The organism is Rhodococcus sp. IEGM 1305 (genome assembly GCF_030058635.1).
GTDB classification, from domain to species: domain Bacteria; phylum Actinomycetota; class Actinomycetes; order Mycobacteriales; family Mycobacteriaceae; genus Rhodococcus_F; species Rhodococcus_F opacus_D.
Window position 1 is genome coordinate 1 of the sequence record NZ_JASHKX010000004.1, and the last position, 57,671, is coordinate 57,671.

General features: G+C 66.3%; 54 protein-coding genes and 2 pseudogenes (1 of these 56 running past the window's edge). 26 read left to right on the forward strand and 30 right to left on the reverse strand.

The genetic code is table 11. From position 1 onward, the window contains the following. Window positions 1–487: 487 nt before the first annotated feature. A pseudogene (locus tag QM693_RS37620) lies at window positions 488–687 on the reverse strand (winged helix-turn-helix domain-containing protein); the annotation flags it as partial. A 92-nt stretch (window positions 688–779) separates the two neighbouring features. On the opposite strand from QM693_RS37620, the gene QM693_RS09760 reads away from it, so the two are divergent. Both QM693_RS09760 and QM693_RS09765 read left to right on the forward strand, forming a co-directional pair. Beyond that, entirely contained in the window at window positions 780–1,145 is a 366-nt protein-coding gene (locus QM693_RS09760) for an HNH endonuclease (protein ID WP_283333252.1), read from the forward strand. 60 nt (window positions 1,146–1,205) lie between these two features. Further along, the gene (locus tag QM693_RS09765; protein WP_283352187.1) at window positions 1,206–1,697 is read left to right on the forward strand and encodes a hypothetical protein; all 492 of its coding nucleotides are present in this window, start codon (window positions 1,206–1,208) and stop codon (window positions 1,695–1,697) included. 48 nt (window positions 1,698–1,745) lie between these two features. Here QM693_RS09765 and QM693_RS09770 read toward each other — a convergent pair whose 3' ends face one another. Then, window positions 1,746–2,417, reverse strand: coding sequence for a PAS and ANTAR domain-containing protein (locus QM693_RS09770; RefSeq protein ID WP_283352188.1), 672 nt, complete (start codon window positions 2,415–2,417; stop codon window positions 1,746–1,748). A gap of 118 nt (window positions 2,418–2,535) precedes the next feature. Beyond that, complete coding sequence (locus QM693_RS09775; protein WP_280779389.1) at window positions 2,536–2,886, reverse strand: YtxH domain-containing protein; 351 nt, start codon at window positions 2,884–2,886, stop codon at window positions 2,536–2,538. 176 nt (window positions 2,887–3,062) lie between these two features. Between QM693_RS09775 and QM693_RS09780 the strand changes: the two genes are divergently transcribed. Beyond that, window positions 3,063–4,271 (forward strand): fatty acid desaturase family protein, encoded by a 1,209-nt coding sequence (locus QM693_RS09780; protein ID WP_280779388.1) that lies wholly within the window; start codon window positions 3,063–3,065, stop codon window positions 4,269–4,271. Window positions 4,272–4,316: 45 nt separating this feature from the next. Here the strand turns inward: QM693_RS09780 and QM693_RS09785 are convergent, their stop codons facing one another. After that, window positions 4,317–4,997 carry a GAF and ANTAR domain-containing protein gene (locus QM693_RS09785; protein WP_283352189.1) on the reverse strand — a complete coding sequence of 227 codons (681 nt, stop codon included), beginning with the start codon at window positions 4,995–4,997 and terminating at the stop codon, window positions 4,317–4,319. A gap of 440 nt (window positions 4,998–5,437) precedes the next feature. Beyond that, window positions 5,438–5,674 (reverse strand): annotated as a pseudogene (locus QM693_RS09790) (DUF4383 domain-containing protein); the annotation flags it as partial. 199 nt (window positions 5,675–5,873) lie between these two features. Between QM693_RS09790 and QM693_RS09795 the strand changes: the two are divergent. Beyond that, complete coding sequence (locus QM693_RS09795) at window positions 5,874–6,374, forward strand: hemerythrin domain-containing protein (protein ID WP_105423937.1); 501 nt, start codon at window positions 5,874–5,876, stop codon at window positions 6,372–6,374. 437 nt (window positions 6,375–6,811) lie between these two features. Here the strand turns inward: QM693_RS09795 and QM693_RS09800 are convergent, their stop codons facing one another. Continuing rightward, window positions 6,812–7,129 carry a hypothetical protein gene (locus QM693_RS09800; protein WP_283352191.1) on the reverse strand — a complete coding sequence of 106 codons (318 nt, stop codon included), beginning with the start codon at window positions 7,127–7,129 and terminating at the stop codon, window positions 6,812–6,814. Between QM693_RS09800 and QM693_RS09805 the strand changes: the two genes are divergently transcribed. Continuing rightward, window positions 7,117–7,440: a MerR family transcriptional regulator gene (locus QM693_RS09805; protein WP_283352192.1), complete on the forward strand. Its 324-nt coding sequence runs from the start codon at window positions 7,117–7,119 to the stop codon at window positions 7,438–7,440. The genes QM693_RS09800 and QM693_RS09805 overlap by 13 nt on opposite strands. 21 nt (window positions 7,441–7,461) lie before the next feature. Here QM693_RS09805 and QM693_RS09810 read toward each other — a convergent pair whose 3' ends face one another. From QM693_RS09810 to QM693_RS09835, 6 genes are all read right to left on the reverse strand, one after another. After that, window positions 7,462–8,145, reverse strand: coding sequence for an IF2 family translation initiation factor (locus QM693_RS09810; protein WP_283352193.1), 684 nt, complete (start codon window positions 8,143–8,145; stop codon window positions 7,462–7,464). A gap of 29 nt (window positions 8,146–8,174) precedes the next feature. Then, window positions 8,175–8,732 (reverse strand): CsbD family protein, encoded by a 558-nt coding sequence (locus QM693_RS09815; protein WP_283352194.1) that lies wholly within the window; start codon window positions 8,730–8,732, stop codon window positions 8,175–8,177. 64 nt (window positions 8,733–8,796) lie between these two features. Continuing rightward, on the reverse strand, window positions 8,797–9,756 hold the full coding sequence (locus QM693_RS09820) for a ferritin-like domain-containing protein (protein ID WP_283352195.1): 960 nt from the start codon (window positions 9,754–9,756) through the stop codon (window positions 8,797–8,799). Between the two features lie 262 nt (window positions 9,757–10,018). Beyond that, complete coding sequence (locus tag QM693_RS09825) at window positions 10,019–10,270, reverse strand: hypothetical protein (protein WP_283333264.1); 252 nt, start codon at window positions 10,268–10,270, stop codon at window positions 10,019–10,021. A gap of 88 nt (window positions 10,271–10,358) precedes the next feature. Then, a complete protein-coding gene (locus QM693_RS09830) occupies window positions 10,359–10,562 on the reverse strand; it encodes a hypothetical protein (RefSeq protein WP_283333265.1) in 204 nt (67 codons plus the stop codon). A 305-nt stretch (window positions 10,563–10,867) separates the two neighbouring features. Beyond that, window positions 10,868–13,006, reverse strand: a complete 2,139-nt coding sequence (locus QM693_RS09835) for a catalase (RefSeq protein WP_283352196.1) — start codon at window positions 13,004–13,006, stop codon at window positions 10,868–10,870. A gap of 234 nt (window positions 13,007–13,240) precedes the next feature. Between QM693_RS09835 and QM693_RS09840 the strand changes: the two genes are divergently transcribed. Next, the gene (locus tag QM693_RS09840) at window positions 13,241–13,690 is read left to right on the forward strand and encodes a hypothetical protein (protein ID WP_280779375.1); all 450 of its coding nucleotides are present in this window, start codon (window positions 13,241–13,243) and stop codon (window positions 13,688–13,690) included. A 493-nt stretch (window positions 13,691–14,183) separates the two neighbouring features. Here QM693_RS09840 and QM693_RS09845 read toward each other — a convergent pair whose 3' ends face one another. Further along, a complete protein-coding gene (locus QM693_RS09845; RefSeq protein ID WP_283333267.1) occupies window positions 14,184–15,500 on the reverse strand; it encodes an HNH endonuclease signature motif containing protein in 1,317 nt (438 codons plus the stop codon). Between the two features lie 383 nt (window positions 15,501–15,883). On the opposite strand from QM693_RS09845, the gene QM693_RS09850 reads away from it, so the two are divergent. Next, window positions 15,884–16,423 carry an LOG family protein gene (locus tag QM693_RS09850; RefSeq protein WP_283352358.1) on the forward strand — a complete coding sequence of 180 codons (540 nt, stop codon included), beginning with the start codon at window positions 15,884–15,886 and terminating at the stop codon, window positions 16,421–16,423. Window positions 16,424–16,504: 81 nt separating this feature from the next. Here QM693_RS09850 and pdxR read toward each other — a convergent pair whose 3' ends face one another. Continuing rightward, complete coding sequence (gene pdxR / locus QM693_RS09855; RefSeq protein ID WP_283352197.1) at window positions 16,505–17,914, reverse strand: MocR-like pyridoxine biosynthesis transcription factor PdxR; 1,410 nt, start codon at window positions 17,912–17,914, stop codon at window positions 16,505–16,507. A gap of 77 nt (window positions 17,915–17,991) precedes the next feature. On the opposite strand from pdxR, the gene QM693_RS09860 reads away from it, so the two are divergent. The 3 genes from QM693_RS09860 (at window position 17,992) to QM693_RS09870 (ending at window position 20,596) form a co-directional block, all read left to right on the forward strand. Then, window positions 17,992–18,492, forward strand: coding sequence for a carboxymuconolactone decarboxylase family protein (locus QM693_RS09860; protein WP_283352198.1), 501 nt, complete (start codon window positions 17,992–17,994; stop codon window positions 18,490–18,492). Window positions 18,493–18,657: 165 nt separating this feature from the next. Beyond that, window positions 18,658–19,470 carry an MIP/aquaporin family protein gene (locus QM693_RS09865; protein ID WP_283352199.1) on the forward strand — a complete coding sequence of 271 codons (813 nt, stop codon included), beginning with the start codon at window positions 18,658–18,660 and terminating at the stop codon, window positions 19,468–19,470. A gap of 544 nt (window positions 19,471–20,014) precedes the next feature. Then, entirely contained in the window at window positions 20,015–20,596 is a 582-nt protein-coding gene (locus tag QM693_RS09870) for an NAD-dependent epimerase/dehydratase family protein (protein ID WP_283352200.1), read from the forward strand. 199 nt (window positions 20,597–20,795) lie between these two features. Here QM693_RS09870 and QM693_RS09875 read toward each other — a convergent pair whose 3' ends face one another. From QM693_RS09875 to QM693_RS09890, 4 genes are all read right to left on the reverse strand, one after another. Next, window positions 20,796–23,258, reverse strand: a complete 2,463-nt coding sequence (locus QM693_RS09875) for an acyl-CoA dehydrogenase family protein (RefSeq protein WP_283352201.1) — start codon at window positions 23,256–23,258, stop codon at window positions 20,796–20,798. Next, window positions 23,255–23,917, reverse strand: a complete 663-nt coding sequence (locus tag QM693_RS09880) for an enoyl-CoA hydratase/isomerase family protein (protein WP_283352202.1) — start codon at window positions 23,915–23,917, stop codon at window positions 23,255–23,257. Before QM693_RS09880 ends, QM693_RS09875 begins: the two co-directional genes overlap by 4 nt. 199 nt (window positions 23,918–24,116) lie before the next feature. Continuing rightward, window positions 24,117–25,451 carry an MFS transporter gene (locus QM693_RS09885; RefSeq protein WP_280779366.1) on the reverse strand — a complete coding sequence of 445 codons (1,335 nt, stop codon included), beginning with the start codon at window positions 25,449–25,451 and terminating at the stop codon, window positions 24,117–24,119. 54 nt (window positions 25,452–25,505) lie between these two features. Further along, window positions 25,506–26,684: a CaiB/BaiF CoA transferase family protein gene (locus QM693_RS09890; RefSeq protein ID WP_280779365.1), complete on the reverse strand. Its 1,179-nt coding sequence runs from the start codon at window positions 26,682–26,684 to the stop codon at window positions 25,506–25,508. 150 nt (window positions 26,685–26,834) lie between these two features. Here QM693_RS09890 and QM693_RS09895 point away from each other — a divergent pair, with 150 nt between their 5' ends. From QM693_RS09895 to QM693_RS09915, 5 genes are all read left to right on the forward strand, one after another. Further along, window positions 26,835–28,064 (forward strand): PucR family transcriptional regulator, encoded by a 1,230-nt coding sequence (locus QM693_RS09895; protein ID WP_283352203.1) that lies wholly within the window; start codon window positions 26,835–26,837, stop codon window positions 28,062–28,064. Window positions 28,065–28,198: 134 nt separating this feature from the next. Further along, window positions 28,199–29,518: an alkyl sulfatase dimerization domain-containing protein gene (locus QM693_RS09900; RefSeq protein ID WP_283352204.1), complete on the forward strand. Its 1,320-nt coding sequence runs from the start codon at window positions 28,199–28,201 to the stop codon at window positions 29,516–29,518. Window positions 29,519–29,556: 38 nt separating this feature from the next. Beyond that, window positions 29,557–29,883 (forward strand): YidH family protein, encoded by a 327-nt coding sequence (locus QM693_RS09905; protein ID WP_411194662.1) that lies wholly within the window; start codon window positions 29,557–29,559, stop codon window positions 29,881–29,883. Next, on the forward strand, window positions 29,874–30,197 hold the full coding sequence (locus QM693_RS09910; RefSeq protein ID WP_283352206.1) for a DUF202 domain-containing protein: 324 nt from the start codon (window positions 29,874–29,876) through the stop codon (window positions 30,195–30,197). The genes QM693_RS09905 and QM693_RS09910 overlap by 10 nt, the downstream gene beginning before the upstream one ends. A gap of 48 nt (window positions 30,198–30,245) precedes the next feature. Further along, window positions 30,246–31,451, forward strand: a complete 1,206-nt coding sequence (locus tag QM693_RS09915) for an alkyl sulfatase dimerization domain-containing protein (protein WP_283352207.1) — start codon at window positions 30,246–30,248, stop codon at window positions 31,449–31,451. 282 nt (window positions 31,452–31,733) lie between these two features. Here QM693_RS09915 and QM693_RS09920 read toward each other — a convergent pair whose 3' ends face one another. The 6 genes from QM693_RS09920 to rpsF form a co-directional block, all read right to left on the reverse strand. Next, window positions 31,734–33,194, reverse strand: coding sequence for a glyceraldehyde-3-phosphate dehydrogenase (locus QM693_RS09920; RefSeq protein WP_283352208.1), 1,461 nt, complete (start codon window positions 33,192–33,194; stop codon window positions 31,734–31,736). A 312-nt stretch (window positions 33,195–33,506) separates the two neighbouring features. Continuing rightward, window positions 33,507–36,149: a replicative DNA helicase gene (gene dnaB / locus QM693_RS09925; RefSeq protein ID WP_283352209.1), complete on the reverse strand. Its 2,643-nt coding sequence runs from the start codon at window positions 36,147–36,149 to the stop codon at window positions 33,507–33,509. 573 nt (window positions 36,150–36,722) lie between these two features. Beyond that, entirely contained in the window at window positions 36,723–37,178 is a 456-nt protein-coding gene (gene rplI / locus QM693_RS09930) for a 50S ribosomal protein L9 (RefSeq protein ID WP_009476433.1), read from the reverse strand. Window positions 37,179–37,195: 17 nt separating this feature from the next. Continuing rightward, on the reverse strand, window positions 37,196–37,438 hold the full coding sequence (gene rpsR / locus QM693_RS09935; protein ID WP_005249686.1) for a 30S ribosomal protein S18: 243 nt from the start codon (window positions 37,436–37,438) through the stop codon (window positions 37,196–37,198). Between the two features lie 38 nt (window positions 37,439–37,476). Beyond that, complete coding sequence (locus QM693_RS09940; protein WP_005249678.1) at window positions 37,477–37,998, reverse strand: single-stranded DNA-binding protein; 522 nt, start codon at window positions 37,996–37,998, stop codon at window positions 37,477–37,479. Between the two features lie 65 nt (window positions 37,999–38,063). Further along, window positions 38,064–38,351, reverse strand: coding sequence for a 30S ribosomal protein S6 (gene rpsF / locus QM693_RS09945; protein WP_005249677.1), 288 nt, complete (start codon window positions 38,349–38,351; stop codon window positions 38,064–38,066). Window positions 38,352–38,512: 161 nt separating this feature from the next. Here rpsF and QM693_RS09950 point away from each other — a divergent pair, with 161 nt between their 5' ends. From QM693_RS09950 to QM693_RS09960, 3 genes are all read left to right on the forward strand, one after another. Continuing rightward, entirely contained in the window at window positions 38,513–38,734 is a 222-nt protein-coding gene (locus tag QM693_RS09950) for a hypervirulence associated TUDOR domain-containing protein (RefSeq protein WP_283333357.1), read from the forward strand. A 61-nt stretch (window positions 38,735–38,795) separates the two neighbouring features. Beyond that, on the forward strand, window positions 38,796–40,157 hold the full coding sequence (locus QM693_RS09955) for a glycosyltransferase family protein (RefSeq protein ID WP_009476436.1): 1,362 nt from the start codon (window positions 38,796–38,798) through the stop codon (window positions 40,155–40,157). Continuing rightward, entirely contained in the window at window positions 40,154–40,738 is a 585-nt protein-coding gene (locus QM693_RS09960) for a GNAT family N-acetyltransferase (protein ID WP_283333283.1), read from the forward strand. The genes QM693_RS09955 and QM693_RS09960 overlap by 4 nt, the downstream gene beginning before the upstream one ends. A 25-nt stretch (window positions 40,739–40,763) precedes the next feature. On the opposite strand, the gene QM693_RS09965 is transcribed toward QM693_RS09960, so the two are convergent. Both QM693_RS09965 and QM693_RS09970 read right to left on the reverse strand, forming a co-directional pair. After that, window positions 40,764–41,708 (reverse strand): alpha/beta hydrolase, encoded by a 945-nt coding sequence (locus QM693_RS09965; protein WP_283352210.1) that lies wholly within the window; start codon window positions 41,706–41,708, stop codon window positions 40,764–40,766. Between the two features lie 27 nt (window positions 41,709–41,735). Then, complete coding sequence (locus QM693_RS09970; protein WP_283352211.1) at window positions 41,736–43,382, reverse strand: flavin-containing monooxygenase; 1,647 nt, start codon at window positions 43,380–43,382, stop codon at window positions 41,736–41,738. Window positions 43,383–43,605: 223 nt separating this feature from the next. Here QM693_RS09970 and QM693_RS09975 point away from each other — a divergent pair, with 223 nt between their 5' ends. Together QM693_RS09975 and QM693_RS09980 are read left to right on the forward strand one after the other, a co-directional pair. Next, window positions 43,606–45,897: an ATP-binding protein gene (locus QM693_RS09975; protein WP_283352212.1), complete on the forward strand. Its 2,292-nt coding sequence runs from the start codon at window positions 43,606–43,608 to the stop codon at window positions 45,895–45,897. Window positions 45,898–46,008: 111 nt separating this feature from the next. After that, window positions 46,009–46,296: a CD225/dispanin family protein gene (locus QM693_RS09980; RefSeq protein ID WP_009476441.1), complete on the forward strand. Its 288-nt coding sequence runs from the start codon at window positions 46,009–46,011 to the stop codon at window positions 46,294–46,296. Here the strand turns inward: QM693_RS09980 and QM693_RS09985 are convergent. The 3 genes from QM693_RS09985 to QM693_RS09995 all read right to left on the reverse strand — a co-directional run bounded on the left by QM693_RS09985 (window position 46,293) and on the right by QM693_RS09995 (window position 51,027). Then, window positions 46,293–47,897, reverse strand: coding sequence for a glycosyltransferase family 87 protein (locus tag QM693_RS09985; RefSeq protein WP_283352213.1), 1,605 nt, complete (start codon window positions 47,895–47,897; stop codon window positions 46,293–46,295). The genes QM693_RS09980 and QM693_RS09985 overlap by 4 nt on opposite strands. 22 nt (window positions 47,898–47,919) lie before the next feature. Continuing rightward, window positions 47,920–50,196: a transglycosylase domain-containing protein gene (locus tag QM693_RS09990; RefSeq protein WP_349307496.1), complete on the reverse strand. Its 2,277-nt coding sequence runs from the start codon at window positions 50,194–50,196 to the stop codon at window positions 47,920–47,922. Window positions 50,197–50,595: 399 nt separating this feature from the next. Next, complete coding sequence (locus tag QM693_RS09995) at window positions 50,596–51,027, reverse strand: DUF5318 domain-containing protein (protein ID WP_029539769.1); 432 nt, start codon at window positions 51,025–51,027, stop codon at window positions 50,596–50,598. A gap of 88 nt (window positions 51,028–51,115) precedes the next feature. On the opposite strand from QM693_RS09995, the gene QM693_RS10000 reads away from it, so the two are divergent. The 6 genes from QM693_RS10000 to QM693_RS10025 all read left to right on the forward strand — a co-directional run bounded on the left by QM693_RS10000 (window position 51,116) and on the right by QM693_RS10025 (window position 56,866). Then, window positions 51,116–51,970 (forward strand): DUF1707 SHOCT-like domain-containing protein, encoded by an 855-nt coding sequence (locus QM693_RS10000; protein WP_283352214.1) that lies wholly within the window; start codon window positions 51,116–51,118, stop codon window positions 51,968–51,970. A 15-nt stretch (window positions 51,971–51,985) separates the two neighbouring features. Beyond that, window positions 51,986–52,810, forward strand: coding sequence for a DUF1707 SHOCT-like domain-containing protein (locus tag QM693_RS10005; protein ID WP_283352215.1), 825 nt, complete (start codon window positions 51,986–51,988; stop codon window positions 52,808–52,810). Window positions 52,811–52,817: 7 nt separating this feature from the next. Next, window positions 52,818–53,609, forward strand: coding sequence for a DUF1707 SHOCT-like domain-containing protein (locus tag QM693_RS10010; RefSeq protein ID WP_283333291.1), 792 nt, complete (start codon window positions 52,818–52,820; stop codon window positions 53,607–53,609). 237 nt (window positions 53,610–53,846) lie between these two features. Beyond that, window positions 53,847–54,404 (forward strand): PadR family transcriptional regulator, encoded by a 558-nt coding sequence (locus tag QM693_RS10015; protein WP_005264441.1) that lies wholly within the window; start codon window positions 53,847–53,849, stop codon window positions 54,402–54,404. After that, window positions 54,397–55,479 (forward strand): inositol-3-phosphate synthase, encoded by a 1,083-nt coding sequence (locus QM693_RS10020; protein ID WP_141470615.1) that lies wholly within the window; start codon window positions 54,397–54,399, stop codon window positions 55,477–55,479. Before QM693_RS10015 ends, QM693_RS10020 begins: the two co-directional genes overlap by 8 nt. 136 nt (window positions 55,480–55,615) lie before the next feature. Then, window positions 55,616–56,866 carry a T3SS (YopN, CesT) and YbjN peptide-binding chaperone 1 gene (locus tag QM693_RS10025; protein ID WP_283352216.1) on the forward strand — a complete coding sequence of 417 codons (1,251 nt, stop codon included), beginning with the start codon at window positions 55,616–55,618 and terminating at the stop codon, window positions 56,864–56,866. Here QM693_RS10025 and QM693_RS10030 read toward each other — a convergent pair. After that, window positions 56,863–57,671 carry the end of a transglycosylase domain-containing protein gene (locus QM693_RS10030; protein ID WP_502942623.1) on the reverse strand. It continues 1,411 nt past the right edge of the window, so only the last 809 of its 2,220 coding nucleotides appear in the window; its start codon lies beyond the right edge, outside the window — the gene reads right to left on this strand; the stop codon is at window positions 56,863–56,865. The two genes, QM693_RS10025 and QM693_RS10030, sit on opposite strands and share 4 nt — an antisense overlap.

Below are 57,671 nucleotides of genomic sequence, written 5' to 3' on the forward strand. Positions count from 1 at the left end.
CACACCGAAGATTCTGCAGCACAACACCACAAATCATTGGGAGACACACCCTAGGTGCGATACCTCTCGGGCGCGAGGGGTGCACTCCGCGAGACTAGTGCGGGCGCGTCTGGCCAAGGAACGACTCCGGGATGGACGGCCATTCGGGCTGCCGCGGCCGCGGCGTTGATCGTCGGCGATTTCGGTGAGGAGACCGGTGACGGGTTCGCCGCCGTCGGCCACCAGGCGGGGCAGTCCGTATTCGGCGCAGTCGGCGGTAACGGGAATGAGGACCCGTTTCGCGTCCGTGGCCCTTCCCGCGGCGGCCAGGCACCGGGCGTGCAGAATCCTGGCCTCGAGGAGGGCCCGCGGTCGCCGCGCTGTTTCGAGTGCCCGTACCACCGCTTCCACACGGGCACAGGCATGGTCGTAGGCGTGAGCGGTCACGAGCAGCCGGATCTGGGAATCTTCGTCGATTTCGGTTGTTCGTGTGCTGATCGCGGCTGGCGCGCTCGAGTCGGCGGCGGAGAAACTCGGCGAACAGATGGTGATAACGGAACCAGTCGCGGTCGACGTCGAGGCTGCGCAGGAAAAGATCCCGCTCTTCGACCTCCTCGAGCAGCTGCCCGCGGGTCGTGTCGGCAAGGACCCCGCGAGGTCGCCGCTGATTCGTTCCGGAACCGCAGTGACCATCAGGAAGTCGAGAAGTTCGGTGGAGGAGGAGAGGTAGCGAAACTGGTCTCGGCCCGTGGGCCGGCGGAGCACTGGCCATCGGCGGGCGGATCGGTCACGATCGACGGGTGGACCGCACCGCCCGACTCGCCCTCGCCGTCGACCGGCAGGGCGGACGATGCCTGTGGTGCGGTCGTCGTTTCGGACCGTTGATTCCGCCGACCACTGAACACCTCGTGCCACGACTCAAGGGCGGACCCAGCATCGCAGCCAACGAGGCCGCCGCCTGCCCGCGATGCAATGCGGACCGCGGCCACACCGGTCCGGTCGACTGGCTCGCGCAGTGCCGGAGCCGACACGGTTGGGCCCCGCAGGCAAGCCTGCTCGCGACCCTCCTGAACGCGTTGGACGTCGAACTCGACCACGTGGGTGGGCATCGCCGCGCCAAGCGGTACCTGTCCGGCCAACTGCGGCGCTGCCGGGGCGGCCAGTGATGTGCGCGAGCGCGTGATGGCGGCCTGTGTGGCTGCGCCCGGGTCCGGGCACTCTCCAGTATGGGATCGAACGCAGGCCGCCCCGCCGGCTCGACGGCCGCTGCACTCGGTGGTCGCCTGATGAAACTGGTCGGAGACCGCGACGCCGCCCGGTTCTCGTGCGAGATATCCCGAGTGTCCGCCGAACCGCACCCCGTCGGAGAGCGGTCGCTCTACGGCGATCTGCTCGCCTGGGTTGTCGATTCCATCGTCGGAGTGGTGATCGCGCGCCTGGGCGCCGCAGGCCCGGGAGAGAGGTTCATCCTCGACCTGCGCTTCACGGACGGCGGGTACGTCGACGTCGATGCCCTTCCGGCATCGGCGCGGTGGGTGCTGCGGACGGTGTCGGCCGTCCTCGCCGAGGATCACGAAGAGGTGCAGCGGTCGCTCACCGCCGCCGAACAGCAATTCGACCTCACCATGCGCGCGGAAACCCTGGCCGACGCACTCATCTGGCTCGACTTCGTTCTCGAGGTCGACCTTCCCGACCCACCGGACGTCACCACCACATAGGTAGGGACACCTGGTCGGGAGCGGTTCCTGCGGGATGTCGGCCGCCAGTCAGCCCGGTGCCCCCGGCTGGGTGTCGGAGTGCTCGTGTGCGGTCAGGAGTAGGTGGTCGAACCGGGCGCGAAACGATTCGGGGAGGGTCGCCTCGGCGGCGAGGGCGTCGACGAAGCGCTGGGCGAGGGTGTGAAGTTTGGTGTTGCTCTCCTGTGAGCGCCAGGTGAGGATGCCGAAGGCACGCTCGGAGGAGATGCCGTAGACGAGCATGAGTGCACCCTTGGCCTGCTCGATCACCGCCCGCGATTGTTCGAGTTCGGCGACGGCCTCGGTGAGCGCCGCGTTGAACTCACGGAGGTCGGTCTCCAACGTTTCGGTGACGTCGATGTAGTAACCCGAGGTGCCGATGACCTGGCCCTTCTCGTCGAGCATCTGATCGCCGACCACGATGACGTGGTGGATGCGGCGGTCGGTGTCGATGATGCGGTGCTTGCTGCTGAACGGCTCACCCGCGTGGATCATCCTGTCGAAGAGTGCGGCGACCTGCGCATGATCGTCCGGATGCTTGTGGGAGAGCATCAGTTCGGTGGTGGGGGTGATCTCGCCCGGGTGGTAGCCGTGCATCCGAGCGACGGGATCGGACCATTCCCAGCGCTCGCCGTCGAGGTAGAACCGGAAACTTCCGCCCTGTGGGGGAGCGTTCGAGCCGAGGAGCTCATGACTGTCCACGACGACACCCGCACCCGGCCGTGCTCGACCACCCTCGCCTCGACACCACTGTCACAGTATGCCGAGAACTGACATCCGAATGCGCAGAAATCAGCTGCCCGCACTACTGCCTACTCGCTCAGTTCGGGCCCTGGGTGTGTTTGCCCTCCGTCGGCGACGTGACGGTTGCCGGTTCCGTGGTCATCGGAGTGCGGCCCGCAGCTTCCCCTAGTGACACTCCATTCGCGGGGGTGTTCGTGTCGGTGCCACGGTGGGTGGCCTTCTTCGCCAGTTCGCCGACCTTGTGCTGCACCTGCGGCGCCTTGTCCTTCACGGCCTCCGTGGCCTCGCTCACCTTCTCCTGCACGGTGGGGTTGTGCCAGAGTTCGACGGACTGATGCCTCATCTTCTCGTAGGTCTGCCGGCCGGACCGAGTGCCCAGGACGAACCCCGCGGCCGCGCCAGCTGCGAAGATCAACGCTTTCTGCATGACATCTCCTGATTGTTGTGGGGCACGAGCGGTCGGCCGAATCATCGTCCGAACGCCCTCCTGCACAGCTTGCCCTCAACTGCCTAACCCAAACCGCGCCGGCGACGACCTCCGAACTCACCCACATCTCATCTGCACGTAACCTACGGTTGCGTAACTTGCCGTAGCGTTAGGTCATGGCGATTTCGGATGTCAAGATGTACACCCACCTGAGCGAGGCCGATGTAGAAGCGCTCGGGATCGAGTTCGACGCGATCCGGCGAGACATCGAAGCCTCGCGCGGGGAGAGTGATGCCCGGTACATCAGAAACGCGATCCGACTGCAGCGGTCACTCGAAATCGGTGGGCGCGCAATGCTGTTCGCGAGCCTGTTTCCGCCGGCATGGCTCGCGGGCACCGCGATGCTCGGCACCGCCAAGATCATCGAGAACATGGAACTCGGTCACAACGTGTTGCATGGTCAGTGGGATTGGATGAACGATCCGGAGATCCACTCGTCGTTCTGGGAGTGGGACATCGCCGGCCTGTCGGAGCATTGGAAGCAGACCCACAACTACGTTCACCACAAGTACACCAATGTGCTGGGAATGGATGACGACGTGGGCTACGGCATGCTGCGGGTCACTCGCGATCAGCAGTGGACGCCGTTGAGCGTCGGCAACCCGGTCTACAATCTGTTGCTGCAGTTGTTCTTCGAGTACGGCGTTGCCCTCCAGCACCTCGAGCTCGGCAAGGTGGCCACGGGCGATTTCGACCGCGACGAGCTCGAACGCCGGTTCCGCGAGGTGCTCGAGAAGGTCGGCCGCCAGGTGCGCAAGGACTACGTCGTCTACCCGGCGCTCACCGGTCCGGCGTTCCTGACGACCTTCACCGCGAACCTGACGGCGAACATGATCCGCAACGTGTGGACGAACGCCGTGATCTTCTGCGGTCATTTCCCCGACGGCGCCGAGAAGTTCACTACGAAGGACCTCGAGAGCGAGACGCGCGGTCAGTGGTACCTGCGGCAGATGCTGGGTAGCGCGAACTTCGAGGCGGGCCCGGTCATGGAGTTCATGAGTGGCAACCTCTGCTACCAGATCGAGCACCACCTGTTTCCGGACCTGCCGAGCAACCGCCTGCGTGAGATTTCCGTGCGGGTTCAGGCGCTGGCCCAGAAGTACGACCTGCCCTACACCACGGGTTCGATGTCGACGCAGTACTTCGAGTCGTGGCGGACCATCGCCAAGCTGGCGCTGCCGAACAAGTTCCTCACAGCGACCGCCGACGACGCGCCTGAAACGGCATCGGAACACAAATTCACCGACCCGCGCCCACAGATCGATCCGGTCACGGGCAAGCGTCGTGGGCTGCTGTCAGCGCTTCGCGCCCGGGCGGGAGTCTGAGGATCGCTGGAGGATGGGGCAAGTGCCGGTTCGTGGCCGGTACTCTCATCTGCGTTCGGTAATCCGCTGCGCGATAACACTCAACCGGGTGTTGGTTTCCTGGGAGAGTCTGCTGAGCAGCTCGAACGCACGGATCGCGTCGACGTCGAATCGCTCCATCAGCATGCCCTTCGCCTGCCCGATGACGTCACGTGAGGCGACCGCCGACCGCAGCTGCTCTTCGGTGCGTACAGCGGTGAGCGCCAGCGCGGCGTGGGCGGCCAGAACCTCGCCCGCTACCTCCTCGTTGGGACCGAACGCGTTCGGAGTGAATGCAAAGAGGTTGAGTGCCCCCATCTTTCCTTCGGAGGTATACAACTGAAAAGACATCGAACTGAGAATTCCCACATCGACGGCGGCGGCAGCGAACTGCGGCCATCGCGGTTCCGAGCGAAAGTCGTCGCTTCGCACCACGAGGTTGTTGAGCGCCGCAGCCACACACGGTCCCTGCCCGAGTTGCTGCTGAGCGTGGTCGAGCTTTCGGAGCAGCTCGGATGTCGGCGCAACGGTCTCGAATTTCTTGCCGCCGGATATGAGCAGAATGCCCGCGCATGTCTCGTGCGGCATCAGCTCGACCACTGCGGCGGTGACTGCGCGCAGGCGTTCGTCGAGGGTGCGTGGACCGGAGAGACTGCGAGCCAGCTCAGCCATGGTGCGACTGAGGTCCCCGGCGCCGGAATCGCTCATTACCGCTCCTCGGTTCGATCGAAAAGGATGGCTACAGGAAGCCACCCATACCACCATAAGCACCCCGGCTCCTGTGCCGAACCCGAAATGCAGGTTCTTTCCATTGGCAGGGAGTGCGGCGCTGTTTCGGTGAAGGAAGCAGCACGCCCTTTTCGCGGTGGTCGGGATGAAGCAGCAGCGGTGCGAGTGACGCCGTGGCACCCGTTCTGCTCGCCCCTCCCTCGTCGAGCGAGCCGGATGCGGGGAATACTCCAGCACTCTCAGTCCGAGCTCGCTGCGCTTGGAAGCCGAATACCCTTCACCGAGAACGATAATCACCGAATCGATGCCCCGTCGGCGCACCCCGGGCCGAGTGTCTGGTCATCCGGAGGACGGTCCGGCGCTCACAGCCTCCCGGCCCGGGGCGCGGTCGCCGCGGTGTTACGGGACAGCAGGAACCCGAGCGCAACCATGGCGACACCGAACAACAGGTGCACGATGTTGTGCAGGATCGAGACCTCGAACACGCCCAGCAGCTTGGCTTCGGAGTGGTGGCCGGCGAAGGTGAGCATGTCGTAGTTGGTGGTGATACCCGGGATGAAGCCGAGGACTCCGACCAGGAGAAAGACCACACCGACGATCAGGGCGGCGAGTTGGAGTGGTGAGCGCGTCGTTGGTGACGCAGCCGGTCGAGTCATGGGAGTGCCTTTCTCGGAGGGTAGGAACTCGAATGTCTGTTCCCGAGTGGTACCCCTGCATCCCACCGTGAAACAGTCACGGGAACAGCGGGCCGTGTTAGCGAACGGCGCGGTTGGGTACAGCGTAAGGACGACGTCACCGTGCCCGCGGTCAGTTGCGATGGACGACGTGCACGTCCCGACCAACTGTGAGGTATACATGTCCACTGATGCGATCGTGCTCCTGAAGAACGACCACAAGGAGATCCGGAAACTGTTCCGCGACTTCCGCGGTGCCGGGCCGAACGCCCGCGTCGAAAAAGGACGCATCGTCGACGACATCATCGAAGCCCTCACGGTGCACACCTACATCGAGAACGAGGGCATGTACCCGGAGGTGCGTGATCTCGCCCCCGATCTCGAGGACGACATCCTCGAATCCTACGAAGAGCACCACGTCGCGGACGTGCTGGTCGTCGAGCTGGCAGCCATGAAACCCGACGACGAGAGGTTCGACGCGAAGACCACCGTGCTGATCGAGAGCGTCGAGCACCACATCGAAGAAGAAGAACAGGAGTGGTTCCCGAAGGTGCGAGAAGAGCTGGGGCGTAAACAACTCCGGGAAATGGGGGCGCGGATGCTGGAGCTGAGGGACAAGGCACCCAGGTCTCCCGCCCAGCCGTCGGCCCTGAAGAAGACGGTCGACGCGGTGATCAAGTAGCGGCGGTCGCGTGGAGGGCCGGCACGGTGAACCGGACCGGACACGCTGTCGGTGCGGCGAGGACCGTGTTCGTCCGCGCACCATTTCAGGCGGCCGCCGCGTCGCGGGGAGGCAGTCCCTCACCGACGCGGAGGAAGCCGCCACGGACGCGGCGAACCGTCCCCGTAGACCCCGCCGGTCAGCGTTGCCTCCAATCGTGCGCTGCGCCAGGGCTTGTTGCCGCCCTCTCGCTTTGGGCGGCCCCGCCGGCTATGGGCTTAACCGGGGAGCCTGGCCGTCGTCGCGTCCGGACACGACGAGGACGTGAGTATCGAAGTACCCCGCGGCGAGCGAGAGTAATCCGTGTCATCGCAATTGCTTTCACCTCGAACGCCGGGGCACACGGATGGACATCGCAGACAGAGAGGTGGGTGCTGCACCTCGGAGGCATTCATGCGCTATACATCACCTACCTTCCACACCGGTGGCCGTCGATTGTCCCCCTGCGGTGGCGAGCCTTGGGTGGCAGATACTTCCGGGTTCGGAACCCAGCGTCGCGTGGTGGGCGGCACCGCGCGCGGTCGGGTCCTGGTGTTCTCGCCGTCGGCGTCGGTGGTCACAGCCGGTGCCGAGTCCGTGTGGACGGGGGCGAGCGCGTCGGCGAAGATCAGGTCCACCTCGGCGGCCAGCATCAGACACTCGAGGTCATCCCATTCGTACTCGGCCTGTGGCAGTTCCGGTTCCACGGTCGAGGGGCTGATTTGTGCGTACACCATCGTGTTTTCCCTCCGCGGTATGTCGGATCGGCCAGGCGCTACGTTTCTACGAGCAGCACGGCCTGATCAACCCGGCGCGCACCAGCGGCGGAACCCGCCGCTACAGCGACGACGACCTCCTACGCTCGCGGCGCATCGCCGAGCTGATTGCGGACGGGGTCAACCTGACGGGCATCGCTCGCGTCCTCGACCTCGAGCACCTCAATATGGAACTCGCGAGCGACAACGCTCGGCTCGTCGAGGCCAATAGCCGGCTCGAGAGCGACAACGCTCGACTCAGAACGGACGAGACTCGCGGCGGGTCGGCCTGAGCACCCAATCAGGCTGTTCGGTCAGCGTTGCCCGTTGGCTACCGTCTCGTTGCGGCGCTTGGACTTTTCCGCTTCGGCCAGTTTCTCGACGCGGTCGGCGCGAGCGCGTTTGTCCGCTGCCTCGTCCTGTTTGTTCGCGGCGTCCTTCAGCTGGGCCTTGGCCGGCGCTGCCGCCGCTTTCTCCGCCTCCCGGAGTGTGGCCTGCTCGGCGCGGTGCTCGGCCTCTGCAGCCTGGGTGCGTTGGGCGGCAAGTTGATCGGCGTTCTTCTTCGCGACCTGCTTGCGCTGCTCGGCGTCTCGTTCGGCGGCTTGTTTGCGCTCGTCCTCACGTCGGCGTGCCTGCTCGATGTCGCGCTGCTTCGCCTCGCGCGCCGCCGCCTGGTCGTCGTGAACCTGCTTACGCTTGATTTCCAGTGCGGTGTCGGCCTCGGCCTCGGTGCGTGCCGCTTCCTGGTCGAGTTCCGCTGCCCGCGCCAGTGCGTCGCTGCGCTCGGTGAGTGCGTCGCCGCGCCGCTCGGTGTCACGGTCGCCGAGCGCACTGCCGACGGCGCCGTCGAGCACGCCGAGGGTGCGTTCGTACATCAGCCGGGCCGGTGATTCGGTTGCCAGCCGGGACATCAGCTGGTCTTCGACGAGTTGCAGAGGAATCCGCAGGATCGTGTACTGCAACCGCAAGATCGTGATGGGGACGGTGAGGATGTTCATGGAATCTCCGATGATTCGTGGGGTGTGGATCAGGACAGGCCGGCGTCGCCAGTGAGGCCCTCGGCGGCGCGCCGAACTCGTTCTGCCTCGTCGCGGGCGGCGTTCGCTTCACGGACGGCGCGCCGGTGTTCGTCGGTGGCGTCGACGGCTTCTTCGGCGGCGGCGGCCATCTTCGCTCGTTCGACAGTTTCCGCGCGGGCCGCTTCGTCGCGGGCGTCGGCCGCCGCGCGGGACTGCTCCTGCGCAACCAGGCGGTGCTGTTGCTGCTCCGCGGCCCTGTGCTCTGCGTGCTGCCGGTTCCGGGCAGCTTCCTCGGCGGCTGCCGTCTCGGCGCCGATCGCAGCGCGTTCCTCGGCACTCTCGCGACGCACCTGTCCGAGTTTCTCTGCGGCCTGCGAGGTTTCCGCGCGGGCCACGGCCTCGGCGCCGTTCGCTTCTTTACGTTGCTGCGCCTGCGCCTGTTGCAGCTGTCCCTCGGTGGCCAGCGAGTCGTTGCCGGTCACTGCCCCGGCCACTTCCTTCACCTTGCCCTTGACCGAGTCGAGGAGACCCTTGCGCGCTTGTCCGGACGTGTTCTGCTCGTTCATGAGAATGTTCTCCTGGTATTCGGGCGGGCGACGGAACCGTCACCCGCGTGGGGGTGGCGCCAGATCAGTTGATGCCGACGACTTCCTGCGCGATGGCGGCGAGGCGGGTCTGCGCTGCCGATACCACCCCGTGGCGGTTCTTGTTCGCCTCTTCGTGGGCGACGATGATGCGGATATCGGCGGGTGCAGTGAGTTCCTTCACCGCGGCCACGGCGCCGGAAACATTGAGTTCCGTGTAGTCGGATATCGGGAGCTCTTCGTCGACGAGTGAACCGTTGACGGTTCGGGCATTGCAGATGGCGTTCGCGACGCCGGACGCGCCTTCTCGGCGGGTCACCTCTTCGGCCGACTCGAGTGCCGCATCGCGACTGGCGACGAGCGTCTTCGTGGCCACGTCACCGGCGTGGGCGCCCCGGCTGAGAAGCGCACCGATCCGGTTCGGGGTTGCCCGGACGGTGTCGATGGCGCGATCGAGTCCGCGCGCCGACCATGTTGCCGGGACGTTGATCAACCGGATCGCGGTCCCGGTCGCGGCCTGCATCGGGGTGCGTCGCAATGCCGCCGGGCCACCGAGGGCGTCCTCCGCCAGCACCGTCGTCAACCATTCGACCGTGGCGGTGTGGGCGGTGATCAATCGTCCGGCCAGCGCAACGATGCCGGGGTGCTGCGACGCGGTCGCCAACGCCCGGAGGTAACGCGCACGGTCGAGGAGCTGGTGCTCGAGGATCAGATCACCGAGCAGGGCCTCGTCGAACGGCTGGGCCTGCTCGGCCATCGCCTTCACCATCGCAGTCGCGCGACCGAGGAACGGGCCCACGACATCGGGAAGTCCACCCAGGGAACGGATCGCTTCCTCCACCGCGCTGGCGCGCTCACGCGCATTGCCGGCATTCTGCGACAGCTCCCGGCGGACGGCTTCTGTTCGGGCTTGCCCGATCCTGGTCTCCGCGACCTGAATTTCCGTGTGCGTCAAGTCCAGTACGACTCGCAGCTGGTTGATCACTGTGGCGGTGTTGTCGGTCATGCATTACTCCTGAGGTCGAGTGAGTCGGGTGTGCGGTCTACGCCGGCCGGACGCTTGCGGGCGTCATCGGCGCCGGCCCGGCGGCGGGCGAACCGCGAGATTCCGAGCAGCCCGCGTGATGTGGTGGTCGGTTTACCAGCGCGGCGTTCGAGGTGGTTACCGAGTCGGGACAGTACGGTGGCCACGAGGGGAAGAGCGAGAACGATCATCTTCCATCGGCGTAGCAGACGGCTGACGAGAATCCACATAGGGAGAACCTTTCTTATCGTGCAGTCAAGCTGCGGCGCAGCGCAACCCGGGCGCCGATCACGGTGAGCAGACCGAGGGTCGCAATTGAGAAGGATGTCGTGGCGGCCGCGGCCACCGACAACATGGTGAGCGCCGCGAGGTCGAGGACACGCCGGACGGTGGGTAGTTCGACCAGGGACGGGTGCACGGCGTGGACGGGGGGAGCGGTGTGGATTTGCGACGGCGCTGCACCGTCAACGAACAAGGGTGAGAACAATTCTGGCACGATTTCGATCCAACTGTCTGGGGCGCGAACACATCTCGTTCGAGAGAGGTGTCACGGATTCGATCGATAACGACGTGGCGAGGAAGGGTTAGACGCCGGTATTCCGATCGGTGTCCGTGTAGTGCTCGCGGCTACCGGTCTTCACGTTGCCCCGGCTGGCGATGTAGCCGAAGAATTCGGTGGTCTTGAACGCGGCCTTCGTCTCGGTGCTGCGGCGTGGATCGCGATCGGCGCGTGGGCCGTGGGCTGCGGTTCCGGTTGCGGTGCGGGCGACGGGGTTGGTGGAGGTCATGGACGACCTTTCAATGGGGTGCCCGGCATTGCAGATTCGGGTCACCACGTACGTCTCCTCGAATGAGGTGGACGTTGGTGAGCGCGACCCTCTGCTGGAGCGAACCCATACACCGCAAGTATACCCATTAGTAACTTCAGTGCAATTCTACAGCGTAGGCACCGACGGCGAATTTCACCGGTTACGCTGCCTCGCTTTCGTATTCGCCGACTATGCCGGTACGCAACACAGCTCGACGAGGGTCCCGACACCACCACCGGCGGCGTCGAGACCCTCGTCCAGACCATTCACTTCATCCGGTCACGTCACACCTGACGCTCCCAGACCCGGTGGGACTTCATCAGCGCCGTGAGGCCGTCGAACAGCGCGGACGCGTCGTCGGCGATCACGATGCCCGGGGCCTCTGCCGGGATTCCGGCCGCTTCGAGGAGGCCGCGGCCGGCGGCCCATCCCCCGATCGCCTTGCAGTGGCGAAACGCTTCCGTCAGCAACACCTGTACCCGCGGGTCCGATGCCGGCGCCGCGACGAGAATGGCGTCGAACTCCACCGACCGCATGGTGAGGAACGTCCGGGACACCGGGACGGCGCCCTTACCGGACCCCAATTTGCCACCGTGCGGTCCGATGACGAGCGGCACCATGCCGTTCTTGCCGATCATTTCGACCGCGTCGGCCACCTCGGACAGGTCCGACTCGTCGTCGGCGACGATGCCGATGATCCGGCCGTCCAGCGGCCACTCGGCTCCGACCTGCGACAGCGCGGGACTGGGCGTGGGGGCCACGTCGTAGGCGACGGTCGGCGCGGGCGCCGGGAGGCCGAGACCCGCGGCCACCTGCTCACACAGACCGGGGTCGATGTTCGCGACGACACCGAGTGCGCGCTCCTTGATCACCTGCTCGTAGCACTTGCCCAGCTCGAACGTGTAAGCCTCCGCGACGTGCGCCTGCTCGACCGGGCTGAGGCTGGCGTAGAACAGTCGGGCCTGCGAGAAGTGGTCGTCGAAGCTCGCGGGGGCGGCGCGTAGTTTCGTCGACTCCGGCATCGGCACCGGCACCTCGACGAACGCCGTGTCCGCTCCAGCCAGGAACGGGCAACCGGCGTCGAGGGAATTCGGCCGATACGGCGCGACACCCGGGTGGACGCCCGTCTGGTGCATGCCGTCGCGCAGCATGTCGTTGACCTCGGCCTGGGGCCGATTGATCGGTATCTGACCGAAGTTGGGCCCACCGAGCCGGCTGATCTGGGTGTCGAGGTAGGAGAACAGCCGCGCCTGCAGTAACGGGTCGTCGGTGACGTCGATGCCGGGAACGAGGTGCCCGGGATGGAACGCCACCTGCTCGGTCTCGGCGAAGAAGTTCGTCGGATTCGCGTCGAGCGTCATCAGCCCGATCGGCTGCACGGGGGCCAGTTCCTCGGGCACCATCTTGGTCGGGTCGAGCAGGTCGATGCCCTCGAACGTCTGGTCCGGGGTGTCCGGGAACGCCTGGATGCCCAGCTCCCATTCCGGGTACGCGCCGGACTCGATCGCGTCGGCGAGGTCGCGGCGGTGGTAGTCGGGGTCCATGCCGTTGACGATCTGCGCTTCTTCCCACACCAGTGAGTGCACACCGAGTTTCGGTTTCCAATGGAACTTCACGAGTGAACTCTCGCCCGCCGCGTTCACCATCCGAAAGGTGTTGACGCCGAAACCTTCCATCATCCGGTACGACCGCGGGATACCGCGATCGGACATGTTCCACAACGTGTGCGCGGTGGCCTCGGTGTGCAGGGACACGAAGTCCCAGAACGTGTCGTGCGCGCTCTGCGCCTGCGGAATCTCGCGATCGGGGTGCGGCTTGGCGGCGTGAATGACGTCGGGAAACTTGATGCCGTCCTGAATGAAGAAGACCGGGATGTTGTTTCCCACCAAGTCGAAAGTGCCTTCGCTGGTGTAGAACTTGGTCGCGAACCCCCGGGTGTCGCGGACGGCGTCGGCCGACCCCCGGGAGCCGAGGACGGTGGAGAACCGGACGAAGACCGGCGTCTCGACGTCCTTGCCGAGGAACGCCGCCTTGCTGATCGGGTCGGCGGAACCATATCCGCGGAAGACGCCGTGCGCGGCCGCCCCCCGTGCGTGCACCACGCGCTCCGGGATCCGCTCGTGATCGAAGTGCGTGATCTTCTCACGCAGATGGTGGTCCTGGAGCAGGGTCGGTCCCCGGGTTCCCGCTTTCAGCGAGTGATCGGTGTCGTACAGCCGCGCCCCCTGCGCCGTGGTGAGGTGCTCACCCTGCTGGCCGCGGGCCGTGTCCGGCCCCTCGACGGGCAGCCCGGTCGCGGTGCCGAGCGCGGGAGCCCGCTGATCGGGCTTGGGGGGCAACAGCTCGGTGGGTTCCGTGGGCTCGGCGAGCGTCGGGGTACCGGAACCGGGAGTTCCGGGAATGCGCGGGTTCTTCTTGGGCACGGCGTAGCTCCTCGCTGAAAAATCCGTGGGATCGGCGCCGCATCGTGGCTGTACGGGCCGTTCTTCTCGGAGTGCCCAAACGTTCGCAAAACGAATCAGGGCGGGCACTGCGCCGCATCGTGCCCCAATCGGAAGACGCGGTTTCGCATTCGCGTCCCAGGGCATAGCTACAACAGATATCAATCACCAACGAAGTAAGAATCCGGCGTTCTGCTGCGTCGGAAAGGAGTGATCATGGGTACCGAACCAGGCACGCAGTTGCACGAGGAACCACAGTCGGAGCGTGGCCCCAAGGGCTCACGAGACGCAGGCCCGGACCAGGCCGGAGCAGGCCAGACGGACCGTAAGCCAGGATCTCTGGACCAGGAGGAAGTCACCTCCTCCGCGGAGTCGGGCACGAACCCGGCGCCCGCCGGTGGCTCGCTGCCCCCAGGCGACGCCGAGCCGGCGACACCGCCCTACGACGGCCGGACGACCAGTACGAAAGAAGGACGCCCGGAGCACGACGACCACGTGGACTCCGGCGGAACGCAGTCACCGAAGCCCGGGGAGACTCCCCGCGGTGCCGTCGCCTCGCCGGCCGAGGAGACACCCGCCGCACACGCCGCCGAGACCGAGGGCAGCGACTCCGGAGTGGGACCCGCGCATCAAGGAGGCGTCGGCAAGGCCGAAGACAAGAAGTGACTGTTGCTATGAAAATAGCTGTGTGATATCAGTTCCGAAGCACCACTGAGTTCCGAAGCACCACTGAGTTCCGAAGCACCACTGCGCTTCGGACGATTCGTCTCGACGCCGGCGACGTCGGGTGCAGGTGCCGCCCAACCAGCAGCTCGGGCGACACCTGCACTCCACCCCTCGCGTGAACCGACTCGTGTGCCTGAGACGTCCGCGTCGTCATGTGACCACCATGACGGCCCAGACGTTACCAGAAAACGGGCCAATTGGTTTGTTTTATTTCTGAGGTGCCATTCCCGCGTGCCGGGGCGGACACAACCGCAGTGGAAGCGCCCTCGGGCCGTATGGCGGTTTTCTGAGGTCCGATCGCGCCGGTGCTGGCTGTTGCAGCCGCCACCGATTCAGGATCCCACGGGTGGCTGGCATACCCGCCACGGCGGCATGCCGGCTCGGCGACAGGAATTGTCCTGTCGCCGAGTCGGTGATGTACTGTGCCGCGCGGTCAGGAGGCTCGGGGCCGGGCCCGGTTGTGCGCCGGCAGCGGCTTCCGTTCCCAGTCGACCTGCCGCGGTGGAATGAACGTGGGGTGCCGATCCGCTCCCATCTCTATCTCCCAGTCACTGTGATGCAGCAAGCGGTGGTGGAAACCGCAGAGCAGCACCAGGTTTCCCATGTCGGACGGCCCGCCTGCGGACCAGTGGACGATGTGGTGACCTTCGCACCAGGACGGCGGCGCACCACACCCGGGGAACGCACATCCTCGATCCCTCGCCACCAACGCTTTTCGCTGCCTCTTCGTGACGGTCCGGGTGGAAATACCGAGATCGAGTGGCGCCCTGTTCTCGTCGAGAACGATCGGCGTGTAAATCGAATCGCAGCTGAGGAGCCGGGCCGCCCTGAGACTCAGCGGCCCCATCCACTCCGTCCACGCCACCCCATCGACGGCGAAGAGCGAGTCGTCGGACGAAGCAGCATCCTGCTGTGCTCGTGCACTGCAGTCGGTGCGGTCGGCGAGATCTTTGACGTTCACGTGGAGCGAGACGTGTGGCCGTTCGCCGCCTTCTTCGCCGGCGATCCCGGAGTCAAGATAGCGGCGCAGGAGTTCGGTGAACCCATCGGCCCGCCGCTGTCCGGGCGTGCGGGGGTCCTTGGTTCCGTCCTGCGCGGGCCGTGGCTTGGACAGTCCGGAGAGCGCCGAGAGCAGCATCTCGCCGGTCACGGCATCCAGGTCGCCTTTGACGGCGACACGGCCGTTGAGTGTCTTGGAGGCGTGGAACTCGTTGAGGTCGGTGTCTTCACTGGGCGGCGGATCGTCGGACTCGAAGGCGCGTTCCAGCCTGGCGATCACGGCGCGCACCGCATCCGTGTTCGCGGTGGGACCGGTTGCCGCGAACAGCAAAGCATTTCGGCAGTCATCCAACGCTTCGAGTGGCATGCCCTTGGGTGGCCGTTCGCAGAACTTCATGATCAGCGCAGCATGCTCCGCCGAAATGTTCGTATCGAAGTACTCGTCCGCGATCTCCGGTTGGAGACGCAACCCTCGGCCCAACAGCACGATTCGCCCCGCAGCACCTACCTCGAGCAACGTCTTGGAGGCCAGCCACATCTTGGCGTTCGGAAACCCCAGCACATCAACCTTGCAGCGATGGTCGACGGCACCGACGAGCTTGACGCGCAAGGCTTCAAGCCGCTGAATCTCTTCCGAGATACGAACGACCGATTCGAGCAACTCCGCCTCGGCCAGACGCCACGCATCACCGACCGCGGTCGCCAGAATCTCGTCCGACAACGCCCCCTGGATATCTCCCCCGAGCCCCATCCTCGAATTCTAGTTCGAACACACTTTCGAGTCAATGGCTTCCCGCCATCGGCATCAGGCCTGGTCAGCACCACACGTAGGCGACCGCGACCCCAGCCCCCGCGAAAACGCACGCACGCGAACGCGGGATGCCGAAGGACCGCGGGTTCCGGCGTTCCAGCGCGATCAGCAAGGCCCTTGCCGGACCACATCAACTTCCGGAGACGGCTGCCGATGGCCGGGCTTCACCGGCCTGATCGGGATGACCAGTGGCTGATCACACGCACATGCTCGACCGCGAAGGTGCGCCGGGACTCCACCATAAGGCCCCGTTTGCTGTTGTCCCCCTTAAGCGTTCAGCATCGCACATCGCAGTCCTCTTATCAGAGTCCTATAGTTCAACCATGAACATTTGTGTCTTCCTCTCCTCCGCCGACCTCGACGAGCGCTATACCCGACCGGCTCGCGAGTTCGCAGAACTCATCGGAAACGGCGGCCATACCCTGGTATGGGGCGGATCCGATACCGGGCTGATGAAGGTTGTCGCCGACGGAGTACAGGAGACCGGAGGGCGGCTCGTCGGGATCTCGGTCGAGTTTCTCCGGGCTTTTGCCAGAAAGGACGCCGACGAGATGGTGATCGCCAAGGATCTCGCCGAACGCAAGGCGCTGCTGCTCGCCAGATCGGATGCGGTGGTGGTGATGGTCGGCGGCCTGGGCACGCTGGACGAGGCGACTGAAATCCTGGAGTTGAGGAAACACGGACTGCTCGACAAGCCGGTGGCCCTGCTGAACACGGTCGGCTTCTATGACGGGGTGATACTTCAGCTCCGACGGATGGAGGACGAAGGGTTCCTGCCGCTACCCCTCATGGAGCTGGTCTACCTCGCCAACGAGGGTGCCGACGCACTGGGCCACCTGGAGGATTCCGTCAGGAGCCGGTGATGGAATCATCCCGCACTGAACACATTGGCGCATCGGGTGCGAACCGACTGTGAGCAGCATCGGGCTACGGCACCGCCCTGTTTAGGGCATCACCCTGCACAGTGCGTCCAGCGCGCCTGCCCATGCACTGTCCGAGGGAGCCGCGTAGTTGACCACCAACGCGTCCCGCTCGGGCAACTGCCACCCGGCGTCCGCCACTTCGTAGCAGAACTGAGCGATTCCGCTGACCGCCAGTCCTTGCCGGGCCGCCGCCTCCACGACCGTGCGCTCGGTCCCGCGCGGGAGTTCGAGGACCGCTTGCAGCCCGGCGGCCATGCCGGTCACGCGGATGCCGGGGGCCCTCTGCGCCAGGGCCGCGACCAGTTGGTCACGGCGGCGCCGGTAGCGCAGCCGCATCGAGCGCACGTGACGGTCGTACGCGCCCGATGCGATGAACTCCGCAAGTGTCAGCTGCTCCAGCGCACTCGACATGTAGTCGCCGTGCGCCTTGGCCGTCACGATATCCGGGATGAGTTCCTCTGGTAGCACCATCCAGCCGAGCCGCAGCCCCGGCGCCATCGACTTGCTCACCGAACCGAAATACACCACCCGCTCGCGGTCGAGGCCCTGCAGAGCACCCACCGGCTGTCGGTCGTATCGGAACTCCCCGTCGTAGTCGTCCTCCAAGATCAGGCCGCCGGTGGCACGCGCCCAGTTGACAGCCGCCGTGCGCCGGTCCGGGCTCAGCGCGACCCCCGTCGGATACTGATGCGCCGGAGTCATCAGAACCGCACCTACTCCGCGCAATCGTGCCAACTCGTCTGTACGGGCGCCATATTCGTCGACATAGAGGGGCGGGGTACGCAGTCCTGCGCCGGTCAGCAGGTCCCGATAGAGGTCGAGGCCGTACGACTCGACTGCCACCGCCTGCACCCGCCGCGCCCTGAGTGCCTGCGCCATCAACGTCAGACCATGATGGAAACCGGAACAGATGACGACCCGCTCCGGCTCGGCGTACACCCCACGGGCCCGCGCCAGATAGTCCGCCAGGGCGGTGCGCAGCTCGACCCGGCCGAGGGCATCGCCGTAGCCGAACGCTTCGTGCGGCGCCGCGGTCAGGGCGCGACGGGCCGCGGAGAGCCACTGCATACGCGGAAAGTCCGTGAGGTCCGGTGAACCCGGCAGCAGTCCGTACGTGGGACGGCGCTGAGTCGGCCTCGCACGGGCAGCTGCAGGCGCGGCCGTGCGCGCCTCAGCCCGCCTGGCCACCCAGGTCCCGGAACCCTGCTGCGCGCTGAGCCAGCCCTCGGCCACCAATTCGGCGTAGGACTCGGTCACGGTATTGCGTGAGATACCGAGATCGGCGGCGAGCGAGCGGGACGCCGGCAGCCGGGTGCCAGGCGCCAGCCGCCCCGTGCGCACGGCCTCTCGCAATGCGTCCGTGAGACCGGCGCGCAGCTTGGGTCCGTTCAGTTCCACCAGCAGGTCGGCACCGAACCCAGAAGGTGGCACGCCCCCAGAATTGGTATGAATATCTGGCATAGAAATGGACCATACTCTAGAGCCACTCGGGACGTAGCGTTGCTGGCATGACGATGAACGAAGTACACGAAAGCACTGAACTTCTCCCCGAGCACGCACCCCGCCTGGACTGGGCAAAGTTCGCACCCGAGGCCTACAAGGCCATGATCCGCCTCGACACGACCGCAGGGCTGGGCGTCGAGCCGACGTTGCTCAACCTGGTCAAGATCCGCGCATCGCAGATCAACCACTGCGCCTTTTGCCTGGACATGCACAGCAAGGACGCACTGGCCGCCGGCGAATCGGCGGAGCGGATCATCCAGCTCAACGCATGGACGGAGTCGAAACACTTCTACACGGCGAAGGAGATCGCAGCGATCGAGCTGACCGAGGCGATCACCGTGCTCACAGACGGATTCGTCCCTGACGAGGTGTACGCGAAGGCCGCGAACGAGTTCGACGATACCGAGCTCGCCCGACTCATCGTCGCCATCGCGACGATCAACACGTGGAACCGCTTCGGCGTATCCACCCGATTGGTCCCCGGTCACTACACGCCGGACTCCTAACGACCCGATCGAGCCAACGCGACAGGGCGACCAGCGAACTCGCGGAGGGGCTCGTGTCTGAAATCTGGTATCCGGGCGGCCGGTGGCCGAGAACGACCGGGACCTGCTGTCCGGATGCGTCCGGAATCCACGCCGCTTCCGGCACACCGACACTAGGAGATCATGGTGAGTACCGCTTCGCCTCTGCCACACCGGCAGCCACTGGCGCGCGCCGCCGACGAGTTCGCGCTCACCACCGTCCTGCTGTTCCTCGCGGTGACTGTCGTCCGGTGGTTGCGTGATCCGGCCTCCACCCTCTACATCGCCGACCTGCACGTCGCACTTGCCGTCATCGGGGTTCTCAGCGGGATCATCCTCACCGGCCTGATGTTCAGTCCACCCGGCAAACGCGCTGGCGGGCACATGAATCCCGCCGTGACCATCGCCCTGTGGCTCATGAACGGCTTCCCTGGTCGCAGCGTTCCGCCCTACGTACTCGCCCAACTTGCGGGTTCAGCGGTGGGGACGGTGCTCGGGCGCCTGGTGTGGGGGCATGCGGTCTCGTTCGCTCCTGTCGACTACGCCGCGATCAGGGCCGCGTCCGGCTGGCAGCCCGCGTCCGTCTTTCTCGCCGAGATGGGCTCGATGATGGTCCTGATCGTTGTCGTCGGGTTCTTCCTTGCCTGTCCCGGCCGTGCACGCCTGCTGCCGTACGTCATCGGAGTGTCGGTCGGGCTGGTCATCGCCCTCCTCGGTCCCCGCAGCGGGGGATCGATCAACCCCGCCCGCCAGTTCGGTCCTGCTGCACTCTCTGGGCGTACCACCGATCTATGGATCTATCTGGTCGCGCCGGTCCTGGGAGCGGCACTCGGGGCCTCGGTCGACCACGTAATCAACCGGCGGTTGCGCACACCGCACCACGAGCGGGACCCGCGATTGCATGAATACTTGCGCAGCCCACAGCCCTCCGACACTCGTCACCTGGGGCCGGAGCGATGACATCATCGCATCCACTGACCTCACAAGCTGGGGCGTACCGATTCGCGTTCGCCCCATTCCATGCTCGGCATCAGATTGCCGAGAAACACAGAAAAGAGTTCGACATGAAGAATTTTGCTCGTGGTGCACTGATCGCGGTTGCGGCCGTCACAGTCATCGGAGGGTTCGGCGCCGGCGCCGCGTCGGCACATCCGACAGGCGTTCTGGACCGTCTGGCATCGGTCCACCAGTCGTCGATCGAAAACTCGTTCCCTCACCATCCTCACCACCCCATCGGCCCTCACCGCGTCGGCCCCAACCCATTCGGTCACGAGCGGGGAGGCCCAACAGAACGTCACAGGTTCAACCCGTTCCAGTGGGGTATCTGTCCCGGCTCTTCTCCCCAGAGCCATTGCCTCCCTTGAGGGCCGCGTGGGATTACCTCCTTGGGCCTGCACAGAGGCCAGCGCTTCCGAAAAGGCAGGGACCCGTATGACATCACCGTGCCGCGGTTGACAGCGGCGGTTCGGTGCTCACTTCCATTTCGTATAGTTAAGGAGTAATCATGAGGATATTTCTTGCCGGCGCATCCGGCGTGATCGGGCAGCGGCTGATTCCCCGGTTGATTCAGGCGGGGCACGTAGTCGGCGGTATGACGCGCTCACCCAGCAAGACGGAGCTACTGGGCCACCTCGGTGCCGAACCGGTGCTGTGTGATGTCTTCGATCGGGAGGCTGTAATTCAGGCGGTTCGTGACTTCACACCGGACGTCATACTGAACGAGCTGACCGATCTGCCGGATGATTCGGCGCAGATCAGTGAACACGCAGATCTGAACGCTCGCATCCGAACCGAGGGAACCCAGAATCTTATCGAGGCCGCTCGGCAGAGCGGGTCGCCGAAGATCCTGGCTCAAAGCGTCGCCTGGCAATTGCCTGATGGGCCCGCCGCTCGGGCGGTCGCAGAATTGGAGCGTTCCGTTCTCGCCGAGGGCGGTGTTGCATTGCGCTATGGACAGTTCTACGGTCCCGGCACCTATCACGAGCAGCAACAACCCGAGGGACCTCGGGTTCGTATCGACCGAGCTGCCGAACGAACGGTGGAGGCGCTGGGCGAGCCGACGGGCGTGGTCGTCATAGTCGACTGAGCATTCGTGGGCTCTTACTGTTTCCACAGTCCTGACACGGCGACGACGTTGTCCGCCAACAGTTCCGTGGAACTGTCCGCCGGTACTGACGCCATCGACCGTTGGTGGGACTCACATCTGGAGAAGCGGGCTCGTAAACATGTTGCACACGGGGTTCCGACCGGCACGGACGTCTGGTCGACTACCTACAGTTGAGTGTCTACCTCGGCAAACCCAGGATTCTTTCGCCGATGATGTTGCGCTGAATCTGATTCGACCCGCGAGCGATCCGGCGTCCCCGGCTCTCGAGGAACACTCGCTGCAAGGAGTCGAGTTGATATCCGTCCCCCTCAGGACGGGTCAACGCAGACGCGCCGAGAAGCTCCAGCGCCGTCGAGCCGAAGATGCAGTGATACTCCGACCAGTTGACCTTGTCGATAGCCAGCAACTCGTCGACGGCCTGCCCCTCTGCGACTCGGGCACTGATCACGGAACCAACGGCACGCATCAACTCGACCTCGACCACCAGATCCGCCAACCGCTGGCGGACGATCACGTCGCCGAGCCGACCGTTCTTGTCCAGCCGCTCCACCAGCACGTCCAGTTCGTGGCGATAGCCGACGTACTGCGTCGCCGCCTTGCCCGCTCGTTCGGCGCCGAGTGTGGTCATCGCGACCACCCAACCGTTGCCGAGCCCACCCACCACATTGGTCAAGGGGGCGCGGGCATCGGTTATCCGTTCCTGCGCAAACCCCCTGTCGCCCGACGCCATCCGGATGGAGTCGACGTCGATGCTGTTGTCCGTCATGGGAACAAGGACAAACGAGATACCGCGGTGTCTCGGTGCTTCGCGGTCGGTGCGGCATAACAGGAACATCATGTTGGCCCGGGCTCCGTTGCTGGTCCAGATCTTGTCACCGGTTATCCGCAACTCGTCACCGTTCACGATTCCGCTGGTCCGCAGCGAGGCGAGATCGGATCCGGTCTCGGGTTCGGAGAAGCCCTGGCACCACGTGTCTTCGCCCGACAGAATGCGGGACAGGAACCGGCGCTTCTGGTCCTCGCTCCCATGGGCCAACAGGGCGGGCGCGAGCAGGGTCTCGCCCATTCCGAGTTGCGGGCGTCGAAGTCCCGCGCGCGCGAACTCCTCTTCCACAACGAGAGTTTCGACCGGTCCCAGGCCCCGGCCGCCGTGTTCCTCCGGCCACGACAGGCACAGCCAACGCCCCTTCCGCAACAGATCGGTCCATCGCTTCTCGGCATCGGTGGCTTCGTGCCCGAACGGTTCCTGCGCGTATTCGAGTGGCATCCCCTCGGCGCGGTGGTCGGCCAGCCAGGCGCGGACCTCGGTCCGCAGGTCCGCCAGCCGAGCGGGTTCGTCGGCCCGCGCCGGCGCCTCGAACGCGGCGCCGGTGGCGAGGACTCCGGCGAGCAGACGCTCGCGGTGCCACACCGACGACCCGAACATCAGCTGATCGGTCTTCGCCCGCTTGAGATGAACATGAGCCTCGTGCTCCCAGGTGAAACCGATCGCGCCGTGCAGTTGAATCGTCTCGCCGGCGATCTGCAGGTACCTCTCGGTCCCCGCGACGCTGAGCAGGCTCACCAGTGCGGGCAGTTCCGGCGCTCCGGTATCCGCGGCGTGAGCGGCGACGTCGACGGCGGCGGCGATCGGTTCGAGCGCACGGGTCAGATCGGCCAGTCCGTGTTTGACTGCCTGGTTGGTACCGATCGGACGACCGAACTGGTTGCGGGTCTTCGCATAGTCAGTTGTCAGCTGCAGGCACCTGCGAGCGCCACCGACCCTCTCCGCCGCCTGCACGACGAGCGCCTTGTCGAGCGCTCGGGACAGCGCCTCCGAAATGTCTGCGGTGCCACTGATCCGTTGCGCTGCTGCGCTGTCGAAGGTGATGGTCGTGAGCGGGCGGGTCAGGTCCAGCGCGGGTTGCCGGACCCGCAGCATGCTCGCGTCCGATGGTTCCACCAGAAACAGGCCGGTCCCGTCTTCGGTTCGGGCGGCGACGACGATCGTGTCGGCGCAGTGTCCGAAGATCACGTGATCGGCCCGTCCATCGATCCGCCAGCTATCGCCGTCCGGCTGTGCACGCACCGTCTCCGAGCCGGCCTGCCACCACCCGTCGGCGTCGGCAAATGCCAGACACCCGAGACGAGTGCCGGCGGCGAGACCTGGCAGCAGCTCACTGAGCCACCGCTCCCGGGCGCAATCCGCGATGGCGAGCGTGGTCAACACGGAACTCGCGAAGAAGGGGCTGCACGCTGCGGAGCACCCGAATTCCTCGGCGACCACCACGAGGTCACCGATACTCGCGCCTGATCCTCCGTATTTCTCGTCGACGAGCAGTCCTTGCAGTTCGAGTTGTTCGGCCATCGTCGCCCACATCTCGGGTCGGTATCCGAGTTCCGTGTCCTGGACGGCCAATACTTCGGCCGGTGCACTGGTTGCGGTGAGAAACTCTCGAACCGCGTCGCGAAGCGCGCGGTGTTCAGCGGTTGTAGTCATACCCATTCGATTGTCTCCTTCGAGTGTCCCGTGTAGCACCACCTCGGTCGGGATCCCCAGACCTGGGATGACCGGGCGGCCTGCGACCTGCCCGCCCGGCTGTGCATTATGTTGTCTTATATGGCTTTTCGACAGCAGGTGCCGCCGTGCGCACGCACTCACACGAGCAGTGTTCGGCGCGTCAGAATCGCTTGCTTCATGGCGATTCCCCCGCCGTTGGGGTAGGCCGCAATCTTGTCGGCGAGCTCGGTGGCCCGGACCAAAACCTGCTCGTCCGGCACCATCTCGTAGGCGAAGCTGCGGCGCAACAGGTCGGGACCGTACTGACGTTCACAGGCCAGCGTGAGCTGCAGTGCCTGGTTCACGTCGAATTTCGCGAGCAACCACCGCAGATTGTTCGGCGCAGCCACCCCCATCTCCGCCTCGCCGACCATGAGGAACGACGTCTCTCCCACCACGAGGAGGTCGCAGGCCAGCGCGATCGCCGCAGCACCGTTGACAGCGGCCCGCTCCAGCGCCCCGATCAGCGGCTTCTCGAACCCGGACAGGGTCGCGTGCAGGTCGGCGATCGCCGCGGTAATCGCCGGTTCACCCGGGCGTACCTCGGCCAGATCCAAACCGGAACTGAAGCACCCGCCCGCGCCGCACAGCAACACCGCTGTTACTGTGTCGTCGTCCTGAGCGTCGGCGAACGTTCTGGCGAGCTGGGTGACCATCGGGACCGTCAAGGCGTTCTTGCGCTCGCGACGATTGAGTTCTATGTCCAGACGCCCACTCTGATGGTGCCGAACGACCACGACATCGCTCTCCGTAGAACTCACAACAGGCTCCTCACGAGGCCGTCGAACTGCCCGACGGGAGCAGCCTGCCGCCCCGTGGCGCGTTCGCCGCCTATCAGGGACACGTTGCCTCTCAACAACATTGGCGTGCTCATTGCTTCCTTCCAGGATCGCTGACGACCGGCTGGTGCCGTCAGGCCAGGTTCGTCGGCGGCGGTGCCGTCGAACGTTCTAGTTCTGCCTACGTGTTCGGGTGGTGTGCGGCGATCGTGGTTGCGTCGCGTTCGGGGTTGACCAGGATGGTGGCGGCGAGTGCGCCGACCAGCATGATGACTCCCACGATGACGAAGCCTCGGCCGTATCCAGCGGCGGTATCGGCGGCGCCGGAGACGAGGGAGCCGATGAGAAGTGGTGCCGCGACACCGCCGAGGCTGTAGATCGCGACGGTGATGGACATGACGGATCCGCGTTGTTTGGCGGGTACTACGTCGGAGAGCAGGGAGAACGCCAGTCCCCAGGCTGCGGTGTTGAGGGAGAACGCGAGCGCGATCAGCACCATTTGAGTGGGTCCGACGGGCAATGTTGTGAATCCGATCATGCACACACCGCCGGCGGCGAGTAGGCCGGCCGCGAACAGGGCGCGGGCGGTGCGGGACGATCGTCCGGCCAGCGAGAGGCGGGTGGAGATCAGGCCGGCGAGGAAGGTCAGGATGACGGCCGCGGCGAAGGGCAATGTGATCAGCAGTCCGGTGGCGTTGGCGCTGTAGTGCAGGCCTTCGCGCAGGTACAGCGGTAACCAACTCACCTTCAACGCGGTCGCCCAATAGGAGCAGAACGAGAAGATCGCGACACCGATCACCGTGGGGCGAGTCCACAGGAGCCGGACGGGCACGGTGTCGGGAAGCGTCACCGCCTGTTTCCCGGTGCCCGCCCCGGCATTGCCGGCGGGTCCTTCACCGCCGATGAACAGCCAGGCCACCAGCCAAATCACTCCGGCGGCCATGAGCACGAGAAACGCTGCGTGCCAGCTGTAGCTCTGGATGATCCAGGTCAGGACCGGGGCGGCGATCAGCGGGCCGAGGGAGGCTCCCATGATGACTACTGACGCCGGTAGTGAACGGCGGGTCGGGGAGAACCAGGTGTGGGCGATCTGCTGGGACAACGCCCCGGCGGGGCCTTCGGCGAATCCGAGCAGCATCCGGCAGGCGAGGAAGACCCCGAATCCGACCGTCGTGGTCATCGGGGCAAGGCTGAGCACCCACAGTCCGACCAGACCGGCGAGGAGCCATCGCGCGGAGATACGGCCGCCGAGGGATCCGAGAACGATCGCGCCCAGGGCGAACAGCCAGAAGAATGCGCTTTGGGCGGTGCCGAACTGTTCGCTGGTGAGTCCGAGGTCGGCCTTGATCTCGACGCCGGCGAGGCTGACGACGACCTTGTCGGCGAAGTTGATCAGCATGAACGCCATCAGCATCAGGGTGATGATCCAGCCGCGCCGGCGAACGCGGGGGCTGTCGAGTTCACGGTCGGCGGCGAGGCCGCCCTCGGTGCGGGTTTGTCGATTCTGTAGGGACACGAGTGCTCCTGGGGCCGTGACGGTGAGGGGTGGGTGGCGCGGTGGCGTGTCAGGTCACGTCAGGGAGTACTCGCCCAGCCGGTAGCGCGCGACGATCTCGTGGCTGTGTTCGCCGAGTTCGGGGACCCGCCCGGCGTCTGCGGTGCGGGGGGTGCTGCGGGAGCGGTAGGGGAGTCCTGGGATGGAATAGGTGTGTCCGTCGGCGGTGCTGCCGGTGGTGAAGATGCCGCTGGCAATCACATCGGGCGCACTGGGAACCTGGTCGTAGGTGCGAACGGCGCCGGCGACGATGCCCACGGAAGTCAGCGCCGTGAGGGCGGCTTCGGTGTCGAGGCCGGCGAAGAAGGGTGTGAGCGCGGCGAGGAGTTCGCCGCGGTGGGCGACCCTCGCCGGGTTGTCGGCGAAGCGGGGATCCTTCGGCAGGTCGGGTCGGCCCGCGAGGTCGCAGAGCTGGGTGAATCGCTGCTCGGTGTAGGCGGAGACGACGATCGAGCCGTCGGCGGTGGGGAAGATGTCGGCGGCCGGTGCCGCGGTCGGTTGCCCGTTACCGCGCCGGTGGGGCGCGACGCCGGTGAGGGAGTATTCGCCCCAGTTCACGCATTGCAGATCGATCGCCACGTCGAGCAGTGAGACGTCGATGTCGTCCCCGAGGCCGGTACGTTCTCGTCGGAACAGGGCCGCCAGCACCGCCTGCGTGACCACGTAGGAGGTGGCGTGGTCGACGAGCGGGAAACCGACCCGTTGCGGGTCTCCGTCCGCCTCTCCGGTCACGGACATCATGCCGGTTTCCGCCTGGGCGGCGATGTCGAGGCCCGGCCGGCGGCGGGAGGGTCCCTCGGTGCCGAAGCCGGACACCGCGGCGAGAACGACGGTGGGATTCAGTTCGCGTATTTCGTCGGCCGACAGGCCTAGCTTTTCCATCACCCCTGGTCGCAGGTTGTGGATCACGACGTCGGCTCGGGCGATGAGGGCCCGCGCGTGGCGGAGATCGTCCTCGGCTTTGAGGTCGAGCACGATCGACTTCTTGCGGCGGTTGTAGGCGCGCATGATGGCCTCGCCGTAGACGCCGATACCGCGCGCCTGGTCCCCGCCGGGGCCTTCGATCTTGAGGACGTCGGCGCCGAGGTCGGCCAGGGTCTGCGCGGCGCCTGGCGCCGCGATGTACTGACCGAAATCGACGACCATGATCCCGGTCAGGGGCAGGTCATCGGGAGCGTACGCAGAGTCTGGCATGGTTCCTCATTCTGTGCCGGTGTGGACCTCGGGGCTGGTGGAGCCGTTCTGGGTCCTCAGCCTGGCCGAATGGGTTGCTGTCGTACCATCGGCGGCTGTCACACTCTTCACGTCTGTAGTGTGTGACCCGTCACACCTAGGAGGCGTTCGATGCGCACCGCGCCCGAGGCAACCAAAGACGATCTGCAGGGCACCATCGCCCGTATTCGCCGGTCGGTGCCGCGGATGGCACGGACAATCATCGACCGCTACATCGCCACCTCGCCGCTCTACACGCAGACCGCGGTGCCCGAACATTTGCACCGGGAAAGCGCCCACACCGTTCGATCGCTGCTCGAGGTGTGCCTGCAGTCGATCACCGACGAGTCCATCGACGTCGCCGACACGATGCGCGAGAACATCGAACGCGGCACCGAACGAGTCGCGGAAGGGTTGCCGCTACGGGAGTACATGCGCTGCTGGCAGATCGGATTCGACGTACTCTCCGAAGAACTGGAACGCGAACTCGGCACCGACCACGGACTGTTCTGGTTCGCATACCGCCGAGCCCATACCACGTTTGACTGCATGCTACGAGAGGTCGTCTCCGCGTACGAGATCCACGCGCACGACCTCATTTCGGCGCAAGACCGAAACCATGCCCCCATCATCGATGCCCTCCTGCGCGGCGACGGGTGGGTGTTCGACGACCCCGACTCCGTCCCTGCCGAACCGAGCATCATGCTGCTGCACATCGGTGACACCCCCGCCGAAGGATCCGGCGACCGGAACGCCCGATCACTGGCGGCCACACGGAAGGTCCGCGCCGTTCGCGCCCACCTCGCCAGGGCGGTCCCCGGCCTGTGGCTCATCGATGTCAGGCCTCGGCACGCTCGGATTCTGATGCATCCACCGATCGGGGCTCTCGACCCGCTGGCCGTGGACCTTGCGCGGGTCAGCGGAGCACCAGTGACGATCGCGATCGAGGACGCCACTTCGATCGAGGACCTTCCGCGGGCCGGCACCACGGCCGCCGAGGTACTCGACACCGCGATCCGGTCCGGCCGCACCGGCACGGTCAGCCGAATGGGCGATGTCGCACTTGCGCACCATTTCGCCCACACCAGTGCGTCGCTGCCGGTGCTGCTGGAGCGCTGCGCCCCGTTGCAATCGCGACCGGACCTGATGCACACCCTCCGGGTCTATCTGGCCAGCAACCTGGATCGACGGGCCACTGCGGACACCCTGGTGGTCCATCCCAACACCGTCGACAACCGGCTCATCCGCGTCCGCGAGCTGACCGGCCTCGACGTACACGTCACCACGGAGCTGCTCACTCTCGCGGTCGCGGTCAGCGCCGCCACCGTTCACCCCGACGCGGGGGCCGACCACCCGCTGTGAATCTGTGATCGGTCACAGACTGGGGCCGCCAGGGGTGTGCGCGCAGACGATTGTTCGGCTGATGTCCGGTGCACAGAATGAGGCGCACGGATCGCAGCGTCGCGGTCCGATACCCACGCCGAGGAGAGCGCCACATGACGGACATCATCGACTACGCCGACAAGGTCTGGAAGGGCGAAGCCAACCAGAACGCCTACCACCACGGAGACCTCCGGAAGGAGGGAATGCACTACATCGCGGAGGGCGCATACATGTGGCCGGCGTTCGGCAACGTCTACGTATTTCCCACCAAGGCGGGTCTTTTCGTGTACGACACCGGCGACCGCCGCACCGCCGAAGACCTGTTCGCAGCCACCCGGCGAATCTCCGAGCAACCGGTGCACACGGCCGTCTACTCGCACGGACACGTCGACCACGTCTTCGGCATGGACCCCTTCGACACCGAAGCGCACGAGCGCGGCTGGACCCGCCCCACGGTCCTCGCACACGAAAACGTCATCAGCAGGTTCGACCGCTACAAGGAAACCCGCGGCTACAACGGCATCATCAACCAACGCCAATTCCAGGCACCGAACCTGATGTGGCCGGACGAATACCGATACCCCGACGCCACCTTCACCGACCAGACCACCCTCGCCATCGACGACCTGCAGGTGCACCTCCACCACGCCCGCGGCGAGACCGATGACGCCGCGATCGCCTGGATCCCCGACCGCAAGATCCTGTGCTGTGGGGATTTCTTCATCTGGGCCAGCCCCAACGCCGGAAATCCGCAGAAGGTGCAGCGCTTCGCACATGAATGGGCCCAAACCCTGCGGTGGATGGCCGACCTGGGCGCCGAAATCCTGCTCCCCGGACACGGGCTCCCGATCCTCGGCGCCGACCGAATCCGCACCACCCTCACCGACGCCGCCGAACTCCTGGAAATCCTGCACGGCCGCACCCTCGAGATGATGAACGCCGGAGCGACCCTCGACGAGGTCGTGCACACTGTTACCGCCCCCGCGGAACTGCTCCGCAAGCCCTACCTCGCACCCTCCTACGACGAACCGGAGTTCGTCATTCGCAACGTCTGGCGCCTCTACGGCGGCTGGTACGACGGCAACCCCGCCAACCTCAAGTCCGCCCCCCGCACCGACCTCGCCCGCGAGGTCGCGGACCTCGGCGGCGGCGCCGCCCAACTGGCCGAGCGGGCCCGCGCCCTACTGGCACGAGGCGAACACCGGCTGGCGGGACACTTCGCCCAGATGGCCACCGACGCCGATCCGCAGAGCCGCGACTCACATCAGGCCCGCGTCGACATCTTCGGCCAACTGGAACAAGGCGCCACCTCCACCATGGCGAAAGGGGTCTACGGATGGGCGGTGGCGGAATCGCGGGCCTTCCTCGACGGCAGCGACCACGCGACCGAACTGAAAGCCAAAACAGCCGGCCGCGCGCGATGGGCATTCTGACCTCAGACAATCCCCGTCCATCAGCGGACTCAGGTTCGGTGGATGAGGAACCGGACTACCGGTACACGCTGGCGAACGAACGCACCTACCTGGCCTGGATCCGCACCGCTATGGCGCTCCTGGCGGCGGGTGTGGCTGCCCATCAGTTACTTGCTTTGCCCTCCGGGGCACTGCAGATGACGATCACGATGGTGTGTTTCGGGCTAGCTACCGTCCTCGCCTCCGGCGCGTATCTGCGCTGGAGGGCCGCGCAGTCGGCCATCAGGCGGAACCTGCCACTTCCGGGCTCCGTCCTCGTGCCCGCTCTCGCTCTCGGTCTGGGGATCCTCACGCTCCTCGCCGCCGGAGCGGCATTGTGGTCGTGATCGGGTCCGCCGACCGGGATCCGGGACTACAACCAGACCGCACGGCATTGGCCTGGCGGAGAACCACACTCTCCGCCGCCGCGACGACGGTGGCGCTCCTCCACATTCCCACCGTCCACGGTGACCGCGCTGCTTCGCTCACCTTGGTACCGATGGCGGTGCTGCTGCTCGCGATCACGTACATCAGCCACCGGCGAGGCCGTTCGCTGCGGCGGGGGACTCAGGGAATGACCGGACACCATGCCGGGCTGATAGCTCTACTCGTCACGGCCACAGCGGTCGCCGCTGCCGCGACCGCAGCCTTTGCCCGATAGCCGCAGTCTCGAAACACAATTCGAAGCACACACTGGAAGGAGACACCGATGTCCGTTGCGGAAGTCGACAACAACCCGCTGTTCGGCGGCACCGAAATCACCGTTGTGGCCCCAGGAATCTTTACGATGGGCCTACAGGGAAACAGCTTGGCCGTAGAAACCGATGAGGGACTACTCGTCGTCGACTCCGGACCGAGTCCATCCGTGGTTCCTCAGGCACTCGCACAACTCCGCGAACACACCGACCAGACAGTCCGCTGGATCGTCTACAGCCACGGCCACCTCGGCTACAACTACGGTGTGCCAGGGTTCCTGGCCGAAGCCGAGAGGCGCGGAGAACCCCGCCCGACGATCATCGCCCACGAGAATGTCGTTCGCCGCTACCAGCGCTACATCGAGACCGCCGGACTCCAGAACCACATCAACTCCCGCCAGTTCCGTCGGCCGATCGAACAGTTCGCGCCGGTGCCGGCCCTGACATTCCCCGACCAAACCTACCGGGATGCAATGACACTCGGCGGCCCGAGTCGTCAGGTTCGGCTATTGTGGGCGCCTTCGGAGACGGACGATGTCACCGCCGTGTGGTTGCCCCATGAACGGATCCTCTACGGGAGCGCCGCAGTCATCGACAGCATCCCGAACATCGGCACGCCCATGCGCACCATGCGGGACGCCGTGCGGTGGGCGAACACCCTCGACAGTCTTGCCGCCCTCAATCCTGCCGTCCTGATCCCCGAGTTCGGATCAGTCATCCACGACGTCGGCGCAGAGCAGCTGGCCACCACCTCGGCGGCACTTCGCTGGCTGCGCAGAGCCGTCGTGGAACGCCTCAACAAGGGAATGGGCGTCGACGACATCGTGCACGATATCGACTACCCGACCGAACTGTTCGACGTCCCGTGGATGAAACAAGCCTACGGACATCGGGACTTCATCGTGCGGGACATCGTCCGCTCGGAAACCGGGTGGTGGGACGGCAACCCGACCCACCTACACCCCGCCCGGCCCGACATCGCCGCCAACGCACGCGCGGCAGCGATCACCGACAAGCAGGCCGTGCTCGACCAGGCACACCGACTGCGTGACGCCGGACAGGTTCAGGAAGCGCTGCACGTCGTCGATCTGCTGGCACTCGCGACCGCATACTTCCCGGAGGCCCACCACGCCCGCACACTTAAATCCGAACTGAGTGCGCTTATGGCCAAAGACGCACCCAGCTACGTCTCGCGCAGCTTCTATCGAGCCGTGACCTAAACGGCACACAGCAGGAGGAAAGGGCGGAGCCGGTCGAACTTGCGCAGCTCTCGCCCGGCAGATCGACGACCGTCAGCTCGTAACTTCCGGACCCGAACGATCCGGAGGGGTTGATTCCCCCCGCGCTACGATCCATCGACGGGCCCTCGGTGCCGGAAAATTTCAACGTCGGCAACCATACGAACGATGAGCTTTCAGCGGCGAGGCCCACCGAATACGCGACGACGCCCGGGAGAGCAGCCACTGCTCGGCCCGGGCGTCGCGAAACTACGGTGCCGCCGGTCAGCCCACGGACATCGCATCAGCGGCGTCGACCGCGGGGTAGATGGGGTACTCCACACCGGACAGGTACTGGACAGTGCGCACCACCTGGCACGAGTATCCGAACTCGTTGTCATACCAGACGTAGAGGATGGCGGTGTCGCCGTCGACGATCGTCGCGTTCGCGTCGACGATGCACGCGGCGCGCGAACCGATGAAGTCACTGGACACGGCATCGGTTGCGGCGGTGTAGTCGAGGTTCCGGCTCAGCGCTCCGGTGAGCGACTCCTGGCTGAGATGCTCGAGCACCTCCTCCCTGGTGGTCTCACGACCCAGCTGAAGGTGGAGGATGGCGACGGATACGTCCGGAGTGGGAACGCGGATCGAGTTGCCGGTGATCTTGGCCTTCAGCTCGGGGAGCGCCTTGGCGACCGCCGACGCGGCGCCGGTCTCGGTGAGCACGAGGTTGAACGGCGCCGAACGACCACGACGGTCGGCCTTGTGGTAGTTGTCCAAGAGGTTCTGGTCGTTGGTGAACGAGTGCACGGTCTCGACGTGGCCTCGAGACACACCGAATTCGTCGTCCATGGTCTTCAGCGGCGGGACGATGGCATTGGTGGTGCAGGACGCGCACGACACGATCTGCTCGTTCGGGTCGAGGTCGCGGTGATTGACGCCGTGGACGATGTTCGGGACGTCTCCCTTGCCGGGCGCGGTGAGCACCACCTTCGCGACTCCGGGGCGGAGGTGCTTCGACAGTCCGTCGCGGTCGCGCCAGATTCCGGTGTTGTCGATCAGGATGGCGTTGTCGATGCCATGCTCGGTGTAGTCGAGGCTCTCCGGGTCGTTGCTGTAAATGAACTTGATGACGTTGCCGTTGGCGATCAGCGTGTTGTTGTCGGTGTCGACCTTGATCGTGCCGTTGAACTGCCCGTGGACGGAGTCACGGCGCAGCAACGATGCGCGCTTGGTCAGATCGTCGCTGCCACCCTTGCGGACCACCACGGCACGCAGGTTCAGCCCATTGCCCGAGCCGGCCTTCTCGATAAGCAGTCGAGTGACGAGGCGACCGATACGCCCGAATCCGTACAGGATCACGTCCTGCGGCTGCGCGGGACTCGTCTGGGCGCCGCCGACCAGGTCGGCGAGGCTCCGTGCAACGAACTCTGGGACCGATGCTCCGTCACCGTTGGCGCGATAGGCCATCACCAGCAGTCCGAGGTCGATCTTCGAGGGCCGAAGATTGAGGTGAGTCAGCGCTTCGAGGAAGGGGAACGTCTCCTCGACCGACAGTTCATCGCCGCTGATCTGCCGGGCGAAACGATGGGTCCGCAGGATACTGATGACCGACTTGTTCACCAGGGAGCGACTGTGAAGCAGAATGGTCACCGAGCGTCGGCGGTGCAGGCCGCCGATGATCGGGATCATCGCCTCCGCGAGAGCTTCCTCTGAATTCCACTGGGCCAGTTCCACTGTGCTCACTGCGCTTGTCTGCCTTCCCGGCTCATGTGGCGTGTCCTTAGGTGGGATGCCGGCGAGCGCACACCGTTCCACCAGCGGTGACCTGGATCACCGGACCCGGTTTCGCGACTCGCGGACACCGGCGCGCCCGACGCACTCATCATATGGAAGCGTTTCGTCGGGCCGACAAGCCGGTCGCCGAAACGTCCGGTGGGACGAGAATCCGGCCACCTGCAAGCACGCAAGCGGTAGCCGTCAGGCAACAGGCCGAGTGTAGGAGGAGGGAGGAGGGGCGGCGGCAGCAAGCAGGCAAGCTGCTCTGCCGCGGCAGTACTAGCCCCGCGCCATGTCGACGAACTTGGACAGGTGAAGCTGGTGCGCCACGGTGATCGTCGCTGTCGGGCCGTTACGGTGCTTGCCGAGGATGAGGTCGGCCTCGCCGCCGCGGGGGTCGTCGCGTTCGGTGGCGTCGGGGCGGTAGAGCAGGATTACCATGTCGGCGTCCTGCTCGAGCGATCCCGACTCACGAAGGTCGGCGACCTGGGGGCGCTTGTCCTGTCGCTGTTCGGGACCACGGTTCAGCTGGCAGATCGCGACCACGGGAACCTCGAGTTCCTTCGCCAAAAGCTTGAGGCTACGGGAGAACTCGGAGACTTCCTGCTGACGTGACTCGACCTTCTTACCCGAGCTCATCAGCTGCAGGTAGTCGATCACGATGAGCTTGATGTCGTGTTTCTGCTTGAGCCGCCGGGCTTTTGCGCGGATCTCCATCATCGTGAGGTTGGGGGAGTCGTCGATGAACAGCGGCGCTTCACTGATCTCACTCATACGTCGAGCGAGCTTCGTCCAGTCGTCGTCGGTCATCTTGCCGGAGCGCATATCACCGAGCTTGATCTTCGCCTCCGCCGACAGCAGACGCATGACGATCTCAGTCTTGCTCATCTCGAGCGAGAACATGACGCTGGCCATACCGTGCTTCACCGAGCACGAGCGCAGGAAGTCCATTCCCAGCGTGGAGTTGTGGGTGGGCACCATCGCGCGACCCGCAAGGTACAGGTGGTCGGCGTTGTCGACCTCGACGCAACGCACGGGGACGCTGTCGACCTTGCGCACGTCGGTGATGAATCGCGAACCAGAACGGACGGTGCTGCTACTTGCGCGACGCTCCTTGTGGAGCAGAGCCTTCCGTGGGAGTCCGAAAACTTCGTCATCGGTTGCGAATGTCAGGGTGTAGGCAGTCGACGACGCCTCCGTGCGACCGCGCACCTTCTTTGTGCTCATCTGGCAGCGGTAGCCGAGGCTGACGATCAGCTCCTGCGCGTCACGCACCAAACGCTCACTCGTAACGGAGAATTGCACGGAACCACCGGCCGTCACAGTGCCGTCGGTATCCAGCAAACCAGCAAGAACCCAGCGGCGCTGCAGCTCAGATCCGCGCAGGTACTGGACGGGAATGTGCTTGTTACCCAACACCCCGAGGGTCCGAAGTCGCGCCTGTAGGGTGCCCACCTCGTTCCGGCAGGTCTGGCAGAGCCTCAAGCCGATCGAAGGCCCGCCGCAATGTGCACAGGTCGGAGCCGGCACCGGATCCGACATGAAACGCGCCTTGCCGCCGCAAGACTGACCACAGGTGCGCACCTGGCTCGTGAACGGCACGAACGATTCTCCGCACACCACGCAGTCGCGGGGAGCGGTCGGAGCCTCAGGTGCCAACTGCAAGCTGTATCGCAATTTCGCAGTCGTCGACGGAACCGCGACCAAGCCTTCCGCCTCGATCAGCATGATGATCTCGGGGTCGGCACACGTGATCTGAGCAGCCGCCGAAGTGCCGTCACCGAGCCACGCTCCGAGCGCGTACGGAGGCACCAGCAGGTCCTGTGCAGGCAACTCGAGCGGTTTCGCATTGGTGACCGAATGATTCACGCGCGCATCCACGGCAGAGCAGCGGAGTGTGGCGGCGATTTCGGCAGTTGTGCGGACTTCCGCGAACGTGCCCTGGTTCTTGTATCGGTTGTAGCCGGTGGCGGCCTGCTGCGCGGACCGCCGAGATGCCCGCGTCTCCGTCAACCACTGATGCTGCTCGTCGGCGACGAGGACGGTGCCGTCGGAGAACTCGACCTCGTAGCAGGGCCGGCCGACCATGATGTCGGTGGCGGCGACGACGCGGGTGGGCTTGCCGTCGGCGTCGATGAGGTGGTCGCCGACCTGGACGTCGCCCATGGTGGTCCAGCCGGTGGGTGTGGCCAGGGGAGTGTCGAGGGCGAGCGCCTTACCGACACCGGGTCGGGCCGCGACGATGATCATCTGGCCGGGGTGGAGGCCGTTGGTGATCTCGTCGAGTTCGACGAAGCCGGTGGGCACACCGAGGGAGATGCCGCCGCGGCTGGCGATGGAGTCGATCTCGTCCATCGTGGGCTGCAGGAGCTCCTCGAGGGGGACGAAGTCCTCGGTGGTGCGGCGTTCGGTGACCTCGAAGATCTCGGCCTGCGCGCGGTCGACGACCTCGGCGACGTCCTGACCGTCGGCGCCGGTGTAGCCGTACTGGACGATGCGGGTGCCGGCGTCGACGAGGCGACGCAGGATGGCCTTCTCCGCCACGATCTCGGCGTAGTAGCCGGCGTTGGCGGCGGTGGGGACGGTCTGGGTGAGCGTCACCAGATAGGGCGCTCCACCGATCCGACGGAGCTCGCCCCGGCGATCCAGCTCCGCGGACACCGTGACCGGGTCGGCGGGCTCACCGCGGCTGTAGAGGTCCAGGATCACGTCGTACACCGACTGGTGTGCGGGACGGTAGAAGTCGCCGGGACGGAGCACCTCGAGCACGTCCGCGATGGCGTCCTTGCTGAGGAGCATGCCGCCGAGCACCGACTGCTCCGCCGCCATGTCCTGAGGTGGCTGCCGGCCGAACTCTTCGCCGGGCTCCGCGTCAGGCGGACCCGGGTATTCGGAACGGCCCCGATCGTCTACTACAGCCACTCGACCGACCTTCCCCATCACTGATGCGCCACCCCGGGAAATACTTCCCGGTGTTGGTGCCCCGAACTCTTTGTACTCGCCCCTACCGACAACCTTCGCAGGCTCTTCGCGGCAGCCGGCGTCGTGATCGCGAGACACGCCGGGACGACGTTAGGGATTAGCTACCCGGTGTTCAAACCAGCCTGTGTACACAGCTGGGGACAAATTGTGGAAACTGCTGGGTACGTTTGTTAACCCCATGGGGATAACCTGAGGATAAGTGCACATCACAATCCCAAAAACCCAGATCAGAGCCGTTTTTTGGTTTCTCACCACTGTGGATGAAAACCCGTTCGGCGTGTCTTTCGCGTTGACGACTCGGGCGTGTTGAGTTGGTCGCCCCTGCGTGGCAATATGATTCACCTCACAGATCGTCGGCGGGGCGGCTAACTTCCAGACACAGCTGGAAGCCGCTCCTCTGCGTGCTTCACACCAGTGAAAACGGGTTCGAGAGGGCGGCTGCGAGCCGGAATCGACAAGCACAGACCCCCCACACGCCGAGGCGTCCGGGGGGCCTGTGAGTGAACGAGTCGACTAGGCGCCGACGACGTTCAGGTGGAACTTCGCAACCACGTCGGGGTGCAGGTTCACGACGATGGCGTGCTTGCCGGTCGCCTTGATGTGAGCCTTCGGCAGCTCCAGATTGCGCTTGTCGACGACGGGTCCACCGGCGGCCTTGATGGCACCGGCGACATCGGCGGCGGTAACCGAACCGAAGAGCTTGCCCGAGTCACCGGCGGTCTTGACCGACAGCGAGATGTTCTCGAGGCCCTCGATGGCGTCCTTGAGCTCCTTGGCGTGGTCGAGTCCGCGCACGGCGCGAGCTTCCTGCGCACGACGGATGCCCTCGACCTGCTTCTCGGCGCCACGGGTGGCGACGATGGCCAGGCCGCGGGGCAGCAGGTAGTTGCGGCCGTAGCCGTCCTTGACCTCGACGGTGTCGCCAGGCGCACCGAGGTTGTCCACGTCAGCGGTGAGGATGAGCTTCATGTCTTTCCTCCCTTTCCTTAGCGAGCCACGGTGGCGTAAGGCAGCAACGCCACCTCACGTGAGTTCTTGACGGCAATGGCAACGTCGCGCTGGTGCTGGACGCAGTTGCCGGTGACACGGCGCGCGCGGATCTTGCCGCGGTCGCTGACGTACTTACGCAGAAGCGTCGTGTCCTTGTAGTTGATCTGCGTGTTCTTCTCTTTGCAGAAGATGCAGATCTTCTTCTTCATTACCTTGTCGCGCAAGGGCGGCTTCGGCATTAGTTTGCTCTTTTCTGGATGTTCCGATCAGGTACGGATCAGAACGGGGGTTCGTCGCTCCCGCCACCAGAGCCTCCGAAGGAGCCGGACGCCTGCGGCGCGCTGCCCCACGGATCATCTCCGCCGGTGTTGGATTGCGGACGTCCGCCGCCCGATCCGCCGGAGGAACCGAAGCCACCGCCGCTGCCGCCACCACGGTTGGCCTTGTTGACCTTGGCCGTGGCGTACCTCAGCGAGGGGCCGATCTCGTCGACCTCGAGCTCGACGACAGTGCGCTTTTCACCTTCACGAGTTTCGTACGAACGCTGCTTGAGCCGGCCGCTCACGATCACTCGCGAGCCACGGGTCAAGCTCTCCGCGACGTTCTCGGCTGCCTCGCGCCAGATGTTGCAACGCAGAAACAGTGCTTCGCCGTCTTTCCATTCATTGGTCTGACGGTCGAAGGTGCGGGGCGTGGACGCGACAGTGAAGTTCGCGACCGCGGCACCCGCGGGGGTGAATCGAAGCTCCGGATCAGCCGTCAAGTTTCCGATGACGGTGATGACGGTGTCGCCTGCCATATGGTTCCTCCTGCAGAATGTGGAGTTCGGTTGGGCACGAGCCTAGGGCCGGTGACCGACAGAAATCACTTGTTGTGGCGCAGAACCTTCGTACGCAGCACCGACTCGTTCAGACCGAGCTGACGGTCGAGCTCTGCGACGGTGGCGGGAGTAGCGCTGATGTCGATCACCGCGTAGATGCCTTCGCTGTGCTTCAGGATCTCGTAGGCGAGACGACGCTTACCCCAGACATCGACCTTGTCGATCTTGCCGCCGTCCTGGCGAACAACATTGAGGAACGTATCCAGCGAAGGAGCAACAGTGCGCTCGTCCAGGCTGGGGTCAAGGATGACCATCAATTCGTAATGACGCATAAGACCTCATCACCTCCTATGGACTAGTGAAAACGGCCACGGACTGTCCGTGGCAGGAGGGTCGTTGCGTCAGCAACCTTTGCAGGTTACACGACGAGCCCCTGACCAGCGAAATCAGGCAAGCCGGTGTGACACCGGGAACCGCGGGGTACGCCGACACGATGGCAGAGGACAAGAAATTCCGACAGGGCGACGAGGTGGAGTGGAACACCCACGGCACCACCACGTCGGGGACGGTCGAGGAGAAGATCACCGAGGACGCCGAGGCGGCGGGCCGCACGGTGCGGGCGTCCGAGGACGACCCGCAGTACCGCGTCGTCAGCGACAAGAGCGGGCGGGACGCCGTCCACAGACCCGACGCCCTGCGCCGGCCGAGCGACTGACCTCCGCACCCGCGGCGTTTCCGCTTCGCACGTGGAGGCCCGCGCACCCTAATGTGGATTCATGCATATCGGAGCTCGGCAGCGGTCGCCGATCACGGCGCTCGTCGTCGGGTTGGCGGGCCTCTCCATGCTCGCCGGCTACCTGCAGAAGGCGCGGTGCGCCGGGGCTCCGTTCGACGGCGTCGGGCGAAGCCTGATCTTCGACCGCATCAAGGACACACAGGTCTGCTACTCCGATATCCAGTTCCTGTGGCTCGGACGCGACGTCAACCTGCACGTTTTTCCGTACGTCACCGGGGGAATCAACGCCGACGGCATCCTCACCGGCGGCACCGTGGAGTACCCGGTGCTGAGCGGTGTGCTGATGTGGCTCGGCGGCATCGGTTCACACACCGACGCCGACTTCCTGCTGCACTCGGCGCTGATCCTCGCCCCGTTCGGCCTGCTCACGGCGTGGATGCTGGGACGGCTGGCCGGCTGGTGGGCGCTGCTCTGGTCGGCCACTCCGCCGCTGGTGCTGTATGCCTTCCACAACTGGGAACTGCCCGTGGTCGCGACGTCGGTGGCCGCGATCTTCGTCATGACACTCGAACGGATCCCCCTCCGCGCCCGTGCTGTCCTCGCGGCGGTGCTCCTCGCCGTCGGCTTCTGCCTGAAGGTGTATCCGGGTGCGTTCGTGCTTCCGCTGATCGCCTACGTCCTCACTCGGAACGGCACCGCCGGGCGGCGTTACGACGTGCGCGGCGCGGTGATGGTCGCGGTGGCCGCGATCACCACCGTCGTGGCGGTGAACCTGCCGTTCGCCCTCATCTCCTACAGCGGGTGGCGGGCGTCGTTCACGTTCCAGGAGAACCGTCAGGCCGACCTCACCACCAACTCCATCTGGTACTGGGGCCTGCGGCCGCTGTTCGGTCCGGTCGCCGACGACGTCCCGCTCCCCGCGTACGACCAGACGGTGAGCCTGCTGTCGCCGCTCCTCGTGTGCGCGGCGTTCGCGATCGCCCTGCGTCTCGGCTGGCTGCGGTTCCAACGCGACGGCGCCTACCCGTGGATCGCCGTCAGCGCCGCCATGCTCTGCGGATTCCTGCTGCTGCACAAGGTGCATTCGCCGCAGTACACGTTGTGGCTCATCCCCTTCTTCGTCCTGCTGCGCGTCCCGTGGGGGCTCGTCGCGGCGTATCTGGTGGCCGACCTGTCGATGGGGATCGGCGTCTTCAAATACTTCGGCGCGCTCGCCGCCCAGACCGACGCGTCGACGTTCGAGGTTCTCGTGAAGTTCGGGGTCTGGGGCCGCGCGGGACTGCTGGTGGTGCTGTTCTTCGTGTTCCTGCGCGCCGCCCAACGACATCCGCCCGTCCGCGGGCGCACCGGTCCCGAATCCGGCCGGCGGCCGGTGCTGAAATCTCCCGAGCCGGTGCGATGAGCGAATCCTGGTTCGCGCACCCCACACTGACCGGACGGCACGTCCGACTCGAACCGCTGGGCGAGGACCACGTCGACGGCCTGCTGGACGCCGCCGACGACCCCCGCATCTTCCACTGGACGTCCGCCGCCATCGCCGATCGCGACGACGCGGTGGCGTTCGTCCGCACCGCCGACGAGGATCCGACCCGCCTCGCGTACGCGCAGATCGACATCACCACCGAGCGGATCGTCGGCTCGACGTCGCTGTATCTGATCGACCCGAAGAACCGCAGCCTCGCGATCGGGCACACCTGGCTGTCCCGTTCCGCGCAGGGCACGCTCATCAATCCGGAGGCGAAACTGCTGTTGCTGCGGCGGGCGTTCGAAGACCTCGGCGCGGTCCGCGTCGAATGGCACACCGACGAACGCAACGCCCACTCCCGCGGCGCCATCGCGAAGCTGGGGGCCGAGTTCGAGGGAATCCTTCGCAAGCACCGACGGCGCCGCGACGGAACGTGGCGCAACACCGCACTGTTCTCGATGATCGACGAGGAGTGGCCGCGCATCTGCCCCCGACTCGAGGCACGAGTCGAGGGCTGACACGGTCGGGTCACGTCACGTCACGTCACGCGACGGGTGCGGTGGCTGTCACTCTCTTCACGAACTCGACTACCGCCGAGCGCATTTCGGCACTGCGCGGAACCGCCCCGGACATCCAGAACGCGCCGTGCATCAGCCCGTCGAAGCGGATCGCCTCGGTGTCGACCCCCGCCTGCCGCAACGACTCGGCGTACGCCTCCGCCTCGTCGCGGGCCACCTCGTTCTCGGTGGTGAGCACGAGGGCCGGCGGCAACCCCTCGAGACCGCCGGCGCGACTCGGAACCGCGTACGGGTGCTTCGCATCCTCGGGGGAGGACAGGTAGTTGCTCCAGAACCAGTCGAGGTCCCCGGCGCCGATCACGTACCCCTCGGCGAACTCCGTCTTGGACGGGAGGTCCGCGTTCGGATCGATCACCGGGTAGATCAGCACCTGCCCCCGCAGGCGCGGTCCGCCCTCGTCCCGGGCCCGCAGCGCGGTGACGGCGGCCAGGTTGCCGCCCGCGCTGTCACCCATGACGACGACGTTGCCGGGGTCACCGCCGTAACTTTCGACGTTGTCGGCCACCCACTGCAGGGCGGCGGCCGCGTCGTCGGCGGCGGCCGGGAACCGGTGTTCCGGCGCGCGGCGGTACGTCGCGGCGACGACGATCACGCCCGCGCCGTTCGCGACCGCCCGCGCCGGTTCGTCGACGACGTCGATGTCGCCGGCGACGAACCCGCCGCCGTGGAAGTACAGAACCACCGGGTGCGGCGCCCGGCCCTCCGGCACGTAGACCCGCAGCGCGATCTGCGCTCCGCCGCTCTCGTAGTGCGCTTCTTCCACCCGGGCGACGGGTTCGGGCGGCGCCTGCAGTCCGGTGAACGTCGCCACCACCGCCCGCGCCTCCTCCACGGTGCTGTGCTCGAAAGCCTTCAGCCCCTGCGCCTGTAGTCCGGCGATCAATTCTGCTGCGTGTGCGTCGAGTGCCATGTCGGTCTCCTTCGTAGTGGTTCGGGGTCAGGACACGGTGGAGGCCACGTGGGCCTCCGCCCGGGTGAGTGCAAAACCGGAGTAGCCGCCTGCCACCACCTCGTCACACGTCGCCCGGTAGGTGGGGGCGCCGCCGAGGTAGACCATGCAGGCACGAGGCTTGCCGGGAATGTTCGCGCCCATGTACCACGAGTTCGTCTCCGGCAGCAGGGTCTGGTTGGCGATGTCGTTGGTCAAGGCACCCCAATCGCTTTCGGCCTGCGCGGTGGGCTCGATGACGTCGAGGTCGCGGCGGTCCAGGTAATCGATCGCGTCGGTCGCGAAGTCGACGTGGTCCTCGATTGCGAGGGGCATGTTGTAGAGCACCGACGGCGACTGCGGTCCGGTGATGAGGAACAGGTTCGGGAACTCGTTGACCATGATGCCGAGGTAGGTCTTGGGTCCGTGCTCCCACTTCTCGGCCAGCGGCAGACCGCCGCGACCGCGAATGTCCATGGCCATCAGCGGACCGGTCATCGCGTCGAATCCGGTTGCGAGGACGATGGTGTCGACCTCGTAGGTGCGGTCACCGACCCGGACTCCGGTTTCGGTGATCTCGTCGATCGGCGTGGACTTCACGTCGACGACGCTCACCGAGTCGCGGTTGAACGCCTCGTAGTAGTTGGTCTCGAGCGGGGGACGCTTGGTGCCGTACGCGTAGCCCGTCGGCGCCAGCGTCGCGGCCTTCTCCGGATCCTGCACGCGCTCGTGGATCCGATCGCGGATGTAGTCGGCGATCGTGTCGTTGGCCTTCTTGTCGAACAGGATGTCCTGGTAGGAATCGATGAACAACCGGAACCCGCCGGCGTTCCAGCGCTCGTCGAACGTGCGGCGGCGCTCCTCGGCATCGACGGCGAGCGCGGACGGCTGCACCTGAGTGAACGGGACGCCGAGGAAGTGGTTGCGGGCCGCGTTCCGCACGTCCGCGTAGTTGCTCTTGATATCCGCCACCTCGTTCGGGTCGATCGGACCGTTGCCGAGGGGGGTCGCGAAGTTGGGGGTGCGCTGGAAGACCACCAGTTCGGCGGCGTCCTCGGCGATGAACGGGATGGCCTGAATGCCGCTGGCCCCGGTCCCGATCACGGCCACCCGCTTGCCGGTGAAGTCGGCGCCCGCACGCGGCCAGTTTCCGGTGAGCAGCACCTCGCCGCGGAAGTTGTCGATACCGCCGAACTCCGGTGTCTTCGGCACCGACAGGTTGCCTGCCCCCGAGATGAAGTACCGGCTGCGCACGACGGCGCCGTCGTCGGTGCGGACCGTCCACACGGAGTTCTCGTCGTCCCAGTGCACGCCGACCACGCGGGTGTCGAACGTGATGTCTTTGCGCAGGTCGAAGCGGTCGGCGACGTGTTCGAGGTAGCGGAGGATCTCCGGCTGTCCGGCGAACTTCTCACTCCACTGCCATTCCTGCTGCAGGTCCTCATCGAACGAGTACGAGTAGTGGACGCTCTCGATGTCGCAGCGGGCACCGGGGTACCGGTTCCAGAACCAGGTGCCGCCGACGTCCGAGCCGGCTTCGAACACCCGCGTCGACAGCTTCATCGTGTCGCGCAGCTTGCGCAGCGCGTAGAGGCCGGCGAATCCGGCACCCACGACGACGACATCGACGTCGGCAGAAGAAATGGGCTTTGACATGGTGTTGAGCTCCTCGAGGCGATGGGTTCCGGCCGGAGTCGAGCGGGCAACCGGGGTATGCCAACGACAATGACCCACGTCACATCACCCCCACACCGGGTAAAACACCCCCTCGGTTACCTGTGTTGTCCGTCACATTCGATGGGGGTAGGTTTCGTTCCACACCTGGCCAACCGGACACGGGAGAAATCCACTGACTCGCTCGAGAGAACTCACGAGGTCGATGACCAGCTTCGTCGGCCGGCGCCGCGAGATCGAGGAAGCCCGCGCACGACTGCAGCAATCCCGGCTCGTGTCGCTGCTCGGTGCCGGCGGCGTGGGCAAGACGCGGCTGGCCGAGGAACTCGCGGTCCGCTCCGCGCGTGCCTTCCGCGATTCCGTCCGGTGGATCGACCTCGCACCCGTCCGCGATCCCGCCGCGCTGCCCTCCGCGGCCGCGGCCGCCCTCGGCGTCACCGACCAGTCGAGCCGTGCGGTGATGGACAAGGTGATCGACCAACTGCAGTCCCGGCACATGCTGGTCGTCCTCGACAACTGCGAGCACCTACTGTCCGCGGCAAGCGAATTCGTCGGTGCCGTCCTCGCCTCGGCGCCGGAGGTCCGGATCCTCACCACGAGTCGCGAACCGCTCGGGATCGCCGGCGAATTCACGTACCTCCTTCCGCCACTGAGCACTCCGGGTGACATCGAGGACTGCCGCGCCGCGGACATCGCCCCGTTCGAATCGGTGTCGTTGCTCGTCGAGCGCGCGCAGGGCGTCGTCGCCGACTTCCGCCTCACCGACGCGAACGCCCCCGCCATCGCGCAGCTGTGCAATCAGCTCGACGGGATCCCGCTCGCCATCGAACTCGCCGCGGCCCGGCTGCGGTCGCTGTCCGCGTCGCAGCTCGTCGAACGACTCGACCAGCGTTTCGCACTCCTCACCGGCGGTGACCGGGCGGCGATGCCCCGCCAGCAGACGCTGCGCGCCCTCATCGACTGGAGTTACGAACTGTGCTCGGACACCGAGCGGCTGCTGTGGTCGCGGCTCGCCGTGTTCCCCGGAAGCTTCGATCTCGAAGCCGCGGAAGCCATCAGCGGGTTCGGTGCGTTGTCGGACTCGCCGGTCATCGACGTTCTCGACCGCCTGGTCGGAAAATGTCTTGTCACCGTGGACCGTTCGACCGAGCGTCTCCGCTACTCGCAGCTGATGACGGTGCGGGAGTACGGGCACGAGCTCCTCGAGCTGAGCGGGGAGCGCGACGAGCTGTACCGGCGACATCTCGAGCATTATTCGGAGCGTGCCCGCCGGTCGTCGCTCGACTGGTGCGGGCCAGGACAATCCGAGATCCTCGCGGAACTGCGGATCGACCACCCCAACCTCGTGGCCGCCCTGGACTGGGCGCTGCACGACGACTCGCAGCGGGCGGCGGCCGCGGAACTGGCCGTCTCGCTGCGGTACCACTGGATCGCGGGCGGCAACCTGTCCGACGGGAGGACCCGGCTCGAGCGGATACTGCTACGGCTCACCGAACCCACCCGGGAACGGGGCGACGTGCTGTGGGTGACCGCGTGGACCGCGCTGATCCAGGGCGACCGCGACGCCGCGCGCGAGCACCTCGACGAGTGCACGGCGATCGCGACCGCGCTCGGTGACGAACGACTGCGCGCGCACGCCGACCACTGGGCGGGGATCCACGCCGTGTTCTCCGGCCGCCCCGACGACGCCATCGGACTGTTCCGTGATGCCATCGCCGTTCACCGCGCCGTCGGCGACACGGCCTCGGTGCTGACCGCATCGTTCGAGATGGGCATGGCGCAGACCTACGACGGGCGACTCGACGACGCCCTCGAGACGTGCCGCGACGTGATCGCGGTGGCGGACGCGCACGGCGAGAAGTGGAACAAGGCCTACGCCCTGTGGGTTTCGAGCGTCGCGTACTTTCACCTGGGCCGGGGCGACGATGCCGTCGACGCTGCCCAGCAGGCACTGCGGATCCAGCGCGACTTCAAGGACAAGATCTGCACGGCCCTGTCGATCGAGGTGCTGTCGTGGGTAGCCACGTCGAGCGGTGACGCGAACGCGGCGGCGAGGCTGTGCGGCGCCGCGAAGGGTGTGTGGCATCGGCTGGGCACGTCCGTCGCGGCGTTCGGCCCGCACATCACCGACGACTCCCTCTCGTCGGAGCGCACCGCGGCCCGCATCGTGGGACCGGACGAGTTCGCCCAGCTCGCAACGCCTGCAGTCCGGCTCACGATCGAGGAGGCCGTCGACCTCGCACTGGGAACCCCCACCGAGCACAGGGCACCTCGCGCCGAGGCGTCACCGCTCACCAAACGGGAACAGGAAATCGCCGGCCTGCTCGCCCAGGGCCTCAGCAATCGGCAGATAGCCGAGTCGTTGGTGATCTCGCGGCGCACCGTCGACGGACACGTCGAGCACATCTTCGACAAGCTGGCCGTCAGCTCCCGCACGCAGGTGGCGGCGTGGGTCGCCGCCCGGGCTCATCCGCCCGCCGTGGAGACCGGCCGATAACCGGACCGTTACCGCCCGCCGCGCGAAAGGCACTGCACAGTCGGGAATCTCGACGGTCTATACTCCACCTCGTCGCCCACGGTCGTGGGCTCCACCACGGGGAGGCAACGCATGACGTCGCAGCAGCAGGACACCTCGGCGGACCACAGCGGGCCGCTGGCACCGCCGCCCGCCAGCAGTCTGCCGCTGGCCATTGTTGCGATCATCGCGTTCGTGCCGTTCGGCATCGTCGCACTGCTGCGCTCGCTCACCGTCCACCGACTGTGGGAGCGGGGCGAATACGACCTTTCGGTGCGCGCCGCCGCCGACGCCCGACAGTGGTCGATCCGCGCCATCGCCCTCGGCCTGTCGATCGCGGTGTTCGCGGTCGGGGCGGCGCTGGTGCTGTCGAAGCCCTAAACGCTGTGAGCGGGAGCCGATTCTACCGGCGGCCGCGGCCGTAGCCAGGCGGGCAGCCACCGCGGCTGCGCATCGGGCGCCTGGTCGAGCACGCCGCCCGCCGGATCGTCGATGAAGCCGTATCGCACGAGGTCCTCGCCGGGCCGGTAGATCTGGCGGATGATCAGCGCGCAGATGACCACGACCGCAATGTCGCGGACCACCACCGCGGCGGTGAACCACTGCTCGGGGAGTCCCTTGTTGGACACGCCGAGGTAGTAGAACATCCGCGGCACCCACACCAGCGCGTCGATCGTCATCCAGGCCAGCAGGATCCGCCGGTGCGGGAACGCGAGCACACCCAGCGGGACGAGCCACAGCGAATACTGCGGGCTCCACACCTTGTTGGTGAGGAGGAAACCCGCGACCAGCAGGAAACACAGTTGGGTCAGCCGCGGCCGTCGCGGCGCCGTCAGCGCGATGTACCCGATCCCGACACACACGAGGGCGAACAGCAGGAACGACACCGCGTTGAGCACGGTGGGCGCCTGACCGGCCGACAGGATCCCGTCGAATCCGGTCCAGCCCGTGAACGACGAGATGACGTTGTAGACGGAGTCCGGGTCGGCGCCGCGTTCGGAGTTGAGCCGGAAGAATTCGGCCCATCCGCGTGGGAACAGCAGGGCGATCGGCAGATTGACCGCCAGCCACGCGCCGATACCGGTCAGCGCCGTCACCGACCACTCACGGACCTTGCCCGTGCGCAGGCACAGCACCAGCAGAGGTCCGAGGAGCAGCAGCGGATACAGCTTGGCGGCACCACCGAGCCCGAGCAGGATTCCGGCGAGAACCGGCCGTTTCCGCGACCACGCCAGCAGCCCACCCGTAGCGAAAGCCGTTGCGAGGGGATCGAAATTCGTGAACACGTGCACGATCACCAGCGGGGACACTGCGATCAGCGCGGCGTCCCAGATGCGCCGTCCGGCCAGCAGCGCACTCGCCCAGACGGTGACCAGCCACGCCAGCGCCAGACCGAACGCGACGACGTTGAAATAGATCGCTACCTGCAGCGCACCGGGCAGCCAGTGCACCGCATCCCACGACTTCGCGATCGTCATCGCGCCGTACTGGTAGAGCCCGGAGATCACCGGGTACTCCATGTAGCGGCGCTGGGTCTGGCCGTTGCCGGCGTCTTCCTCCCACCACTTCTTGTAAGGGAAGGCGCCCTCGTTCAGCCGTTCCGCCCCGTACAGCGGGACCGTGTCCGAGTAGCACATGGCGACGTACTGCCGGCTGCCACTCCAGTCGAGCCCGAGCGCGCCGTTCTCGCCGACCGGCGCCTGCTGGATGCACGGCGCCTTCGCGAACCAGCCGAGCGCGAGAAACACGATCGCCAGCAACAGAATGGCGCGCATCGGCGTGAAGAACCGGCTGCGCCCGACGACCGCATGCCGTCCGACCGGACCACCGATCACCCCGGAGAGGTCGGCGGTCAGCGGGTCGGTGCGCCCGGGAAGGTCCCGCCAATCCGCGGAACGCCGATCCTTCGCCAGCGGCGCGGGCGAGACGAATCCCGTCTCACCCGCGTCGCGGACGGCGTGCGCGTCAGGGTTGTCGGCCACTCCGCGAGGCTACCGGTCGCCGTTAACGGGCCGGAACCTGCTGTTGGCCGTTGCCGTTACCGGCGTTCGGCGGCGTCGTCGTCTCCGGTTCCTCCGGAACCGCCGGGGCCGCGGTGGTCGGCCTCGGTGCCAGACCCGGAATCGGAATGGTGATCCCGGGCAGGATCTCGACCGGCGACGGCGTCACGACCACCGGCGGCACGAGCTCCGTCGGCAGCTGGAACGTGCTCGTCGGCGGCGCCGACGTCTTGGTCGGTGCCGGTGCCGAATAGGCGGGGATACCCGACTGGCCACCGATCGCACCCGGCTTCGGGAACTTCTCGACGTCCGTGCCCTCGAGGGCGCCGTCCATCGTGTCCTTCCAGATGTCGGAGGGCAGACCGGAACCGTAGATCATGGCGCCGCCGCTGTTCTCCAGCGCCTGACCGTCCGTGGTGCCCACCCAGACCGCCGTGGACAGCGACGGGGTGTACCCGACCATCCAGGCGTCCTTGTTCTTGCCGGTGTCACCGAGCTGCGCGGTACCCGTCTTTGCCGCCGACGGGCGTCCGCCCGCCAGGTTGTGGCCGCGCGAGTACCCGGCGATGGGTTCCATCGCCGACGTCACGTTGTCGGCGACGTCCTTGTCGATGCGGTCCTCACCGGTGTCGCCGCCGCGGTCGAGCAGGACCGTTCCGTCGGCGCTGACGACCTTCTGCACGAAGTGCGGCGCGTGGTACGTACCCGAGGCGGCCAACGTGGCGTACGACGACGCCATGTCGAGGACCCGCGACTGGTACTGGCCGAGCACGATGCCGTTGTTCGGACCGCTGCCGTCGGGCTCGGTCAGCGACGGCCCGACGCCGGGGATCTCCTTCGGGATGCCCGCCTTGTGGGCCATCTCGGCGATCGCCTGCGGTCCACCGTCGAGTTCGAGTTCCTGACGGTAGAAGCTGGTGTTCAGCGAACGCTTCAGCGCCTCGGCGATGGTGCAGGTGCCGCAGCCCTCGCCTTCGACGTTGCTGATGGTGATGCCGTTGACCGTGAGCTCCGAGCTGTCGTACATCTGCGACAGCGGAATGCCCTGATCCAGGGCCGCGGCGAGACCGAACACCTTGAACGACGAACCGGTCTGCAGTCCCGCGTTCGCGAAGTCGTACCCGCCGCCGTCCTCGCCGCCGTAGTACGCGCGCACCGCGCCGGTCTTCGGATCGACCGACACGACACCGGTCCGCAGGTTCTCCGGCTCACCCTCCATGTTGGAGCGCGCCGAATCCACCGCCGCCGCCTGGGCGACGGGGTCGATCGTCGTGGTGATCTCGAGGCCCTCGGTGTTGAGCAGCTGCTCGCTGATCCCCGCCTCACCCAGCTCCCGCAGAACCTGGTTCTTGATCAGGCCCTCCGGCCCGGAGTCCTGGTTGCCGTTGTCGACCTGCGCGATCGGCACGTACGGCGGGTACTGCATCACCGACCGGGCCGACTGCTCCAGAGTTCCCGCCGACACCATGCCGTCGAGCACGTAGTTCCAGCGCGCCTGCGCACCCTCCGGGTTGTTCTCCGGATCGAGCAGCGACGGCAGCTGGATCGACGACGCCAGCACCGCGCTCTCCTCGACCGTCAACTGGTCGACGGGCTTGTTGAAATACGCCTTCGACGCGGCCGCGATGCCGTACGCACCACGCCCGAAGTAGATGGTGTTCAGGTACGCGGCGAGGATGTCGTCCTTGGACCACTCGCGGGCCATCTTCGACGAGATGACGAGTTCCTTCATCTTTCGCGTCAGCGAACGCTCGGAACCGACCATCGTCTTCTTGACGTACTGCTGCGTGATGGTCGAGCCACCGCCGGCGCTGTCCTTGCCCAGGACGTTGTCGCGGGCGGCACGCGCGAACCCACCGATCGAGAAGCCGGGGTTCGAGTAGAAGTCCCGGTCCTCGGCAGCGAGCACCGCGTCACGGGTGTGCTTCGGGATCTGGTCGAGCGTCACCTCGGTGCGGTTGCCCTCCGGCGGCACGACCTTGCTCAGCACCGACGTTCCGTCGGATGCGTAGATCGTCGCCACCTGGTTGGTCTTGAGGTCGCCGGGCCGCGGGACGTCCTGGACGACGTACGCCGCCATGAACAGCAGGATCGGAATGATCAGACCCATCGCGACGCACGCGTACGCCGTCCGGCGAACGATCTTCCACCGCGACTTCTTCACAGCCGCCTTCTTTCCACCCTTGGGCGGTTCGCCACCGCGGCCGCCGCCGGTCTTGCGACCGTTCGACGGCGGAGGTCCCGGCGGGCGCCCACCGGGACCCGACTGGTTACGCGCCACCGGGGGCGCGCCTGCGGGGCGTCCGGGCGGCGGGCCCGGACGACGCGGCGGGGGACCCGGCGGACGCCCACCACCCTGCGGCGGCGGACCGGGACGACGAGGCGGCGGGCCGGGGGGACGGCCACCACCCTGCGGGGGCGGAGGCGGCATCCGACGCGGCGGCGGGCCGCCCGATCGGCCCGGCGGGGGCCCACCCGCAGGCTGTCCGCCGCGGGGTGGTGGACCTCCGGGGCGTCCCTGTGGCGGGGGGCCACTCGGTCGTCTCGGTCCGTTCGGTCGATCACCCGGGGCGTTGCTGCGGGGGGAACTCACGTACAAATCTCCAGTGGTTGTGGACCGGCTTCAGTCCTGCGTTACGTCTGTGGGCACTCTTCTGCCCGCGTCCGTGTTCGGGCGTGTCTACTCGCTCGCGGTTCGACGGCTCGGAGGCCGCGGCCGTGGCGACGAACGCCTGGGCCGTTTCGGTTCGGGCACGGTACCGAGAACATAGGACTGGACCAAATGGTTCCAGCTGCATGTCCGGCACACCTCGACCACGTGAACCGAGAACTCCTCCTGAGTGGACGCGAGACGCACCAGCTCCTCGGCCGTACGAGCCGAACCCGACACCGGGCCCAACTTGTCACCGAAGACCCAGGAGACCAGAGTCAACTGCTCCTTACGGCAGATCGGGCACACCACATCACTGCCCTTGCCGTGGAACTTTGCGGCACGAAGCAGGTAGGGGCTGGCGTCACACACTTCCGTGACACCTGTCCTGCCCGAGTAGACCTCGGCCAGGAGTGACCGGCGCTGAAGCGCATAGTCCACCACCTGCCGCTGTATCCGCACGGAGACCAGAGTACGTGCGTCGCGTCCGGAGAGAAGGGGTCGGTCGAGTGACGCTGGTCAAACACGGTTGCCGCACTACGATGCCGGTGTGGCCTCAGGACCGTCCTCGCAGACTCGCGCACGTGACCTCGATCGGGTCAACGCATGCAGCCAGCTCGACGCCGCCTACGCCGACGGGCAGCTCGGCGCCGGCGAGTACCACGACCGCACCGCCCAGGCCATGTCGGCGAAGACCCTCGCCGAACTGAACCTGCTGATCAGCGACCTGCAGCTGCCGTCGTCGATCACCGCACAGGCACCTGTCCGGACACCGGGATCGCCCCGCCGGGCGCTGCGGATCGCGCTCGCGTGCGGTGCGGTGATCACGGTCGGCGCGGTCGGTCTCGCGCTCACCGAGCAGGACGGCCCGGACCCCGCCACGCCACCGGTCCCGGTGCAGGTCGACAAGCCACTCGCCCAGCCGGAGGTCGAGGTGCCCGCGGTGGAACCGATCATCGTGGGCCAGGCGCAGCCCCTCACCCAGGACGGGATCCACGCCCTCTTCGAGCAATACCGGCAGAGGTTCGGCGACCTCACCGTCCACGAACTGGGGTTGTACGACGAGTACGCGATCCTGTCGCGGACAGCCCCGGACGCGCCCGACAAGGTCGACCGGTACGACTTCCGCGGCGGGTTCAAGACGTCGGGCATCCGCACGCAGCGCCTCCCCGGAACCGGCGAGGTCGACCTCGCGCAGGTAAACGTGCCGGCCCTCGTCGCGCTCATCGCCGACGCACCCCGGCTGGTCGGAGTCCCGGACGGCACCATCGGGCACGTTCTCCTCGCCGACGGCGGCAAGGGACCGACGATCAACGTGTACGTCTACGACAAGCAACAGACCGGCGGGGGCTATCTGCGGGCGACGCTCGGCGGAGACGTATGGCAGGTGAACCCCGCGAACTAGTTCTAAGATCCACCCGTGGCCAGCCGATACCCACCGAACACGCGGGCACGCGACGTCGATCGAGCGAACACGTCCGCACTGCTCGACGCCGCGTTCGGCGACGGCCAGATCAACGAGGCGGAACACCGCGCGATGTCCGAACTCGCCGCGGAGGCGCGCACCCTCGCCGACCTCGAGGTCCTGGTCAGTGACCTGCAGCGACCCGCCGACGCACCACCGGACGCACGTCCCCCACGCGACACCGCCAAGCACTGGTTCCCGGCCGCCGTCGCCGTCGCTGCAGTGGTGGCGGCCGTCGGCGCCTTCACGCTCGTCGACAGCGACGACGCGCAGGCCACCGTGACCCCTGTCGCGCAGCAGGTCGATTTCGATTCCGTCGAACCGCTGGTCGTCGCGACGCCGAATCCCGTCACCCCCGAGGGCATGAAGGTGTTCCTCGACCGGTACCGCACCAAGTTCGGCGACCTGATCGTCGACGACCTCACCCTCTACGAGGGCGGCCACGCCAGCCTCGAACGCGCGCTTCCCCTCGAACCGAACCGGATGGTCCGCTACGACTACCGCGGCGGGTTCACGCCGTCGGGACCCCCGACCACCCGGAAGGTCGACACACCCGTGTTCGACCTGTCGACGCTGAACCTCGATCGGATCGGCGGAACGGTCGTGGGTGCCCCGGTGAGCCTCAACGTCCCCGACGGAGAAGTCAGCCACATCTCGTTCGAAGCCGACGAGGACGGCCCCAGCGTGTCGATCTACGTGACCAACGAATTCAGCGAGAGCGGACACATGGAACTCGCCCCGTCCGGTGAGCCTTTGAGCGTCTACCCCTTCGGCCGATAGGACGCAGATGCCCAGCACCACACTCGCGGGAATCCGCGCCCGCGACTCCGACCGCGCCGACGCCTGCGGGATGCTCGACGCCGCGCTCGCCGACGGGCAACTGTCCGCGGAGGAACACGCCTCCCGCACCTCCACGGCGATGCGGGCGAAGACGTTCGACGAACTGGACCGCCTCATCGGGGACCTCCAGATCCCCAGCCGGCTCGCGGCCAGCCCCGTCGTGTCGCCGCGACGCCGCCGATCGTCGCGGCGGTGGGTGTATGCCGCGGTCCTCGTCGTCGCCGCAGCTGCCGTGGGCGGCATCGCCGGGGCCGTCGCGAACAGCGACCTCGGCCCGGCGAAATCGGTGCCGAAGCTCACCACCGGCGCCGGGCTGCACTTCTTCCTCGACGAGTACCGCGCCGAATACGGCGACACCGTCGCCGACGAACTCGGCCTCTACCCGGCCCACGCCGTCTTCGACCGGCCGTCCGCCGGCAACGCCCGGCAATCCGACTCCTACCTCTACGACGGCGAATTCGACGACTGGGGCAGCTCCTCCACCCGATCCGACGACGAGAAGTCCTTCGACCTCGGCACCGTCGACCAGGTTGCGATCGCCCGCCTGCTCGCCGGGGCACCCGAAACCCTGCGCGTCCCCGACGGCGCGGTGGAGATCGTCTCCTTCCGGTACGAACCCGGGTCCGACGACGGACCGCCGACCATCTCCATCCACGTGAAGAACGCCGCCGGCCACACCGGACACATGGTCGTCGGATTCGACGGCGAACCGTTCGACATCTACCCCTACGAGGACTGAGCGTCCGGGGTCGTGCCCGCTGGGTTCCGTCGGCCGCTGGTTGGTCGCCCGATGTGACATTCGTTCAGTCAGACGGCACCGGTGTGACATTCGGCGACGCAGCCGGACACCCGGACCGGTGTTAACAACCTGTGACGGCTTGTCCCATGTATCGAGCGCGCGTATCCTCCTATATATCGGTGCGATATAGTTTTGAATCGCATCACGCGGTTAGGTCGGGCGACTCAGGGGGTGGACGTGCTCGAATTGGCAATTCTCGGGCTGCTCCACGAGTCACCCATGCACGGATACGAGCTGCGCAAACGGTTGACGGGACTACTGGGTGCATTTCGCGCCTTTTCGTACGGTTCCCTCTACCCGACGCTCCGACGCATGCAGGCAGACGGTTTGATCGCCGAGGACGCAGGCCCTCCGGGGACCGTCAAGCGTCGCGCCCGCCGCGTCTACCAGCTCACCCCGATCGGCAAGGAGCGGTTCAAGGAACTGGTCGCCGACACGGGTCCGCAGAACTACACCGATGACGGATTCGGCGTTCATCTCGCCTTCTTCAGCCGCACTCCCGCAGAGGCGCGGATGCGGATTCTCGAAGGCAGACGACGCCAGGTCGAGGAGCGTCGTGAGGCGCTTCGCGACGCGATCGGAAAAGCGAGCGGCACGCTGGATCGCTACACCAAGCAGCTCCACCAGCTCGGTCTCGAATCCAGTGAGCGTGAAGTGCGCTGGCTCAACGAGCTGATCGCCGCCGAGCAATCGACAGCAACACCTAAGAAAAAAGGAGAACCCGACCATGGGTGAGAACAGCACCGCGGTGCGCGTGGCCATTGTGGGCGTGGGGAACTGTGCCTCGTCCTTGGTTCAGGGCGTGCAGTACTACAAGGACGCCGACGAGACGGCGACCGTTCCCGGCCTCATGCACGTCAAGTTCGGCAAGTACCACGTGCGCGACGTCCAGTTCGTCGCCGCGTTCGACGTCGACGCCAAGAAGGTCGGATTCGACCTGTCCGAGGCCATCTTCGCCAGCGAGAACAACACCATCAAGATCGCCGACGTCCCGCCGGCCGACGTTCCGGTGTTGCGCGGCCCCACCCTCGACGGCATCGGCAAGTACTACGCCGAGACCATCGAGATCTCCGAGGCCGAGCCCGTCGACGTCGTCAAGGCTCTCAAGGACGCCAAGGTCGACGTGCTGGTCTCGTACCTTCCCGTGGGTTCCGAGGACGCCGACAAGTTCTACGCCCAGTGCGCCATCGACGCGAACGTCGCGTTCGTCAACGCCCTGCCCGTGTTCATCGCTTCCGACCCCGAGTGGGCTGCGAAGTTCAAGGACGCCGGCGTCCCCATCGTCGGTGACGACATCAAGTCGCAGGTCGGCGCCACCATCACCCACCGCGTGATGGCGAAGCTCTTCGAAGACCGCGGCGTGCAGCTCGACCGCACGATGCAGCTGAACGTCGGCGGCAACATGGACTTCAAGAACATGCTCGAGCGTGACCGCCTGGAGTCGAAGAAGATCTCCAAGACGCAGGCCGTGACGTCGAACCTGACGCGCGACCTCGGTCCGGGCAACGTGCACATCGGCCCGTCGGATCACGTCGGCTGGCTCGACGACCGCAAGTGGGCGTACGTCCGCCTCGAGGGTCGCGCCTTCGGTGACGTTCCACTGAACCTGGAGTACAAGCTCGAGGTCTGGGACTCCCCGAACTCGGCCGGCATCATCATCGACGCCGTCCGCGCAGCCAAGATCGCCAAGGACCGCGGCATCGGTGGACCCGTCTACCCGGCGTCCGCGTACCTGATGAAGTCCCCGCCGGTCCAGATGGCGGACGACAAGGCTCGCACCGAGCTCGAGGCGTTCATCATCGACGCGTAGTTCACCACGCAGCAATATCGGGCGAATGCACCTTTCGTCGTCTTCACGGCGATGAAAGGTGCATTCGCCTTTGTGTTCGATTTCTTGTCAGACCCTCCCTCTACGGTGACACCCAGGATTCATCGAGGGAGGCGTGATGTCCGACAACACTTTCGATCGAGAGATCGACGACGCTTGGACCGAGCTCCAGGACCGTCTGACCGGGTACGTGCACGCTATGGAGGACGACGACGAACTGGTGCTGCAGTCGCAGTACGACAGCGTCGACGACGGCCTCGTCGAGACCGCCGCGTGCGTGCGGTTCTTCGCGTGGGCCGGCGACAAGGTGCGGTGCGAGGTGCCGTCCAACCGCTTCCTGCACCCGGCGCGGGCGCTCACCGAGGAGGAGCACGATCGGCTGATCGAGCTCGGCTGGAACCGCCCCGACCAGTGCGAGCACGTCGACGAGGGCAACGGTTCCGCGTCGTACTACCTCGACGCCGACCGGGAGGACGCCCACCTGCTGGCGTCGATGACGGTCACCGTGTTCCGGGAGATCTGGGACCTTCTGCATCCCTCGTTCCTGAAGGCGATCACCGGTGGCCGGGACGAGACTCCGGAGTTCGGCTCTGCTGACGCCCCGGCCCAGCTGCGTGACGGCGCCGGGTTGCGCGACCGTGTCGATGCCGCGGTCGAATCGATGCTCGATCAGGCACCGGGCAAGGACGCGGACGGCGACATCCTCGTGTGGGTCGGCGACCTCCCCACGTATGTGCGGGTGATCGAGGAGGACGCCCGCGTCGAGGTGTTCGCCCGCGTGGTCCACACGATCAGCGATCGCACGCGCACCGCGGAGGCGCTCGCCGACCTCAACCGCCAGTGGCCCGACATCAAGTTCCTGCTCATCGTCGACAACGTGGTTGCCGTCATGCGCGTCGACGGGTCACCGTTCGTCGCGGATCATCTGGTGTCGGTGTTCCGGATGTTCGAGCATTTCGTGGACACCGTCGACGACGCGTTCGCCGAAAAGCTCGGCGGCAAACTCAATTCCACACCCGGCGCCACGTCCTCGTACGCCGACCACGAATGCGAGGACGAGTTCCCCGCCGCGCTCGTGACCCTGATCCACCTCGACTCGGAGAGCGGGCTCGACCCGGACGACGTGGCGGAGATCTGCGGACGCGACCGCGACACCATCCTCGAGTTCCTCCGGCTCTGCACCGAGCAGGAGTTCGAGTGGCGTCACAACGCGGAACTCGCCCGCGACGAGGAGCCCGAAGAGGCCGACATGTGCGAGGACGAGGCGACGGCCTGGGCGAAGACGAAGGAAAGCCTCCGCGCCGCGCTGCGGGTTGTGGTGCTGCCGAACAGGACTCCGCCGCGCGGCGGGATTCAGAACCTCGGCTAACCCGGCAGCGGGATGATGACGCCCGGGAGGATTTCGATCTGGGTCGGCGCCGGGACGGGTGCGGGCACCGGGGGGACGGGCGGGACCGGGACGGCCGGGGGCGGAACCTCGACGGGCGCCGGGGTGGGGGCACCGGGCGGCGGGACAACCCCACTGGTGCCGGTTCCCGTTCCGTCGCCGCTGGTTTGACCGGACCACGTGGGCACACCGGCCTGGCCGCCGATCGGGTCGGGCCACGGGAAGTCTTCCCAATCGGTGTCTTCGAGGGCGCCGTCCATCGTGTCTTTCCAGATGTCGGACGGCAGACCCGAACCGTAGATCAGGCCGCCCCAGCTGTTGTTGATGGCGGTGGCGTCGGCCTTGCCGATCCACACCGCCGTCGCCAGCGACGGCGTGTAACCGACCATCCAGGCGTCCTTGTTCTCACCGGTGTCCCCGAGCTGCGCCGTGCCGGTCTTCGCCGCGGACGGGCGTCCCCCCGCCAGGGCGTGGCCACGCGAGTAGGAGGCGATCGGCATCAGAGCTTGGCTGATGTTGTCGGCCACCGCGGCATCGAGCCGGCGCTCACCCGGGCTCGGCGCACGGTCCAGGAGCACGACGCCGTCGGCGGTCACGACCCGCTGCACGAAGTACGGCTGGTGGTAGATGCCCGACGCCGCGAGAGTCGCGTACGCGGACGCCATGTCGATCGGCCGCGACAGGTACTGGCCTAGGACGATGCCGCCCTCGGGTTCGCCGCCGTTCTCGCTGAGCGTCTTGCCCTGCACCCCGGGGATGAACTCCGGGATCCCCGCCTTGTGGGCGG

Coding starts and splice junctions, on each gene's coding strand:
- QM693_RS09800 (WP_283352191.1), bottom strand. CDS start 7,129: ATGGTGTACGCACAAATCAGCCCCTCGACCGTGGAACCGGAACTGCCA.
- QM693_RS09785 (WP_283352189.1), bottom strand. CDS start 4,997: ATGAGCGATTCCGGCGCCGGGGACCTCAGTCGCACCATGGCTGAGCTG.
- QM693_RS09850 (WP_283352358.1), top strand. CDS start 15,884: ATGAACATTTGTGTCTTCCTCTCCTCCGCCGACCTCGACGAGCGCTAT.
- QM693_RS09845 (WP_283333267.1), bottom strand. CDS start 15,500: ATGGGGCTCGGGGGAGATATCCAGGGGGCGTTGTCGGACGAGATTCTG.
- QM693_RS10010 (WP_283333291.1), top strand. CDS start 52,818: ATGCCCAGCACCACACTCGCGGGAATCCGCGCCCGCGACTCCGACCGC.
- QM693_RS09900 (WP_283352204.1), top strand. CDS start 28,199: ATGACGGACATCATCGACTACGCCGACAAGGTCTGGAAGGGCGAAGCC.
- rpsF (WP_005249677.1), bottom strand. CDS start 38,351: ATGCGTCATTACGAATTGATGGTCATCCTTGACCCCAGCCTGGACGAG.
- QM693_RS09940 (WP_005249678.1), bottom strand. CDS start 37,998: ATGGCAGGCGACACCGTCATCACCGTCATCGGAAACTTGACGGCTGAT.
- QM693_RS09955 (WP_009476436.1), top strand. CDS start 38,796: ATGCATATCGGAGCTCGGCAGCGGTCGCCGATCACGGCGCTCGTCGTC.
- QM693_RS09860 (WP_283352198.1), top strand. CDS start 17,992: ATGACGATGAACGAAGTACACGAAAGCACTGAACTTCTCCCCGAGCAC.
- QM693_RS09895 (WP_283352203.1), top strand. CDS start 26,835: ATGCGCACCGCGCCCGAGGCAACCAAAGACGATCTGCAGGGCACCATC.
- QM693_RS09780 (WP_280779388.1), top strand. CDS start 3,063: ATGGCGATTTCGGATGTCAAGATGTACACCCACCTGAGCGAGGCCGAT.
- QM693_RS09975 (WP_283352212.1), top strand. CDS start 43,606: ATGACCAGCTTCGTCGGCCGGCGCCGCGAGATCGAGGAAGCCCGCGCA.
- QM693_RS10020 (WP_141470615.1), top strand. CDS start 54,397: ATGGGTGAGAACAGCACCGCGGTGCGCGTGGCCATTGTGGGCGTGGGG.
- QM693_RS09915 (WP_283352207.1), top strand. CDS start 30,246: ATGTCCGTTGCGGAAGTCGACAACAACCCGCTGTTCGGCGGCACCGAA.
- QM693_RS09960 (WP_283333283.1), top strand. CDS start 40,154: ATGAGCGAATCCTGGTTCGCGCACCCCACACTGACCGGACGGCACGTC.
- QM693_RS09830 (WP_283333265.1), bottom strand. CDS start 10,562: ATGACCTCCACCAACCCCGTCGCCCGCACCGCAACCGGAACCGCAGCC.
- QM693_RS09810 (WP_283352193.1), bottom strand. CDS start 8,145: ATGAACATCCTCACCGTCCCCATCACGATCTTGCGGTTGCAGTACACG.
- QM693_RS09795 (WP_105423937.1), top strand. CDS start 5,874: ATGTCCACTGATGCGATCGTGCTCCTGAAGAACGACCACAAGGAGATC.
- QM693_RS09870 (WP_283352200.1), top strand. CDS start 20,015: ATGAGGATATTTCTTGCCGGCGCATCCGGCGTGATCGGGCAGCGGCTG.
- QM693_RS09980 (WP_009476441.1), top strand. CDS start 46,009: ATGACGTCGCAGCAGCAGGACACCTCGGCGGACCACAGCGGGCCGCTG.
- QM693_RS10025 (WP_283352216.1), top strand. CDS start 55,616: ATGTCCGACAACACTTTCGATCGAGAGATCGACGACGCTTGGACCGAG.
- QM693_RS09815 (WP_283352194.1), bottom strand. CDS start 8,732: ATGAACGAGCAGAACACGTCCGGACAAGCGCGCAAGGGTCTCCTCGAC.
- QM693_RS09820 (WP_283352195.1), bottom strand. CDS start 9,756: ATGACCGACAACACCGCCACAGTGATCAACCAGCTGCGAGTCGTACTG.
- QM693_RS09890 (WP_280779365.1), bottom strand. CDS start 26,684: ATGCCAGACTCTGCGTACGCTCCCGATGACCTGCCCCTGACCGGGATC.
- QM693_RS09950 (WP_283333357.1), top strand. CDS start 38,513: ATGGCAGAGGACAAGAAATTCCGACAGGGCGACGAGGTGGAGTGGAAC.
- QM693_RS09765 (WP_283352187.1), top strand. CDS start 1,206: ATGGGATCGAACGCAGGCCGCCCCGCCGGCTCGACGGCCGCTGCACTC.
- rplI (WP_009476433.1), bottom strand. CDS start 37,178: ATGAAGCTCATCCTCACCGCTGACGTGGACAACCTCGGTGCGCCTGGC.
- rpsR (WP_005249686.1), bottom strand. CDS start 37,438: ATGCCGAAGCCGCCCTTGCGCGACAAGGTAATGAAGAAGAAGATCTGC.
- QM693_RS09840 (WP_280779375.1), top strand. CDS start 13,241: ATGGGTACCGAACCAGGCACGCAGTTGCACGAGGAACCACAGTCGGAG.
- QM693_RS09970 (WP_283352211.1), bottom strand. CDS start 43,382: ATGTCAAAGCCCATTTCTTCTGCCGACGTCGATGTCGTCGTCGTGGGT.
- QM693_RS09965 (WP_283352210.1), bottom strand. CDS start 41,708: ATGGCACTCGACGCACACGCAGCAGAATTGATCGCCGGACTACAGGCG.
- QM693_RS09775 (WP_280779389.1), bottom strand. CDS start 2,886: ATGCAGAAAGCGTTGATCTTCGCAGCTGGCGCGGCCGCGGGGTTCGTC.